This window comes from Paenibacillus harenae, assembly GCF_030812415.1.
In the GTDB taxonomy this organism is placed as follows: domain Bacteria; phylum Bacillota; class Bacilli; order Paenibacillales; family Paenibacillaceae; genus Pristimantibacillus; species Pristimantibacillus harenae_A.
On the sequence record NZ_JAUSST010000001.1, the window covers coordinates 288,357 to 346,027 of the forward strand.

At 52.5% G+C, this 57,671-nt stretch carries 50 protein-coding genes (1 of these 50 only partly in view); 13 read left to right on the plus strand and 37 right to left on the minus strand.

The window, feature by feature from the left end; translation table 11 throughout:
• The 4 genes from yjfF to J2T14_RS01295 form a co-directional block, all read right to left on the minus strand.
• Positions 1-731 carry the 5' portion of a galactofuranose ABC transporter, permease protein YjfF gene (yjfF, locus tag J2T14_RS01280; protein ID WP_307201461.1) on the minus strand. The gene continues 235 nt to the left of window position 1, outside the view, so only the first 731 of its 966 coding nucleotides appear in the window; its start codon is at positions 729-731; its stop codon lies off the left edge, out of view.
• Positions 724-1,752, minus strand: coding sequence for an ABC transporter permease (locus J2T14_RS01285; RefSeq protein ID WP_307201463.1), 1,029 nt, complete (start codon positions 1,750-1,752; stop codon positions 724-726). The genes yjfF and J2T14_RS01285 overlap by 8 nt, the downstream gene beginning before the upstream one ends.
• Before the next feature lie 5 nt (positions 1,753-1,757).
• Positions 1,758-3,272: a sugar ABC transporter ATP-binding protein gene (locus J2T14_RS01290; protein WP_307467028.1), complete on the minus strand. Its 1,515-nt coding sequence runs from the start codon at positions 3,270-3,272 to the stop codon at positions 1,758-1,760.
• Positions 3,273-3,366: 94 nt separating this feature from the next.
• On the minus strand, positions 3,367-4,377 hold the full coding sequence (locus J2T14_RS01295) for an ABC transporter substrate-binding protein (RefSeq protein ID WP_307201467.1): 1,011 nt from the start codon (positions 4,375-4,377) through the stop codon (positions 3,367-3,369).
• A 281-nt stretch (positions 4,378-4,658) separates the two neighbouring features.
• Here J2T14_RS01295 and J2T14_RS01300 point away from each other — a divergent pair, with 281 nt between their 5' ends.
• The 3 genes from J2T14_RS01300 to J2T14_RS01310 are packed head-to-tail and all read left to right on the plus strand — an operon-like array spanning position 4,659 to position 9,073.
• Positions 4,659-6,455, plus strand: a complete 1,797-nt coding sequence (locus J2T14_RS01300) for a cache domain-containing sensor histidine kinase (RefSeq protein ID WP_307467032.1) — start codon at positions 4,659-4,661, stop codon at positions 6,453-6,455.
• A 7-nt stretch (positions 6,456-6,462) separates the two neighbouring features.
• Positions 6,463-8,109: a response regulator transcription factor gene (locus tag J2T14_RS01305; protein ID WP_307467035.1), complete on the plus strand. Its 1,647-nt coding sequence runs from the start codon at positions 6,463-6,465 to the stop codon at positions 8,107-8,109.
• On the plus strand, positions 8,096-9,073 hold the full coding sequence (locus J2T14_RS01310; RefSeq protein ID WP_307467036.1) for a sugar ABC transporter substrate-binding protein: 978 nt from the start codon (positions 8,096-8,098) through the stop codon (positions 9,071-9,073). Before J2T14_RS01305 ends, J2T14_RS01310 begins: the two co-directional genes overlap by 14 nt.
• Before the next feature lie 432 nt (positions 9,074-9,505).
• On the opposite strand, the gene purT is transcribed toward J2T14_RS01310, so the two are convergent.
• From purT to leuC, 11 genes are all read right to left on the minus strand, one after another.
• Positions 9,506-10,684, minus strand: a complete 1,179-nt coding sequence (purT, locus tag J2T14_RS01315; protein WP_307467038.1) for a formate-dependent phosphoribosylglycinamide formyltransferase — start codon at positions 10,682-10,684, stop codon at positions 9,506-9,508.
• Positions 10,685-10,819: 135 nt separating this feature from the next.
• Entirely contained in the window at positions 10,820-12,652 is a 1,833-nt protein-coding gene (locus J2T14_RS01320) for an ABC transporter ATP-binding protein (protein WP_307467040.1), read from the minus strand.
• On the minus strand, positions 12,652-14,442 hold the full coding sequence (locus J2T14_RS01325) for an ABC transporter ATP-binding protein (RefSeq protein ID WP_307467043.1): 1,791 nt from the start codon (positions 14,440-14,442) through the stop codon (positions 12,652-12,654). The genes J2T14_RS01320 and J2T14_RS01325 overlap by 1 nt, the downstream gene beginning before the upstream one ends.
• A 296-nt stretch (positions 14,443-14,738) precedes the next feature.
• Positions 14,739-18,374: a dynamin family protein gene (locus tag J2T14_RS01330; RefSeq protein WP_307467046.1), complete on the minus strand. Its 3,636-nt coding sequence runs from the start codon at positions 18,372-18,374 to the stop codon at positions 14,739-14,741.
• A gap of 16 nt (positions 18,375-18,390) precedes the next feature.
• Positions 18,391-18,663, minus strand: a complete 273-nt coding sequence (locus J2T14_RS01335) for an NAD/NADP transhydrogenase alpha subunit (protein ID WP_307201479.1) — start codon at positions 18,661-18,663, stop codon at positions 18,391-18,393.
• A 5-nt stretch (positions 18,664-18,668) separates the two neighbouring features.
• Positions 18,669-19,361, minus strand: coding sequence for an endonuclease III (gene nth / locus J2T14_RS01340; protein WP_307467049.1), 693 nt, complete (start codon positions 19,359-19,361; stop codon positions 18,669-18,671).
• Between the two features lie 135 nt (positions 19,362-19,496).
• A complete protein-coding gene (locus J2T14_RS01345) occupies positions 19,497-21,554 on the minus strand; it encodes an S-layer homology domain-containing protein (RefSeq protein WP_307467051.1) in 2,058 nt (685 codons plus the stop codon).
• 36 nt (positions 21,555-21,590) lie between these two features.
• Positions 21,591-22,130 (minus strand): GerMN domain-containing protein, encoded by a 540-nt coding sequence (locus tag J2T14_RS01350; RefSeq protein ID WP_307467054.1) that lies wholly within the window; start codon positions 22,128-22,130, stop codon positions 21,591-21,593.
• Between the two features lie 19 nt (positions 22,131-22,149).
• Complete coding sequence (locus J2T14_RS01355) at positions 22,150-23,562, minus strand: N-acetylmuramoyl-L-alanine amidase family protein (protein ID WP_307467056.1); 1,413 nt, start codon at positions 23,560-23,562, stop codon at positions 22,150-22,152.
• A 157-nt stretch (positions 23,563-23,719) separates the two neighbouring features.
• Positions 23,720-24,319: a 3-isopropylmalate dehydratase small subunit gene (gene leuD, locus J2T14_RS01360; protein ID WP_307467059.1), complete on the minus strand. Its 600-nt coding sequence runs from the start codon at positions 24,317-24,319 to the stop codon at positions 23,720-23,722.
• A gap of 28 nt (positions 24,320-24,347) precedes the next feature.
• On the minus strand, positions 24,348-25,763 hold the full coding sequence (leuC, locus tag J2T14_RS01365) for a 3-isopropylmalate dehydratase large subunit (RefSeq protein ID WP_307467061.1): 1,416 nt from the start codon (positions 25,761-25,763) through the stop codon (positions 24,348-24,350).
• Between the two features lie 164 nt (positions 25,764-25,927).
• On the opposite strand from leuC, the gene J2T14_RS01370 reads away from it, so the two are divergent.
• A complete protein-coding gene (locus tag J2T14_RS01370; RefSeq protein ID WP_307201494.1) occupies positions 25,928-26,821 on the plus strand; it encodes a LysR family transcriptional regulator in 894 nt (297 codons plus the stop codon).
• Here J2T14_RS01370 and J2T14_RS01375 read toward each other — a convergent pair.
• Positions 26,818-27,627, minus strand: coding sequence for a carbon-nitrogen family hydrolase (locus J2T14_RS01375; protein WP_307467064.1), 810 nt, complete (start codon positions 27,625-27,627; stop codon positions 26,818-26,820). The genes J2T14_RS01370 and J2T14_RS01375 overlap by 4 nt on opposite strands.
• Positions 27,628-27,747: 120 nt before the next feature.
• Between J2T14_RS01375 and J2T14_RS01380 the strand changes: the two genes are divergently transcribed.
• From J2T14_RS01380 to J2T14_RS01420, 9 genes are all read left to right on the plus strand, one after another.
• Positions 27,748-28,224: a hypothetical protein gene (locus tag J2T14_RS01380; RefSeq protein WP_307467066.1), complete on the plus strand. Its 477-nt coding sequence runs from the start codon at positions 27,748-27,750 to the stop codon at positions 28,222-28,224.
• 293 nt (positions 28,225-28,517) lie between these two features.
• Positions 28,518-29,708 carry a pyridoxal phosphate-dependent aminotransferase gene (locus J2T14_RS01385; RefSeq protein ID WP_307467068.1) on the plus strand — a complete coding sequence of 397 codons (1,191 nt, stop codon included), beginning with the start codon at positions 28,518-28,520 and terminating at the stop codon, positions 29,706-29,708.
• Positions 29,709-30,063: 355 nt separating this feature from the next.
• A complete protein-coding gene (proB, locus tag J2T14_RS01390; RefSeq protein ID WP_307468561.1) occupies positions 30,064-31,167 on the plus strand; it encodes a glutamate 5-kinase in 1,104 nt (367 codons plus the stop codon).
• A gap of 30 nt (positions 31,168-31,197) precedes the next feature.
• The gene (locus tag J2T14_RS01395) at positions 31,198-32,454 is read left to right on the plus strand and encodes a glutamate-5-semialdehyde dehydrogenase (RefSeq protein ID WP_307467069.1); all 1,257 of its coding nucleotides are present in this window, start codon (positions 31,198-31,200) and stop codon (positions 32,452-32,454) included.
• A 36-nt stretch (positions 32,455-32,490) separates the two neighbouring features.
• Positions 32,491-33,360: a pyrroline-5-carboxylate reductase gene (gene proC / locus J2T14_RS01400; protein ID WP_307467072.1), complete on the plus strand. Its 870-nt coding sequence runs from the start codon at positions 32,491-32,493 to the stop codon at positions 33,358-33,360.
• The gene (locus tag J2T14_RS01405; RefSeq protein ID WP_307467073.1) at positions 33,357-34,586 is read left to right on the plus strand and encodes a 2,3-diketo-5-methylthiopentyl-1-phosphate enolase; all 1,230 of its coding nucleotides are present in this window, start codon (positions 33,357-33,359) and stop codon (positions 34,584-34,586) included. Before proC ends, J2T14_RS01405 begins: the two co-directional genes overlap by 4 nt.
• On the plus strand, positions 34,586-35,266 hold the full coding sequence (locus J2T14_RS01410; RefSeq protein WP_307467076.1) for a 2-hydroxy-3-keto-5-methylthiopentenyl-1-phosphate phosphatase: 681 nt from the start codon (positions 34,586-34,588) through the stop codon (positions 35,264-35,266). Before J2T14_RS01405 ends, J2T14_RS01410 begins: the two co-directional genes overlap by 1 nt.
• Positions 35,256-35,909: a methylthioribulose 1-phosphate dehydratase gene (gene mtnB / locus J2T14_RS01415; RefSeq protein WP_307467078.1), complete on the plus strand. Its 654-nt coding sequence runs from the start codon at positions 35,256-35,258 to the stop codon at positions 35,907-35,909. The genes J2T14_RS01410 and mtnB overlap by 11 nt, the downstream gene beginning before the upstream one ends.
• Before the next feature lie 162 nt (positions 35,910-36,071).
• Positions 36,072-37,085: a MerR family transcriptional regulator gene (locus tag J2T14_RS01420; protein ID WP_307467081.1), complete on the plus strand. Its 1,014-nt coding sequence runs from the start codon at positions 36,072-36,074 to the stop codon at positions 37,083-37,085.
• A 255-nt stretch (positions 37,086-37,340) separates the two neighbouring features.
• On the opposite strand, the gene J2T14_RS01425 is transcribed toward J2T14_RS01420, so the two are convergent.
• The 21 genes from J2T14_RS01425 to J2T14_RS01525 form a co-directional block, all read right to left on the minus strand.
• Positions 37,341-38,033, minus strand: coding sequence for a DnaD domain-containing protein (locus J2T14_RS01425; RefSeq protein ID WP_307467085.1), 693 nt, complete (start codon positions 38,031-38,033; stop codon positions 37,341-37,343).
• A gap of 21 nt (positions 38,034-38,054) precedes the next feature.
• Entirely contained in the window at positions 38,055-39,266 is a 1,212-nt protein-coding gene (locus J2T14_RS01430; RefSeq protein ID WP_307467088.1) for an acetate kinase, read from the minus strand.
• On the minus strand, positions 39,263-40,138 hold the full coding sequence (locus tag J2T14_RS01435; protein ID WP_307201519.1) for a 3-hydroxyacyl-CoA dehydrogenase family protein: 876 nt from the start codon (positions 40,136-40,138) through the stop codon (positions 39,263-39,265). Before J2T14_RS01435 ends, J2T14_RS01430 begins: the two co-directional genes overlap by 4 nt.
• 173 nt (positions 40,139-40,311) lie before the next feature.
• Entirely contained in the window at positions 40,312-41,805 is a 1,494-nt protein-coding gene (locus tag J2T14_RS01440) for an AAA family ATPase (protein WP_307467091.1), read from the minus strand.
• Positions 41,798-42,337 carry a hypothetical protein gene (locus tag J2T14_RS01445; RefSeq protein ID WP_307467094.1) on the minus strand — a complete coding sequence of 180 codons (540 nt, stop codon included), beginning with the start codon at positions 42,335-42,337 and terminating at the stop codon, positions 41,798-41,800. The genes J2T14_RS01440 and J2T14_RS01445 overlap by 8 nt, the downstream gene beginning before the upstream one ends.
• A gap of 110 nt (positions 42,338-42,447) precedes the next feature.
• Entirely contained in the window at positions 42,448-42,969 is a 522-nt protein-coding gene (locus tag J2T14_RS01450) for a cell wall elongation regulator TseB-like domain-containing protein (protein WP_307467096.1), read from the minus strand.
• A 32-nt stretch (positions 42,970-43,001) separates the two neighbouring features.
• Positions 43,002-44,312, minus strand: coding sequence for an amidohydrolase (locus J2T14_RS01455; RefSeq protein ID WP_373458089.1), 1,311 nt, complete (start codon positions 44,310-44,312; stop codon positions 43,002-43,004).
• Positions 44,293-44,949 (minus strand): redox-sensing transcriptional repressor Rex, encoded by a 657-nt coding sequence (locus J2T14_RS01460; protein ID WP_307201528.1) that lies wholly within the window; start codon positions 44,947-44,949, stop codon positions 44,293-44,295. The genes J2T14_RS01455 and J2T14_RS01460 overlap by 20 nt, the downstream gene beginning before the upstream one ends.
• The gene (gene dinG / locus J2T14_RS01465) at positions 44,882-47,857 is read right to left on the minus strand and encodes an ATP-dependent DNA helicase DinG (RefSeq protein WP_307468564.1); all 2,976 of its coding nucleotides are present in this window, start codon (positions 47,855-47,857) and stop codon (positions 44,882-44,884) included. The genes J2T14_RS01460 and dinG overlap by 68 nt, the downstream gene beginning before the upstream one ends.
• Positions 47,858-47,861: 4 nt before the next feature.
• Positions 47,862-48,602, minus strand: coding sequence for a tetratricopeptide repeat protein (locus J2T14_RS01470; RefSeq protein WP_307201530.1), 741 nt, complete (start codon positions 48,600-48,602; stop codon positions 47,862-47,864).
• A gap of 125 nt (positions 48,603-48,727) precedes the next feature.
• Positions 48,728-49,111, minus strand: coding sequence for an aspartate 1-decarboxylase (gene panD, locus J2T14_RS01475; RefSeq protein ID WP_307201532.1), 384 nt, complete (start codon positions 49,109-49,111; stop codon positions 48,728-48,730).
• On the minus strand, positions 49,038-49,988 hold the full coding sequence (panC, locus tag J2T14_RS01480) for a pantoate--beta-alanine ligase (protein ID WP_307467099.1): 951 nt from the start codon (positions 49,986-49,988) through the stop codon (positions 49,038-49,040). The genes panD and panC overlap by 74 nt, the downstream gene beginning before the upstream one ends.
• Entirely contained in the window at positions 49,985-50,905 is a 921-nt protein-coding gene (panB, locus tag J2T14_RS01485; RefSeq protein ID WP_307467102.1) for a 3-methyl-2-oxobutanoate hydroxymethyltransferase, read from the minus strand. Before panB ends, panC begins: the two co-directional genes overlap by 4 nt.
• Before the next feature lie 290 nt (positions 50,906-51,195).
• The gene (locus tag J2T14_RS01490; RefSeq protein WP_307467105.1) at positions 51,196-52,170 is read right to left on the minus strand and encodes a biotin--[acetyl-CoA-carboxylase] ligase; all 975 of its coding nucleotides are present in this window, start codon (positions 52,168-52,170) and stop codon (positions 51,196-51,198) included.
• On the minus strand, positions 52,163-53,419 hold the full coding sequence (locus J2T14_RS01495) for a CCA tRNA nucleotidyltransferase (protein WP_307467108.1): 1,257 nt from the start codon (positions 53,417-53,419) through the stop codon (positions 52,163-52,165). The genes J2T14_RS01490 and J2T14_RS01495 overlap by 8 nt, the downstream gene beginning before the upstream one ends.
• A gap of 38 nt (positions 53,420-53,457) precedes the next feature.
• Complete coding sequence (bshA, locus tag J2T14_RS01500; protein ID WP_307201541.1) at positions 53,458-54,621, minus strand: N-acetyl-alpha-D-glucosaminyl L-malate synthase BshA; 1,164 nt, start codon at positions 54,619-54,621, stop codon at positions 53,458-53,460.
• A gap of 73 nt (positions 54,622-54,694) precedes the next feature.
• Entirely contained in the window at positions 54,695-55,411 is a 717-nt protein-coding gene (gene bshB1, locus J2T14_RS01505) for a bacillithiol biosynthesis deacetylase BshB1 (protein WP_307467111.1), read from the minus strand.
• The gene (locus tag J2T14_RS01510) at positions 55,408-55,830 is read right to left on the minus strand and encodes a methylglyoxal synthase (RefSeq protein WP_307201546.1); all 423 of its coding nucleotides are present in this window, start codon (positions 55,828-55,830) and stop codon (positions 55,408-55,410) included. Before J2T14_RS01510 ends, bshB1 begins: the two co-directional genes overlap by 4 nt.
• A 30-nt stretch (positions 55,831-55,860) precedes the next feature.
• A complete protein-coding gene (dapB, locus tag J2T14_RS01515; protein ID WP_307467113.1) occupies positions 55,861-56,667 on the minus strand; it encodes a 4-hydroxy-tetrahydrodipicolinate reductase in 807 nt (268 codons plus the stop codon).
• A 5-nt stretch (positions 56,668-56,672) separates the two neighbouring features.
• Positions 56,673-57,218, minus strand: a complete 546-nt coding sequence (locus J2T14_RS01520) for a tetratricopeptide repeat protein (protein ID WP_307467115.1) — start codon at positions 57,216-57,218, stop codon at positions 56,673-56,675.
• Between the two features lie 54 nt (positions 57,219-57,272).
• Positions 57,273-57,608 (minus strand): nucleotide pyrophosphohydrolase, encoded by a 336-nt coding sequence (locus J2T14_RS01525; protein WP_307201552.1) that lies wholly within the window; start codon positions 57,606-57,608, stop codon positions 57,273-57,275.
• Positions 57,609-57,671 lie beyond the last annotated feature (63 nt).

The window sequence follows — 57,671 nt, forward strand, 5'->3', positions numbered from 1 at the left end:
AGACCGACCGCATGCAAGCCGTATCCTGACAGCATATAAAACGTGAATACGACGCCTGCGAGCGCGGAGCAAAAACCGCTGAACGTATAAACGAGGATTTTGGTACGTGCCACGGGAAGACCCATAAGCAAAGCCGATTGCTCGCTGCCGCCTATCGCGTACGTATTGCGCCCGAATCTCGTATAATGGGCTAAATAAATGGCGCCGATAACGACGAGCAAAGCAATGATGACGCTAATCGAGATGAAGTGGCCCCCAGGCAGCATTATTTTTGTCTGCGCGACGCTCGTATAGAAGCTGTTGTCGATCGTAATCGTATTGATGCTAATGACATAACAAAGTCCGCGTGCGAGGAACATGCCTGCAAGCGTGGCGATGAACGGCTGGATTTTGAAATAATGGATAATGGCGCCCATCGCGCTTCCGAACAAGCTGCCGATCAGGAGCACAAGAGGGATAACGACCGCCGGCGGCCATCCTTGCTGCTGAACGAGCGTGGCCGAGATCATCGTCGTTAATGCGATCATGGAGCCGACGGACAAGTCGATGCCTCCGGATACGATGACGAAGGTCATTCCTACGGCCGCGACCACGAGGAACGCGTTATCGATGAGCAGATTAAACAATACCTGCAAGGAGAAAAAGCCCGTATAGCGGAACGAACCCGCCGCGAACATTAGCCCAAGCAAGCAAACCGTAATGACGATCGGCAAATATTGCTTCTTAAGCATGGCGCTTCACCTCCTGCTCCAGCGGATACTTGCGCATCTTGAACCGCTGAACGAGCGTTTTGCGGAAAGCTTCCGATTGGACGAGACAGACGATAAGCACGACGAACGCTTTCACTACCAACGTAATCTCGGGACGAACGCCGATGATATAGATCGTTGTCGTGAGCGTCTGAATAATTAAAGCGCCGATGACCGTGCCCATAAGGTAGAAGCGGCCGCCGTTCAGCGAGGTGCCGCCGATGACAACGGCAAGAATGGCGTCAAGCTCATACCATAAACCCGCATTGTTGCCATCCGCGCTTGATACGTTGGAGCTTAAGAGCAGCCCGGCAACACCAGCGCATAAGCCGCAGAAAATATATACGGCGAACATGACCGCGCGTGAGCGAATGCCCGCGAGACGGCTGGCGGTAGGGTTGCCGCCGACCGATTCGATGAACATTCCCAGCGCCGTACGGCGAGTAAGCAGCGAGGCAACGAGCAGAACGATAAGAACGACATAGATCGCGAACGGCAAGGAGCCTAACGCCCCGGCGCCAATATAATTGTACGTTTCGCTGTTCACCGTGATTATCTGTCCACCGGATATGAGCTGCGCAACTCCTCGTCCCGCAACCATCAGAATAAGCGTCGCGATGATGGGTTGTATGCCGAACACGGAGACGAGCAAGCCGTTCCATATGCCGAGCGCCACCGAGAGCGCAAGCGCAACCGCTACCGCGAGCATTACAAGACCAAACGCGTTCTGATCCGCTCCCTTGCTGATGAGCAAGCAAGCGATCGCCCCCGATATCGCGACGACCGAGCCGACCGAGAGATCGATGCCCTTCGTTGCGATAACAAGCGTCATTCCGATGGCGACCAGAATGAGCGGCGCTCCGAAATTCAATATATCGATCAGGCTGCCGTACATTTGCCCGTTCCTCAGCTCGATACGGAAGAAAGCGGGCGAATAAACGAGATTAAACAGCAGCAATGCGCCAAGCACGGTCAGCGGCCAAAACAAGTGATGCTTTACCATTCTCTTTAACCTCCCGCGATAGCCTGCATCACTTGCTGCTGGCTAAGTTCATCATCAGTCATAACTTTCACTACGTTCCGATCGCGCAGCACCGCGATTTTATCGCTGACGCGCAATACTTCCTCGAGCTCCGAGGAAATGAACAGCACCGACATGCCTTTATCCGATAAAGAGAGCACGAGTTTTTGAATCTCGGCTTTCGCTCCAACGTCAATCCCTCTCGTCGGTTCGTCAAGAATAAGCAGCTTCGGCTCAGTAAGCAGCCATCTGGCCAAGATGACCTTCTGCTGATTGCCGCCGCTTAGGTTTTTGACCAGATGCTCGGGATTGGGCGGGTTAATATTGATCGCCTTTATATATTCGTCCGCAATCTCATCCTGCTTCTTGCGGCTAATGGTCTTAAACCATCCGCGGCTCGCTTGCAGAGCCAATACAATATTCTCTCTGACGGTCAGTTCCTCGATAATGCCTTCCGTCTTCCGATTCTCCGAGCAGAAGGCGATGCCATGATCGATCGCTTGTCTTGGCGATCCGATCGCCTTCGTCGCGCCGTGCACAGACAATATGCCCTCATCGGAGCGGTCCGCGCCGAACAGCAATCTGGCAAGCTCCGTTCGGCCTGAACCGAGCAGTCCGGCCAATCCGACGACCTCGCCCTTATGAATACGCAAGTCGAAAGGCTCGATAGCTCCCTTCCTGCCAAGCTGGACCGCTTCTGCAGTCACGTCGGAAAGCTCCTTGCTCGCTGTACCGCGAACCTTCGGCAATTGATCCAATTCGACGAACGCCTTGCCGATCATCTTCGATACAAGTTCTATCCGGCTTAGTTCGGAAGCGGCGTATTCGCCGATGAACTCGCCGCCGCGAAGGATCGTAATGCGATCCGATATTTCGTATACTTGATCCAGGAAATGCGTAACGAACAGAATGGCGAGCCCTTCCGCCTTCAAGTTGTTCATCACCTGGAACAGCTGCTTCACTTCGTTGCGGTCCAGACTCGAGGTTGGCTCATCCAAGATAAGTACCTTCGCCGAAATATTAAGCGAGCGCGCAATGGCGATCAACTGTTGCACGGCTACCGAATACGAGTGAAGCGGCTTCGTCACGTCGATATGAAGCTGCAATCGATCCTCGAGCAGCTTCTTGGCTTCGGCGTGCATTTGCTTCCACCTGATTTTGCCGAGACGGCGCGGCTCCCTGCCGATGAATATATTTTCGGACACGGACAAATTGGGACATAAATTCACTTCTTGATAGACGGTACTAATACCCGCAAGCTGAGCCTCTTGCGGACTGCCGATATGAACGGTTTTGCCGCTAAGTTCAATCTCACCGCTATCGATGGCGTAGACGCCCGTGAGAACTTTTATTAGCGTCGACTTGCCCGCGCCGTTCTCTCCCATCAACGCGTGCACCTCGCCGGGGAACAGTCGAAAGCTTACGTCCGTCAGCGCTTTAACCCCTGGAAACCGTTTGTGTATGCCGCTCATGGTTAGAATCGGCCCTTGTTCCTTTTTCATCGACGATTCTCCCTTCTATGAAGAAAAAAGCCACCCGCCGCCGTTCAGCATGAGAGTGGCTTATCTCTTATCCCTATCCCTTAGCGATTAACGGTTAGTATTTACGGTCGGGCAATGCAGCCTTCGCTTCCTCGGAGGTGAATACGCCTTCTTCCGTGACAATGCGTTTGTCGATTTCCTTGCCGGCCAGGAAGTCGTTAACCGCTTGCATCAATTGCGGTCCAAGCAGCGGATTGCATTCGACGATAAAGTTGATCTTGCCTTCGCTCGCCGCAATGAAGCCGTCCTTTACGCCGTCAACGGAGATGATAATGATGTCCTCGCCCGGTTTAAGACCTGCCGCCTCGATTGCTTGAATCGCGCCGAGCGCCATGTCGTCATTGTGCGCGTAGAGTACGTCGATGTCTTTATGCGCTTTCAGGAACGATTGCATAACCTCTTTCCCTTTGGCGCGCGTGAAGTCGCCCGTTTGCGAAGCGATCACTTTCAATTTGGAGTTGCCTTTAATGATTTCTTCGAAACCAGCCTTGCGGTCGATCGCGGGCGCCGAGCCTGTCGTGCCTTGCAGTTCCACGATATTCACATCGCCGTCGGCATCCTTGAACTTGTCGGACAACCATTGACCCGCGCGGCGTCCTTCTTCCACGAAGTCGGACCCGATGAACGTTACGTACAACGAAGTATCCTTCGAATCGACGGCGCGGTCAGTCAGGAATACCGGAATGCCTGCATCCTTCGCTTCTTTAAGGACGGTATCCCAGCCCGATTCGACGACCGGCGAGAACGCGATGGCGTCTACCTTTTGCTGAATATAAGAACGGATCGCTTTAATTTGATTTTCCTGCTTTTGCTGCGCGTCGGAGAACTTCAGGTCGAAGCCCGCTTCCGCAGCCGACGATTTAATCGATTCCGTATTCGCCGTGCGCCAACCGCTCTCCGCGCCTACTTGCGCGAATCCGAGCGTCACTTTTTTGTCGGTGCCGGAAGCCGGCTTGTTCTCCCCTTTGTTGTTCGTGCCTTCATTCGAGCCGCCGCCGCATGCTGCCGCGAACAGCATCAGTCCCGTCAGAGCGATCGCCGCTCCAAGCTTGCCTGCCTTCTTCATAGCTGTATAACCTCCCTTTATAATCACCGTCTTTGGCGGTGTGAGGTCATTATAAAACGCTTTCAAAGAAGCGGGATACGGAGTTCCATGGGTGTTCGGTTTGATTTATTTGGCAATTTTCTTGCTGTTCCGAGGCTTCATTTGTTTTTATGTGCAAAAAGTGGAATTTTTGGTCTCGACCGTTCGAATCGTAGCTGAGCAAGCGGCAATTTGCTATAGTAATAGTTAGCATCGTTTGTAAACGCCTTCACATACGCCAAAACGAAAGGTTTTAAGATACGATGAAGCTGATCCGATGGATCTCATCCAGCCTTTGGGCGAAGCTGTTGCTTATGTTCATAGTCCTTACATCCATACCGCTTATCGTTGTCGGGCTTGTCTCCTATCAAAAGTCTTACACCGCCGTGTCCGGCCATAGCAAAGCGGCGACGATGCTCGTCGCGGACCAGCTCGGCCGGGACATCGACGTCTTGTTCGAGGATACGGGCAAGCTGCTGGAGCTTGAGAAAAATCCGCAAGTGCTCCACTACCTGTTCTCGCAAAGCGATACGTACGAGGATGCGAAGGACATCTTGAAGACGTTCGAGCTGTATCGCGAAACGAACAATTATGACAGCGTACTCAATATTACGATGGTCAATCTATATGGCAGAGGGATCAGCGAGCGCAAAGGCGTGTTCCAGATCAACGTCAACCCGCTTCGCAATCCGCATTTGCAGCATTTATTCAACAATTCGGAAGCGGTCCTCATTATTCCGCCCACCGATGCCGATCCGCTAGACCGGCTTGACGGCTTCCAATATCCGCAGCGGAATGTCATTTCGATCATGGCTACCGTCAAACAAAGAATTACGCATGAAGTGATCGGTTTTATCGTCATCGATATTAACGATTCCGTCGTCGAGCAGTTCTGCGACGATGTGCGCATCGGCAAGACGGGCTTCTTCTACGTCGTCGATTCTTCCGGCACGCCGATCTTCAAGCCTTCGGCTCTCAATCAAGCGGAAAGCACGCTAAGCACGATCAATCTGCAGCCGTATTTGAATACGAAGAGCCATCAATTCGTCGATTCGAACAGCGGCAAACCGAAGTTTGTCGTCTTCACCACATCCGAGCAGACCAGCTGGAAAATAGTCGGTCTCGTCCCGCTCCAAGAAATCGTGGAAGAAGCCAATGCGATCCGCAAGCTTATTATCGTTAGCGTTCTGCTGAGCATCGTCTTCGCTTTCACGCTTCACTTCTTCATCACGGCGCGTCTGACGAAGCCGGTACAGGTACTGAAAAACAAGATGAGGCTAGCGGCATCGGGATATCTTGAAGTAAAGGTCAGTCCGAGCGGACGGGACGAGATTGCCGATCTTGGCATGAGCTTCAACATCATGCTCGGCAAGGTCAAAACGCTCCTTGATCAAAGCATTCGCGAGCAGAAGCAGATTCGCAAAGCCGAGCTGCGGGCTCTGCAAGCACAGATTAATCCGCATTTTCTATACAATACGCTCGATTCCATCGTCTGGATGGCCGAAGCCGGCAAGAACGTACAGGTCATAAAGCTCGTACAGGCATTGTCGCGGTTCTTTCGCATCAGCTTGAACAAAGGACGCGACTGGATCTCGCTGCGCGACGAAATCGAGCATGTGCGCAGCTATTTGATCATTCAACAAATGCGTTATCGCGACATTCTTGATTATACGATTGAAGTCGACGAGAAACTGATGGATTATTCGATTTTGAAAATGACCCTGCAGCCCATCGTCGAGAACGCGCTCTACCATGGGATCAAAAATAAGCGCGGCAAAGGTTTGATCAAAGTTTCGGTTGCCGAAGACGAATATTTGCATATCACCGTCGAGGACAACGGCATCGGTATGAGCGCCGATCGGCTGTCCGCCTTGAGAGAGCAGCTTAGCTTGCAGCGGCAGCCCGAAGAGACCGGGTCGCAGGTATCCGGCGGCTTCGGACTTCATAATGTCCATCAGCGAATTAAGCTCTATTACGGTGAATCTTTCTCCGTGCACGTAGACAGCGTAGACAAGGAAGGAACGAAAGTAACGATCTCAATACCGAAGAAACGGGGATGACGCCGTTATGAAAAAAATCATGCTCGTCGACGACGAAATACTCGTTAGGGAAAGCATACGCGATTGCATTAATTGGGAGAAGGAAGGCTTTATTTATTGCGGAGACGCATCGGACGGCGAGGTGGCATTGCCGCTCATCGAGCAGCTTGAGCCCGACATCCTCATTACCGATATTAAGATGCCTTTCATGAACGGCATCGAGCTAAGCGAAATCGTACGTACCCGAATGCCCGATATTAAGATCATTATATTAAGCGGACATGATGAGTTCGAATATGCAAGAGCGGCGCTTCGCGTCGGAGCAATGGAATATTGCTTGAAGCCGGTAAGCGCGGCGGACATTATCAGGCTGCTGCAGGAGACGAGCAAAGTGATCGATAGGGAGCGGCTGGAGCGGGAGCAGCGTCAATTGCTTCTGCAATTGCAGAGCGATTATGCGGTCAAGACCCAGCATAAGCTGCTGAACGACATATGCTGCGGGCTTATTGCAACCGCAGAGGCCATGCATACGGCAGCACTTCTGAACGTTGCGTTATATGCTAAGCATTACGTTGTCGCCGTAACCGATTTCCGCTGCCATGACGGCCGTGCACGGTTAGTCGCCGATCAACTTCAAGAAGCGGAACAATTCTTGTCCAGCGAGCTGTCACGGCTGCCGATTGAGCCGTTGTCGTACAAACGAAGCCATACCGAAACCGTCTGGCTGCTGAAGGGTCAAACGGCACCGCAGCTTGAAGGGGCGCTCCATTATTTGCAAGCGGGACTGAAGAATCAGCTTGAGAAGCTGTTTCCTTGTACGCTGGCGCTTGGAACAGGAAGCATACAAGAGCGGTTGCAAGGCGTGCATGCCTCCTATCTCGACGCGGAGGACGACAAGCATTGGCGCAGGTTATCGCAGCATAATCGTTTGGCATTGTTTCAAGCGGCCAGCAGTGCCCAAGGCCAATCGGCATGGCCGGATCGGCAACGATTCATTGAATTCCTGAAGCTGGGCGCTGAGCATGAATCGGCAGGACTTCTCTCCTCGCTTGCCGACAGCTTGCGAAGCGTCGATTGGAGGGACTCATTCTACGGTTATTATTTGTTGAACGATTATACGATCGAGGTGTTGAAAACGGCGCACGGGCTGCATTTTGCATCCGCCTCCCCTGCCGAGACGATGGAGCAGTTCGAGCAGAAAATGAACAAGGTCAGAAGCGCTGATGAAGCCCGCGCCTATTTGCAATGGCTGTTGTCGCAATATTGGCAGTGGCGGTCCGATGCGTCGGATAAATATACGGAGATGCTGGAGCAGGCAAAGAGCTATATCGCCAAAAACTATGGCAACGATCAATTGACGCTGCAGGACGTAGCGGATCATGTCATGGTAAGCCCCAGTCATCTGAGCAAAGTGTTCAGTCAGGAATGCGGCCAGACCTTCATCGAGTTTCTAACGCAGACGCGTATTCGAAAAGCGAAAGAGCTCTTATTGTCAACGAGCTCGAAGTCCTACGAGATTGCCCATAGGGTCGGCTATAACGATGCCCACTATTTCTCAAATTTGTTCAAACGGATTACGGGCATAACGACGACGCAATATCGCAAGCAGCAGCTTCTAGGAAACGGCAGCGTATTGCAAGCTCAAGGAGCAATGCATGAGAATGGCAAACATTAGCTCCACACGCTTTGGCAGCATCCTATCCATGGGCTTGCTCCTTCCTCTGCTGCTTGTCGCATCGGGCTGTACGGCGAACATCGAGCAGCCCGGCGAGCCCATTGCAGCCAATCAGACCGCAACCGAAGGAGCTTCATCGCATTTATTCGGCATCATTTATCCCATGGCGCATCCTTACTATGAGACGGTTACGCAAGCCGCTTTGGAGACCGCGGAAGACTACCATGCGAAACTTATTGTCAAGGCGCCTGACGAGGCTAATCTGGAGCAGCAGATTCGAATGATGGAGACGATGATTAAGCAGAGCGTAGATGGTATCGCGATCGATCCGATCGACGCCGATGCGCTTGCCCCCGTTATCGACAAAGCCATCATGGCAGGCATACCGGTCATTACGTTCGAATCCGACTCGCCTGCCAGCAAGCGTCTCTCCTTCATCGGTACGGATAATTACAAAGCTGGCGAGCGGATGGGCCGAATGCTGGATCAGCTGTTGCAGGGCCGGGGCATGATTATCGTCGAGACCGGCATGGCGAAGATGAGGAATGCGCAAGAGAGGCTTAGCGGCATGCTCGCGTTTATCGAAGCTCAGACCGAGATACAGGTGTTGGAGGTCAAATACAACGAGGGCAGCGATACGGTCGCATTAACCGAGCTTGAAGCGATGATCGACGCCCATCCTCACTTCGACGGATTTGTCGCCATTGACGTAATATCGGGGTCAACATCCGTTCTCGTATGGAAAGCGCAAGGCTTGAATCGTTATGCGCTTACTTTCGGCATGATGCCCGAGATTGCCGAAGCATTGCGCAACGGTCAATTGACGGCAGCGCTGTCGCAGAACGAGCATATGTGGGGGACGAAAATTATCGAGACGCTGGAGCATGCCGCTTCCGGTCAGGACATTCCGAAGAGGATCGAGACGGGGACGACGGAAGTGACGATTGCGGATGTTGTCCAGTAAGGCGATATCGGAGTTACTGCGGCAAGCCTCAGTAACTCCTGCGCGTTTATGTTGCTGCGGTAAGCCTTAGTAACTGCCGCACGTGTATGTGACCGTGGCATGCTTTCGTTACTTTTGCCGAGTCTATGTTGGATTGCTGCAGTAAATTTAGCCGGTTCATTGGTCCATTCGAGCCTATGATGGATATCTGCATTAACTTTGCTCCGACTAGCCCCAAAGTGGCGTATATGAGTGAAGTTACTGCGAATATCCATTACAGTTTCCAATCAGGGTCATTCAAGCGCTTCTATCCTGCAGAAATCCAGTCACTCCTAACCCTAATCGGAAACAGGCCGTTATGCAAACAACGGTTGACCTAACCATGCGAAAGGGCTGCCAACGAGGTCAAAAACGACCCGGGGCAGCCCTTTACTTTCACCGTAATGGAAACAACTATCGATATTCGATAAAGAGCGATTCGGCGGCTTGTCTTGCTTGCTGGCGGGCTTGCTCGACATCGGCAGCGCTGCTCAGAGCAACAGCCATGCGACGGCCTACCTTCGTCTCCGGCTTGCCGAAGACGCGCACTTGCGTATTCGGTACGGAGAGAGCTTCATCCAATCCGCCGATGCGGAAGCTGCTGCTATCGCGATCGGCCTTAAGCGTATAAGAAGCGCCTGGCGACAACAGACGGATGGTCGGGATCGGATAGCCGAGAATGGCTCGCACATGAAGCGCGAACTCCGTCAAGTCTTGCGTCGCCATCGTTACCATGCCCGTATCATGCGGCCTAGGCGATACTTCGCTGAACAACACGCCGTCCTTCGTAATGAACAGCTCCACGCCGTATAATCCGTATCCGCCGAGCTCATCCGTTATCGTGCGTGCAATTTCTTCTGCTTCCTCAATGTGCTGCATCGTCATAACATGCGGCTGCCACGACTCGATATAGTCTCCATCCTTCTGAATATGTCCAATCGGCGCACAGTAGCTTGTGCCGGATACCGAGCGAACCGTAAGCAATGTAATTTCCGACTCGAAGGTGATGAAGCCTTCGACGATAATGCGCTGCTTCTTCGCCCTGCCGCCTTCCATCGCATAATTCCAACAGCCTTCAATGTCTGCCTCGGATCGGCAAACGCTCTGTCCTTTGCCCGAAGACGACATAATGGGCTTAATCACGCAAGGAAAGCCTAATACAGAGGTTGCTTGGCGCAGCTCGTCCAAGGAATCAGCGAATTGATAAGGCGCCGTCGGAAGTCCGAGCGTCTCCGCAGCCAAGCGGCGAATGCCTTCGCGATCCATCGTCAATCTTGCCGCGCGAGCCGTAGGAATGACGCGATGCCCCTCTTTCTCCAGCTCAAGCAGCGTTTCCGTCGCGATCGCTTCGATCTCAGGAACGATTACATCAGGTTTCTCCTCTTCGATGATGCGCCGAATGGCTGTGCCATCCAACATATCCGTCACGTAGCTGCGGTGCGCCACCTGCATAGCCGGTGCATGGTCATAACGGTCGACGGCAATTATCTCTACGCCGAGCCTCTGCGCTTCAATGGCGACCTCCTTGCCTAACTCTCCAGAACCGAGCAGCAGAAGTTTACGGGCATTCGGCGATAGCGGTGATCCATACATAACGAGAAAAAACCTCCTGAAAGTAAGCCGAATCAGACGAGCCGCCAGGCTAGGCGCACGATATCCGATGTTCGGCTTTTTTCTTCCATTGTGGAGGTTTCTTCACCAAAAATCAACTATAAATGACGATATTCCTTACAAGAAACGGTATTGCGCCTCAATTAATCCGTTATATACGCCGCGCTTGCCGATTAATTGTTCGTGATTTCCTTGCTCGACGATCTCGCCGTGGTCAAGCACGATGATTTCATCGGCATGACGAATCGTCGATAGGCGATGCGCGATCATGAATGAAGTACGGCCTTTCAACAGCGCCTTCAACGCCTCTTGAATCTTCAATTCGGTCTCGGTATCGATACTCGCTGTTGCCTCATCCAGTATAAGAATGCGCGGGTCGGCAAGCAATGCGCGAGCAAAGGATAACAGCTGGCGTTGACCCATCGAAAGCACGTTGCCACGCTCCTCGACCTGCGTATCGTAGCCATCCGGCAAACTCATGATGTAATCATGCGCGTGAACGGCCTGCGCGGCCTTGACGATCTCCGCATCGGTCGCGTTCAGACGTCCGTAACGGATGTTGTCGCGGATCGAACCGGCGAAGATGAAGGTGTCCTGCAGCACGATGCCGACCTGCGAGCGCAAGCTCTCGATCGTTACTTCTCGTATATCGATGCCGTCGATCAATACGCGGCCCTGCACCGGATCGTAGAAACGGCAAAGCAGGTTAATAATCGTACTTTTGCCGGAGCCGGTATGGCCCACAAGCGCAATCGATTGACCTTCTTTCACGTCGATCGTAATTCCTTTTAATGCCGGTCTGCCAGTCTCGTATTCGAAAACGATAGAATCGAATTTCACTGCGCCTTTGATTTGCGGGAGATCTCTTGCTTCTTGGCGCTCGCCAACCGTCGGCTCTTCATCGATGAATTCGAAGATCCGCTCGGACGATGCCATAGCGATCAACAATTGCGAATACATTTGGCCCAAACGGTTGATAGGGTCCCAGAAGTTGCCGATGTAGTTCGCGTAGCCGACGAGCAATCCGACTGTAATGACATCCTGCTGAATGAGATGCGCGCCGTACCAGAACAGGATGAACGTCCCGATTGCCGCCGTAATCTCAATGACCGGTCCGAACGCTTGGTTCAGCGCGGACGCTTTGTTCCATGCTTTCACGTTTACGGTATTCATCTGATTGAAGAAACCCATATTGTCTTTCTCTTGCACGAACGCCTGGGTAACCTTCATCCCTTGAATGCTCTCGTTCAAATGCGAGTTAATACGAGATTGCTTCATGCGCACATCCTGCCAAGCAAAACGAATCCGCTTGCGAAGCGAAGTCGATACAAGGAACATGATCGGTACGGTAATCATGACCGCTAGACCAAGCTTGAAGTTCCATACCAGCAAAATAATGACGATACCGAACAGCTGGACGCAGTCCATCAATAGGTTGACGACTCCGTTCGTGAACAAATCCTGCAGCGCGTTAACGTCATTCGTTACCCGGACGAGCACGGAGCCCGCCGGGCGCTTGTCGTAGAAACGGAACGACAGCTTCTGAATGTGCTGGAACAAGTGGTTCCGCAGGTCATAAATAACCTTTTGGCCAATGATGTTCGTATACTTGATCCGGTACGTATTCGATGCCCACTGCAGCACGTATAGAAACAACATGATTCCGGCGATAACGAGCAACTTAGGGACACTTGCCGAAGAGCCGTTCTGCGGCTGAATCGCTTCGTCGATGGCGAGTATGACGAGTGCCGGAACGCCCAGCCGGGTGAACGTACCCAAGATCATCATGACGATAACGGGGATCAGCTGTTTCGTATAAGGCTTCATATACATGAACAGCCTGCGCAGCTGCGCCCAGTTAAACGGCTTCTCGATCAGCTCGTCGTCCTGGTATACGAACCGTTCGTTTTTGTTTTTCGCTTTGGTTTGCGTATGGGAACTGGTGCTCATTATACTGTGCTCCTTTTCTGACCTTGCGTTGTTAAAGCGGAAGCGACATTCTCTGTCTGTAGAAAATCGGCGTATTGGATGTTGTACGTATCGCGATAAGGTCCATTTTCGGCAATAAGATCGGCATGCTTGCCCCGCTGCACGATGACGCCTTTATCAAGCACGATAATTTCATCGGCATGGCGCAGCGAGGAGATACGATGGGCGATAACGAATGTAGTCCGTCCGGCCATCAGCTCTTTGAAGCCGGCCTGAATCTCATGCTCGGTTTCCATGTCGACCGCGCTTGTCGCGTCGTCAAGGACGAGAATGCGCGGATTTTTGATAAGCGCGCGCGCAATGGCGATCCGCTGCTTCTGTCCGCCGGACAAGCCCATCCCCCGCTCGCCGACGATCGTGTCGTAACCAAGCGGCAGCTCCATGATAAAGTCATGCGCCTTGGCCAGCTTAGCGGCATGCTCGATCTGTTCATTCGTAACTTCCTTAACGCCGTAAGCGATATTGTCGCGAATGGAGGCCGAGAACAGGAATGTTTCCTGGAAGACCGGAGCGATCTGGCGGCGAAGGCTCGCCACGTCCAGATTTCGGATATCTATGCCGTCAAGCGTAATCGCGCCTTGCTTCACGGTATAAGCCCGCATTAGAAGTTGAATGAGCGTCGACTTGCCCGAGCCGGTAGCGCCAAGCATCCCGATAACCGAGCCGGCCGGAGCATCGATGTTAATGTTCGTAACCGCCGGCGATTTGTCCGGATAGCTGAACGTTACATTTTCGAACCGTACATGGCCTTTGACCGTCTCGTTTGTCACTTCGACCGCGTTCTCGATGTTTTTGACATGAATATGCTCGTTAAGCAATTCCAGAACCCTCTCGCCCGATGCCTTGAACTGCGTATAGTTATTGATATGGAAGCCAAGTCCCCACATCGGCCCGATAATGTACCAGATCAAGCTGAAGAAGGCAACGAATTCGCCTAGCTTCAATTCTCCGTTAATGACAAGAACGCCGCCCGCAACAAGCAGGATAACGGCACTTATGTTCGCCGAAAGCTCCATGACCGGAAAAAATTTGGCCCAAATCGCAGACGCGCCGACTTGGTTTTTCTGATAGGCCTCGCTGCGCGTAGAAAATTTCGTAACCTCATGCGATTCCCTTGCGAACGACTTGACCGTGCGAACGCCTGTAATGTTCTCTTGCACCGCCGTCGTCAGATTGCTCATCGCTTGGCGCATTTCGCGGAACGCCGGGTGAATGTTTTTCTCGAAGCGAAGCGCCGTGAATATAAGCGCCGGAATGGTCACGAGCGTAATGAGCGTCAATTGCCAGTGAATCGTCATCATCATGATGCCGCCGAATATAACCATCAGCACCATGTTCAAAATCTGCGCGAAACCGAAGCCGATAAAGTTGCGAATGGCCTCCAAATCGGCCGTAAGACGGGACATCAGGTCGCCTGTTTTTGCTTTGTCATAATATTGGAAGGACAGCGTTTGCAATTTGTCATAGCTGGCATTGCGCAGGCTGAACGCTACGCGGTTGCCCAGTCTTCCTCCGAAGAAGCCATGCACGAACTGCAGGCAGCCTTTGAAGGCGACGACGCCTACGACCGTGAAGGCGAGCGCCGGCACAAGATCGAATCGCCTAGGCGTTATGACATCGTCAATCAGGTAGCGCAGCAGGTTGGGGTACACAATCCCTAGTGCCGTAGCACACATAAGCGCCGCGATCGAGGCGAACAAAAACTTTCTTTCGGCCCAATAAAATTGTTTTAATTGCCTTAACACGTCCAAGAAAAAACATCTCCCCGTCTGCTGTTTTATAAGTATGAGTGAATATTAACAGCATCCATATATAGGGGCAAACAGTATAAAATTGCGTATATTTGATTGAAACCTCTTTTAATGGCGATATAGGAATGCCACTCCGCCAAAGCTCCCAAATAGTCTTAAATCGTGACAGATATGTGCACATTGCTCCGTTTTTGCATGAAAACACACAAATATAAAAAATGCTATTTCAGACGCGCCGGGCGTCCAAAATAGCATTCAGCGATAATTGCGATAGATACGGAATTGTTTATTGATAATTAGAGATCAATCAGCTCGCGGTGCAGCTTCTTAAGCTGATCCGAGTTCGAGCCGCTCTCAAGGAAGCTTCGCTTGCCTTCGGCGTAGTCGAGCATATCTTCACGCAGCCTTGTCGATGCATGGCCAGCCGCAGTCAGCCAATATTCGCTGTACAGCACCGTCCATTCGGCAATGCGGGCTGACATCCAGCCGTTCAAGGACGGAGCAAGCAAGCTCTCCAAGTCTTTGCGCAAATTGCCTTTGCCTTCTCCTTCGAAAAACGTTCTCGGCGACTTGAAGCGGCTCCATAACCACTTGGATTCGACTTCGTTCGCTTCCCATGGGGCAGCTTCCGGCGGCGTTGGCAAGGCGTCGGGGCGATAAGGAACCGCCTCGTAGCCCTCTAGCGACTCTTGCAGCAGCCCAGCGCAGCGCTCATAGCGTTTCTGCAACCACGTATGCACGCCTCGTTCCATCCGCAGCGAAGTGGCTTGCAGCTCCTGTGACAGCTCCATCTGAATGAAGCGCTGCAACTCGAGCCACGAGGTCCAAATCGTCTTGCGCAAGTCGCGTCCGTCGTCTTGAAGCGAGGATGGGTTAAAGGCGAAGTTGTAGAACTCGCCGAACCTTTGTTGAATCCGTTTCACGACATAGTAGAGCAGCTCGCTGACTTCTTGCTCGAGTTGCTCCGGCGCACCAGTCGCACGAAGCGCCGACAGGTCGTTATCTCCGGCGGTTACCGCGCTCAGCAAGCCGCTTAGCTCTGCTTCCCGAGCGGCGGCATCGCCTTCCGCGCTCTTCACCCAGCCCGCCACCGTTGCGGCAGCACGTCTTAGATCCTGGTGAGCGGCATCGATCGCCAGCTTGCCGAGATCGTTCCGGATGAACGATAGAAACGCGTTCTCGAATGCTTCTATTCCGGAACGGCTTAGAAGTTCGGCATCGCCGTCCACTTTGCCGTCAAGCGCCTGCAAGCTGGATACCGGATAGAGCCTTGGATTGCGGATGGCATGCTTCGCCAAATTGTCCTCGACATGCGCAAGCACGCCAGCAAGCTCTTCTTCGTCAGCGGCAAGGTCGGCCGCGTTGACGAGGAAAAACATTTTATCCAGCTCGAACTGGTCCTTCACGCGTCCCAGCTGCATCAGAAATTGTCTGTCGGCCTGAGAAAATGCATGATTATAATACGTGACGAACAATATCGCGTCAGCGTTCTTGATGTAGTTGAAAGCAACGCCCGTATGGCGGGCGTTGACCGAATCGGCGCCCGGCGTATCGACGAGCACGATGCCTTGCGCGGTCAAGTCGCAGTCATAGTACAGCTCGATCTCGCTGACGAAGCAAGAGCGCGACTCTTCGGCCACGTAACGCTCGTATTCCGCTTGATCGACCATTAGCTGTTGTCCGAGCAGCCCTTCATGCTGCTCCCACCCTGCGCGGGCGGCGCGGAGGAAGCTGTAATGCGGGCGTCCGCCCGCTTGAATCTTGTCCGGCGACAGCTTGTCGATGGCGAGCATGAGCGAGCCTGCGTCCGGCAGCTTCTCCTCGGACGCTTGCTCGCCGAGCAGCGCCAGCGAATAGCGCACGTCGGACAGTATCGCCTCGCTCGTCTTCATGACGACGAGCGCCGTGCCGTGCTGCCGTTCCGGCGTAGGCGGAACGAGACGGTTGATCGCCGCCGTCGTCGGATTCGGCGAAACCGGGAGCACCGGCTCGCCGATCAGCGCGTTGGCGAGCGATGACTTGCCGGCGCTGAAAGCGCCGAAGAGCGCTATGGTGAACCGGCTGTTCTGCAGCCGGTTCGCTTTGTCGCGCATCGCATGCGCGGCTGCTGCTAGTGCCGCGTGCGGCTCTAGCAGCTCTGCGGCGCGCAGCAGCCGCGCGGCAGCGCTATGCTGCTGCGCGAGCGCGGCGCCGCCGCCCAGCGAGCGGCGGCTAGCGCGAGCTGCGCCTGCCGGCGCGGCCGCAGCAGCGTTAGCTGGCTGCGGCGCGGGCACAGCTGCCGCGCCGGCAACGGCGGCGGCTGCGCTCGGCGCCGGCAACGGCGGCTTCGCCGCCGGTCGCGGCAGCTCCGCTGCGAGCCGCGCCGCATGCGCGGCAGCGCGCTCCGCGAGCGCTGCCAGCGCCTCAGCGGCGCCAGCTTGCGAGCGTAGCCCCGCAAGCTGCGCCTGCGCCTCGGCGGCAGCGGCTTCGCCCGCAGCCGCCGCATGATCCGCCAGCGCTTCGATAATGCCGAACGCGCGCTGGCGGTACACCCCTTTCGCATCCGCTGCAAGCTCGCGGCTGTAAATCATCGTATACTCGTTGCCGATCACCGCTCCGGCCTTTACTCGTTCAACGATCCATGCAGGCTCGGGCAGCCACGTCAGCGTTTCCGCCAACTGCTCTTCGAGCCGCTCAGCGGAATACCCGATCCGCTCTGCCGCTTCCCGCAGCAATTGTTTCACATGCCAATCGATGGCCGCGCTGATGAGCGAGGACAGCTCTGCGCGGAACGCTTCCAGACGCCGTTCCTGCTCCGCGGCCGTCTTCGCCCCAGCGAACAGCAGACCGGTCTTGAAGCCCGGTTTGCGGCTCTCCAGAAACGACTGCGCCAGATCGCGCAGCGCGGCCGGCGTAATATTCGCATTATCAAGTACCCTTTGCAGTTCTTGACGGAGCTCCGAGCCAAATAACTCCTTCTGCTCCTGAAGCGAACGAATGCGTCTCGTCAATCCTTCCATTTCCGATTTAAGCTGGGACAACGCTTCTTCCCCGCCCGCCTCTTCGATCAGTCGCTCTCTTTCCGGCTCTTGCTGTTCCTGCAACCACTTCAAGTGGTTGCCTGCAAGATGCCTAAGCGACGCATCCACGCTGTAAGCGCACAGAGACTCTCTCAGCTCTGAGAGTTCCTTCAACAGCACAAGCAGCTTATCCCATTCCTGTTGCGGATGGCTCGGCTCGCGCAACGACAAATAAACGATCCCTGCCGGCTCAAGATGCCAAGCATGGAACGCTTCCTCTACGCTTCTGCGATAGCTCTCGAACGATAGCTCACGGTCACGATGCTTATCAATCTGATTCACGATAAAATATAAGGGCTTGCCCCAATCCTTAAGCTGCTTCGCAAATGCGAAGTTGATCTCGGACTGGACATGATTGTAGTCCATAACGTAGAAGACAACGTCGGCCAAATGAAGCGCTGATTCCGTGGCCATTCGGTGTGCGTCATCCGTTGAGTCGATACCCGGCGTATCGAGCAGTACCGTATGGTCGCTAAGCGTCTCGCTAGGATACACAATCGAAACGGACGTGAACCGCTCGCCGTCTACGCAATATTTATCCAGCTCATCGATTCGAACTTCCGCCCGCGAGGTAACGCCGTTCTTGATCGTCTCCACTGCGGCGTACGCCCGATCTCCCCCGCGTATGGACACGACGTTGGCGCTTGTCGGGATCGGACTCGATGGCAGCAGCTTCGTACCGCACAGCTTATTGATAAGCGTGGACTTCCCTGCCGAGAAATGTCCGCAAAAAGCGACAGTAAGCCGACCTTCGGTCAGCTTACTGTTCAGCTCCTGCACTTGCCTTGAATGTACCTTATCTCCTGCGGCAGCCATAACGCCGGCTGCACTCGCAATAGCTCCCGCTATGCTCTGCACCGTCATTTCAGTCATAGTCTCAGTCTGCTCCTTAGACGGCTTCCTCTTCGTCCGAAGGCAAGCAAATTTCGAACACGTTGCCGTGCTGCAAAATCATAATGTTGCGCGCTTTCTCCTTCATGACGACAACCTCGGGTTTAATGCGCATGCGCTCGATGTATTGTTCAGGCACGTCGCCCGAGCCGCTGACCGTTATGCCTTCAACGACGATATCCTCGTTTTCTTGCGGAGGCGCTTCAAGCACCTGCTCGTAAATATCGGAGAAAAGCTCAAAATTGTTTGTGTACACGGAAATACATTTCATCCTTATCATCCCCTACCAGCTATTTTCAGTTCAGCTTTATTTTTGGTTTTATTGCCAGCCTTCATACGCTGCTTGCCTTCTTTGCATAGATCAAGCAAAGGACAGACCGGACATTGCGGATTTTGGGCTTTGCAATGATAGCGGCCGAAAAAAATGAGCCGGTGATGCGTCACCGTCCATTCCTCCTGCGGAACAAGCTTCATCAGCTTCTTCTCGACCTCAAGCACATTATCGTCTAGCTTTGCAATGCCTAAACGCTTCGATACGCGATCCACATGCGTATCAACCGCGATCGCGGGCACGTCGAAGGCGTTGGACATGACGACATTCGCCGTCTTCCGTCCTACGCCGGGCAGCTCGGTCAAGCCTTCATGGCTTGCGGGCACTTCGCCGTCGTATTTGTCGATCAAAATGCGGCATAGCTTCTGGATATTGGACGCTTTAGTGCGAAACAGACCGATTCGGCGTATGTCTTGCTCGAGTTCCTCTAGCGGCACGCCCAAATAATCCTCAGGCTGTTTATACTTCTGGAATAACGAAGCCGTTACTTTATTAACCGTTTCATCCGTGCATTGCGCGGACAACAAGACGGCAATCGTCAACTCGAACGGGTTGCTGTGATTGAGCTCGCAATGAGCATCCGGAAACATCTCGGCAATGATATCCAATATATGACGCATTTTCTGCTTCGCATTCATCGTCCTCTCTCCAATCAAACACTATCGTTCAAAGTGTAGCGAAATTTGTCACGGTTAGCAACCGAAAACAGCCACTTTCTATAAAAAAAACTGCTCTGGAGAGCAGTTTTTTCACGAAACATCCTAATTTAAGGCTTAATTCACTCGAATAGCGGTTGCAGCGGTTCCTACATAAGAAGCTGTAATCGAACTGCCTACGGAAATATTGCCGATCGACGCTTCCTTGCCATCCTTATCGGTCATCGGCAAATCTTTGATCGACAGATCGAATGCATTGCCCGTCGCCGGTTTCACGCGTAACTTCTTGTTCATGATATCGATGACTTGAACCGTATAGGTCACGTCGCGATGCGCTTTGATCTTAATAATACTCTCTTGGGTCGGGTTAAGCTCGACCGTAACGAGATCATCCTTCTTAAGCTCGGAAAGCGGCGTCGTGTTTGAGCCCGGCGTCTCCAGGTAATTAGCCGAGTACGGCAAAGTAATCGTAACGCCCGAATCAAGCTTCACTTTAATTTCGTAGTTGAGCGTATCGATCGACACGAATTTGCCTGTATAAGTCGTTACGATCTTAATGGAGACCACTTTGTCGCCGGTGTAAGTCAATACGACTTGCGTGCCTTGCAACAACAGGTCATACGAGTTGCCAACCGCAATGATGGTGCCGTAATACTCGACCTTTGTTTTGTCCGTAAGATAGAGCACCTTCGGATTCTTGCCGTCGAAATCTACAATCGTCAGCAGCTTCATATCTTCCACGAAGCTCGCGATTTTCGACTGATCCAATACTTCAACCTTCCGGCTCTCTACTTTGATGTTCGTTACTTGCTCAGTATCGTCCAGCGTAAGCACGACTTGATCCGTTTCCTTCAGCAGGTCGTCCAACGTAGCATCATTGAGGCCTTCAATCTGAATCGTGACGCCTTTGGCCAGGTACTTCGTAACCAGAGCATTGTTTTCCTTAACCGTGATGATCTTGCCGTCCGTCGAGAAGAACGTTCCTGCGACCGTCTTCTGATTCGAGTTCGGAGCTGTCAGTATTTTAATAGTCAGCGGCGTCTGTCGGAAAGTATCCTGCACGATACTGACCGGAGTATCCGCCCTCAAATCGTTAAGGGTCAACGCTGTACCTTCCGTATCCTGAACAACTAACGAGTCATCGTAAGTGAACGGCGTTGGATTATCGTTAATCCATAGATAGAGTTTTTTCTCGCTGCTAACGTTTCGCAAAAAAGTTCCCGCAATCGTCTTCGTATGAGCCGTATCGCCTTTTACTTCCACGTACTTCGCTGCGCCGTCCTTGGCAATAACGGTAATATCGCCGTAAAGCAAAAGTTCGGCCTTCGTAATTGGCTGCGTGTTTTTGAATGTGTAGTACAGCGTGTTCTCGTCCAACGCATAGGACGTTTCGACACCGTCCTCGTACACGGTCAGCGAGGAATCGGACAATTGCGTCGCAATGCCGCTCGATTCACCCTCATACTCAACCTCAAATTGCCCTTGCGCGAAGCTAAGAATCGTAGCCAGGCTTGCTCGCGTAATATTCGCTTTCGGTTGGAAAGTCGTTTCTGTTATGCCTTTGACGAGCCCAAGCTCGACAGAAGCATTTACGTATCCCAGGTACTTCGAATCGATCTGATTCCCATCGGCGAAAGCGGATTGCGTATTTTGCAAGCTAGCCGCAAGCTCGGTTTTGCCGATCGCCTTTATAATCAGTTTCGTTACCCATTCGCGCGAAGCAGCTTTCGTTCCCCAATCCGTTCCAGGATTATCGGACGCTTGCGCCATCTCCGAAGTATCAAGCAGACCTTCATTGAAGGCCGCCAATACGTATTTCTTGAAGTTTTTGCTGACTTCAAACGATTCCTGGAACTCAATTTCGGCGTTCGGGTCGTTGTCCACTTTGTCCATAAGCCCTGCAAAACGGAGCGCCATAAGGACGGCTTCTTCCTGGGATACGTTTTTGCTCGGAGCGAATGTGCCGTTCGGATATCCCGAGATAATGTTCTGAAGCGCAAGCTTGGCGACATGCTTCTCCGCCCAATGGCCTTTGCTGATATCGCTGAATGGCGTATTCAAACCATTTGCAGCCGCATATGCTGCTTGCGGGGCAGCCGCATATCCTCCGCCAAAAGCAAGCGATAAAGCAAGCGCGCCGATTACAGCTCTTTTCCCATTAATATGAATTGGCATATATGAATCCTCCTAAAGTTTTGCTACGGCCGGCATTTATTTGCGGTATGGATGCTCCAACTCAACGTGCCCCATAAGAGTCTCAAGCGCTTCACCGTCTACGAGAATATCAACGGCATTTACAAAATCGAATTGGAACAGCGTTTTGGTGAGCGATTCAATCGCTAGCATCTCGCCCGGTCCGCCCAATCTTGCTTCATCTGGCAACAAAATGTCGACGGTAACAAGGTCGTCCTCCAAGGTCACTTTATCGAAAGCGATCGCCTTCCATAAGGAAATCTCTTCTTTGCCGCCATCCTTCTGCAGCTCGGCCAAGGTTGATTTCACAAGCGCCAGCTCGTTATCGCCTTCGCTTAGTTCGATCTCAACTTCGCGAGCGGAAGTCTTCGTTAATTCCGAATCCGTCGAGAACACGGATATGGTACGCTTCACGGGAACCGACTGCTCCTGGGACGGCGGCGTTGTCGCGCCGGACACACCGTTGCTCACGGCCGGCTTATCCTGCGCCCCGCAACCGGCAAGCGTCAATGTGAATAGAAAGGCGGCTAGCAGCCCTCGTGCTTTGACATTCGTCATACGACTGAACACCTGCTTCCTATTTCAATTTGAAATATTCCTTAATGCCGGCAACAAGCTCTGCGGCAATACGGTTCTGAGCTGCATCATCAAAGAGTACTTTCGAGTCTGCCGCAAGCGATAAAAATCCGGCTTCGAGGAGTACGGCAGGCATTGTCGTTTCTTTGATAACCTTGAATGCTTCCTTCTTCACGCCGCGGTCTTTAAGCTGTGTTCCGGCCAACAGATGCTTATGAATCACTTCCGCCAAGCTCTTGCTATTCTCGCGATAATAATACGTTTCAGAGCCAGTTGCACTGCTGCCCTTCAAGCTGTTGGCATGAATGGAAATGAACATGTCGGCTTTCACGTTTTCGGCGAACGCGATTCGTTCCAGCAAAGTCGGATACGTATCACTCGTTCTCGTCATATGAACCTTGATCGACTTCTCGTTAGCCATGAGCGCTTGCATCTTGAGAGCGATGCTCAGATTAAATTCCTTCTCCCATCTCTTCAGGACGCTCTGTGCACCCGGATCGCTTCCGCCATGACCGGCGTCAAGAACGACGTCATAAACGTTATCCGTAACCGGAGGCTGAGGATCAACGGGAACCTCGGGTTCAACAGGCAATTCCGGTTCTGGGTCAGCCGGCGTCTCCGGCTCAGGCGGCACTTCGCCTGAAGGCATAAGATCAATCCGGTATTCCCCAACGCCTTCCGTCATGACGTAACCGGTATCCGCGTTCACATCCAGCACAACCCGAGCTACGGTCGGCGTATTAGAGAAGATCGAATAACGATAACTTGTAATTAGCGGGTTATCCGTTACTTCGGCTTTCACTTGGCCGCTTGCAAGCTCAGTCGCCAGATTGGAGGAGTAACTCGTATTCGGAAAGTCGAGCACGATCCGCTTCGGATTATCCAGCACTTGAACCTTGTTGGGCTTGGCTGCTCCTTCGTAATTAACGGAAATGCCGCCAATCCCATCGAAGGATACGCCTGTAATCCATCCCGTAGGTTGTTTCGGCGGTTGAACGATATGTACTTCCTTCGTGTCTGCCTTCCACTCGAATTCCAAGCCGAATTGCTCGCCTACGAATCGGAGCGGCACCAGCGTCGTTCCTTTGACGATGATCGGCTTCGTTTCCATTTGAACCACTTGATCGTTTACAAGTGCAGCATTGTTATTAATAGTAAGCTTAATAACATTGCTTCCGTCGTTGATCGTAACTGTCTTGGCCGTATTGTTCCACTCAACCTGGAAGCCAAGCCCTTCTGTAATAACGCGAATAGGCACGACGGTAGATTGGTTCACAATTTGCGGATTCGCGTCTGGCTGCAGCAGCTGACCGTTCAAGTAAAGTCTCGGAACGGCCTCGGCAGCTTGTCCAACGCTAGCGAACATCGTGAACAATACGGACATGAACAATAGAATGGTTACAAATTTCTTCATTTTCCACCTCGATGACTGAATTGCCCGCATCGAATGTGAACATTCGACTTTTACAGACGCAAATATAGACGCAGCTTGTCAGAAAAAGTTGCGATCAAAGGAAAAAAGAGGACAATCGCCGTTGCCGGTCGGATTGTCCTCTCCTTGGAGCGTTTCGTTAGCCCAGACGTGCGGCGTGTTTCTGCTCGTATGCCGTAATGAGAGCTTCATGCGAAAGCGTCAAGCCGATATCGTCGAGACCTTGCAGCAGGAACTGACGGCGGTGCTCGTCAAGCTCGAAAGCAATGCTAAGACCGAGCTCGTCAGTCAGCAATTTGTTCTCTAGATCAACAGTCAGCTTGTAGCCTTCGTGCTTCGCCGTACGCTGGAACAAGTCTTCCACTTGCTCTTCGCTTAGCTTGATCGGCAGAATGCCGTTCTTGAAGCAGTTGTTGTAGAAAATATCGGCATACGACGGCGCGATAATGACTTTGTAGCCATAATCGAGAATCGCCCAAGGTGCATGCTCACGGGAAGAGCCGCAACCGAAGTTCGCCCGGGAAACGAGCACGGATGCGCCTTCGTAGCGCGGTTTGTTCGGCTCGAAATCGGCGTTTACTTCGCCGTTCTCATGGAAGCGCCATTCGAAGAAAAGAAACTGTCCGAAGCCGCTGCGCTCGATGCGTTTCAAAAATTGTTTAGGAATAATAGCGTCGGTGTCGACATTGACCCGGTCGACCGGGGCGACGATGCCTGTAAGTTGTTTAAACGGTTCCATACCTGAAATACCCCTCTCTCACGTTCAATTAGTTCAACACTTCGGTTTTGATTTCCCAATCGCGTACGTCCGTGAAGCGTCCGTTAACGGCTGCAGCCACAGCCATTGCCGGCGATACAAGGTGCGTACGTCCTCCGCGGCCTTGACGACCTTCGAAGTTACGGTTGGAAGTCGATGCGCAGCGTTGTCCAGGTTTCAATACGTCCGGGTTCATGGCCAAACACATCGAGCATCCTGCATCGCGCCATTCGAAGCCTGCTTCCGTGAAGATTTTATCGAGGCCTTCCTGCTCAGCCTGAATCTTAACGCGGCCAGAGCCCGGTACGACGATTGCCGTTACTTTCTCGCTTACTTTGTAGCCGCGGGCGATCTCGGCTGCAGCGCGGAGGTCTTCGATACGTCCGTTCGTGCAGGAGCCGATGAACACGTAATCGATTTCGATTTCCGTCATTGGCGTGCCTGGTTTCAAATCCATATATTCAAGCGCGGCTTCCGCAGCTTTACGCTCGTTCTCTGTCGGAAGGTCGGCAGGGAACGGTACCGAAGACGTGATGCTCGTACCCATACCCGGGCTCGTTCCCCAAGTAACTTGCGGGATCAAAGCGTCAACGTCGAAGTGTACGATTGTGTCGTATTCAGCGCCTTCGTCCGTCGTCAATAGCTTCCAAGCCGCAACGGCTTCTTCAAAATCGGCCGGAGCGTACTCACGGCCGCGAAGGTAATTGAACGTCGTTTCGTCCGGTGCGATAAGACCGGCGCGGGCGCCAGCTTCGATCGACATGTTGCAGACCGTCATACGCTCTTCCATCGTCAGGCTAGTGATGGCTTCGCCTGTATACTCGATTACGTAGCCAGTTGCGAAGTCCGTGCCGTACTGCGCGATAACGCCGAGAATCAAGTCTTTCGCCGTTACGCCAGGCTTGCGCTTGCCGTTGAAGCGAACTTCCATCGTTTTTGCTTTCGATTGCTGCAGGCATTGCGTGGCAAGAACATGCTCAACCTCGCTCGTACCGATACCGAATGCCAGCGCGCCGAATGCGCCGTGCGTCGAGGTGTGGCTGTCGCCGCAAACGATTGTTTTGCCCGGATGCGTCAGGCCAAGCTCAGGTCCCATAACGTGAACGACGCCTTGGTCGATGCTGTCAAGGTCGAACAGCTTTACTCCGAAATCTTTGCAGTTTTGCGTCAGCGTATCGATTTGTTGCTTCGAGATCGGATCGCTAATATTAAAGCGGTCTTTGGTAGGTACGTTGTGATCCATCGTTGCGAACGTCAGGTCCGGACGGCGCACTTTGCGGCCCGATAGGCGAAGGCCTTCGAACGCTTGCGGCGATGTAACCTCGTGCACAAGTTGCAAGTCGATATAAATTACGCTTGGTTTGCCTGCTTCTTGATGAATGACGTGATTATCCCAGATCTTCTCAAACATTGTCTTTTTCGTCATTATGCTCACCCCATCATTTCGTTAAATCTTTCTGCTCCGTTAACTGAACCTATCATAGCATTTCTTTCTTCATTGAACCAAGATATAATATCTATAACGTCTATAGGTAATAACTATAATGGAAATGATCCGTACTTCTCGTATACAGAAATGAGGAAACGACAATGGAGCTTAGACAATTGCAGTACGTCATTCAAATTGCCAAGGAAAAAAACTTCTCCAGAGCGGCAGAGAAGCTCCATATCGCACAGCCTTCCCTAAGCCAACAGCTGTCCAAGCTGGAGCAGGAGATCGGCGTATTATTGTTCCGCCGGACGACTAATTCCGTTGAACTGACACAGGCTGGACAAGTGTTCGTTAATAAGTCCCAGACGATTCTGGATGCCGTCGAGCAGCTTAAGCAAGAGATGGACGATATGGCCCAGATGCGCCGCGGCCGCCTCGTCGTGGGTACCTTGCCGATAACCGGCTCCCACATCCTGCCGCTCGTCCTCCCCGTATTCGGCGCCCAATATCCGCAGATCGAAGTGGTGCTTGTCGAGGATACGACAACAAGGCTTGAACAATTGACGGCCAGCGGCGGCACCGACTTAAGCTTGCTTTCGCTGCCGCTGATCGACGCTTCCCTTTCCTGGGAACCTTTTTTGGAGGAAGAGATTTGTTTGGCCGTCCCGCCCCAGCACCGGCTTGCGAAACGGCAAGGCCCGATCGACATTCATGAACTGCAGGAAGAGCCTTTCATCGGTCTGAAGCGCGGACAAGGGTTCCGCCAAATAACGGTCGAACTGTGCGAGCAATCCGGCTTCACGCCTCAGTTCGTGTTCGAGAGCAGCAATATGGAGACGATCCAATCGCTCGTAGCGGGCGGCATGGGCATTGCCTTCGTCCCGCAGATGCTGACGCGGGCCAAAGGCTCTGATTTCGCGCCCGCCTATCTCTCGTTCACGACGAAGCCGACCCGTACGCTCGTTATCGCCAGCCGCAAAGGACGTTACTTGTCCAAAGCCGCCGATGCTTTCATTCGTACGTTGAACAAGACGTTAACCAACTATCGCTAAATAATCGGATCGGCATAGATGGAAGGTCTGCGATCTTCGAAGACGGGAATCTTATTTCTAACGGTGTCGACGAGCGACAAGTCAATGTCGGCAAAGAGAATCGTTTCTTCCTCGCCCGCTTCGGCGATCGTCTCGCCCCATGGATCAAGCACCATCGAATGGCCGAAAAAGCTCGTGTCGCCGCTTTTGCCCATGCGATTGCAGGCAATGACGAACATTTGATTCTCGATTGCGCGCGCGGTTAGCAGCGTGCGCCAATGATGCAATCGCGGATGCGGCCATTCCGCAGGTACGAATAGCAGCTTCGCGCCTTGCAGCGCAAGCTTCCGCGCCAGCTCAGGGAACCGAATATCGTAGCAAATCATCATGCCGGCCTGCTCGCCTTCAACGGTGAGCGTGCCGGGCTTGTCGCCGGCCATCAAATATTTTTCCTCGTCCATAAGACGGAATAGATGGATCTTGGAATAGTTCCCCGCGACATTACCGTCCCGATCGAAAGCGTAAATCGTGTTATAGACGCCTTCCGCTTTTCCTTCCGCAATCGAACCGCCAATAATATGAACATGATGCGCTTTGGCGAACGCCGATAACATGGCCTTCGTCCGTTCCCCTTCCCTATCCGCGATCGTCTTGATCTCCGTAAGCGCATAACCGGTATTCCACATTTCCGGGAACACGATGACGTCGGGTTTAACGTCCTGCGAAACCGCCTCCTCCAACATTTCTTTCAATTTGCCAAAGTTTGCTTCCGGGTTTCCCGCTTCTATGTTCATTTGCAGCAAGGCAAGCCGCAACTCCGTTTTCATTTTGTTTCCTCCATTACATCATCATTTTCCCTAATGATACCCTCTCATGGTTCTGTGTCAAGTTGGGAACGTTATGGGTACAGATCTAACTACTTCGCTGTTAAAAAAGGAGAATCGCCCATGTGGCTCAAACGAGCAACGATCATGCTTATCGCATGCTTCGCAATGATTTTGGCAGGCCAATCCGCATCCGCGCATGCCACCCCCACCGCTAAGAATAATGAAACCTTGTCCGAGATCGGTCAGAAGCCTGTCCAAGTGTTTGATGTTGCTGCAGGCAAAGTCGTCAAGACGATCGAAAACGATGCCGACTTTCAGAAAATGGCCGCGGATTGGGTTAGCTCGATCTCCGATCTAGCCCCTCAGCTGTCGGCAGATGAAAACTGCGGATACGTATACCGCGTCCCGCTTGCCAACCAAGTCACGATTAAGGTAAAAGAGATTTCGGTAACAACGGACGATATTTTCTTATTCTATTGTAAAGACAAGCCTCCGCTGCTTCTTGCGTTCGACGAGAACCGGAAGCCCTTTTTGTTTCTTGTCAAAGCCGATATTAAGCCTTTCATCCAAAAAGTCGGTATTCCCGCGCTCCCCTAGGGCTCAAGTCAAACCCAAGAACAGGCTCGAAGCAATCGCTTCGGCCTGTTTTTTGCTTCTCTTCAACGCTTATTCATGCTACATTATTTAAAATATAAAAAAAACTCCTATCGGAGTACTTCGAGGATGAGTGACCTACAAGTTTGCGTAGCAAACTCGCTTCGTAAGCAAAGAAGTTTTTATCGCCAATCTGAATGATCTCCTTTACGTTTTATCGCTGTAAAGTACTTAAACATTCTGATGTGGTAAGAAAGTCTAAAAATGCAAACGTTAAGTTAGGTGGAGTGAATCGAATGGAAACAGGAATCGGTCAACATCGTATTGAACCGGCGGAGCGCATGAAGGTGCTTCCGACGCAATTTTTCGCCAAGCTGGTGGGCAAAGCGAATGCGCAAGCCGCCAAAGGGCGTGACGTCATCAATTTGGGACAAGGCAATCCAGACCAGCCGACACCTGCCCATATCGTCGCCAAGCTGCAAGAATCGGCCGCGAACCCTCTTTATCATAAATATCCACCGTTCAGCGGCTACGCCTTCCTTAAGGAAGCAGTCGCCAAGCGGTACAAGGACGACTACGACGTCGATGTCGATCCAACGACGGAGGTTGCGATTTTATTCGGCGGCAAGACGGGATTGGTGGAGATTAGCCAATGTCTGCTTAATCCCGGCGATGTATGTCTCGTTCCCGATCCGGGTTACCCCGATTATTGGTCGGGCGTCGCTCTTGCGGGCGCAGAGATGTCGTTTATGCCGTTAACGGAGAATAACGCTTACTTGCCTGATTACAGTACTATCTCGCCGGAGACGGCTAACCGTGCCAAGCTTATGTTCCTGAACTACCCGAACAACCCTACAGGCGCTGTTGCCAATAGTGAGTTTTACGCGGAGACGGTCGAGTTTGCCGTTAAGAACGGAATTGTCGTTGCAAGCGACTTTGCATATGGCGCAATCGGATTCGACGGCAAGAAGCCGGTCAGCTTCCTGCAGACGCCAGGCGCCAAGGAAGTCGGCGTCGAGTTCTATACGCTTTCCAAGACGTACAATATGGCCGGTTGGCGCGTAGGCTTTGCCATCGGCAACGCCCAGATCGTATCCTTCATCAACTTGATTCAGGACCATTATTACTGCAGCTTGTTCGGCGGCATTCAAGAGGCGGCCGCGCTTGCGCTTACCGGTCCCCAGGATTGCGTTGTCGAACTGACCGCTATGTATGAGAGACGCCGTGACGCGCTGTTCTCCGCGCTGGAGCAGATCGGCTGGAAGGCCGCTCGTCCCGGCGGATCGTTCTTCTGCTGGCTGCCGGTCCCGGCGGGATATACTTCGCAGTCGTTCGCCGATCTGGTCCTGCAGGAAGCAGATGTCGTAGTCGCCCCGGGCATCGGTTTCGGCGAGCATGGCGAAGGCTTCGTACGGCTCGGTCTGCTTACAAGCGAAGAACGTCTGCAGGAAGCTATTTTCCGGATCGGCAAGCTTGGATTGTTCTAAGCTTCGGTTAAAGCCCGGCATGCCATTTGCCTTGCTTTACAGCGCGCAGCGAAACATGATATGCTAAGTTCAATTGAACACGAAACGTGATGACGGGACCAGTAAGCGAGATCAGGTCGTGAACAGAGAGTAAATTCCGCCGGGCTGCAAGAATTTACCTCGACCCCTTGCCGAACCTACCTCCGAGCGGCCGGCGTTTGCCGGACAGCGCCTACTGTTACAAGGCTTAAGCTGGATGTGCCGATGAAGACGGCCGTCAACAAAGGTGGTACCGCGGAAGCACAGACTTTCGTCCTTTATGGACGGAGGTCTTTTTTGTTTTTTTTATGAATTATAGCCGGGGAAGTGAATTATGATGTCCGAACGAATTGTCGTTAAGATCGGAAGCAGCTCGCTGACGTCCGAAGAAGGCGGCTTAAACAGCGAGCGTATCCATTATTTCGCCTCGGAGCTGGCTGCTCTATACGCTAGCGGACACAGCGTTATGCTTGTGACATCCGGAGCGGTTGCGGCCGGATTCCGCCAGATCGGTTATGCTTCGAGGCCAAAGGCGGTCCATGAGAAGCAAGCGGCTGCGGCTGTCGGTCAAGCGCTGCTTATGCAAGCCTATCAGGAAGCATTCAGCAAATACGGTATCGTAGCCGCACAAATTTTGCTTACGCGCGCGGATTTCTCCAATCGGCGCCGCATTCAGAACGCGCTTATGACGCTTGAGGAATTGCTGCATAAGCGAATTGTTCCGATCATCAATGAAAACGATACGGTTGCAACGGATGAACTCGTACCTAAGTTCGGCGACAATGATAACCTGTCGGCTCTCGTCGCCGCAATGGCCAAAGCATCCAAACTCGTCATCATAACGGATATGGACGGCTTATATACCGAGGATCCTCGTAAAAACCCGCAAGCGGTCAAGATCGAGCGCGTCGAGCAAATATCCGAGGATATATTGAAGCTTGCCGGCGGGGCCGGCTCATCGGTCGGCACGGGCGGCATGCGCTCGAAAATTGAAGCAGCCCGCATCGCCATGCGCGGCGGCGTTCCGGCTTTCATCGGAAAGGTGCAGCAGGAAGGCGATCTGTCGCTTGCCGTTGCAGGCAACGGACGCGGCACGTATTTCGATACGAAGCTGCATAGCTTGCCGATGAAGAAGCAATGGCTTGGCTTCCACTCGATGCCGCAAGGCCGGATAACGGTGGACGACGGCGCGGTTGAAGCCCTGCTCAAAGGCGGCAAAAGCCTCCTCCCCGCCGGCATAACGGCCATTGAAGGAGATTTCCATTCCGGAGATGTCGTAGAGGTTGCCACTCCGCAAGGCGAGACGATCGGTCGCGGCGTCATTAATTATGAAGCTTGGCAAGTTCAAGCGGTAGCCGGCCTAACGACCGAAGAGGTGAAGCGCCGGGTGGATGTCGGAAGAATCGAAGTCATTCATCGCGATGAATGGATTACGTTATAACCATTACTACTAATGAAGGAGGCAATCTGAATGATAAGCGAAGTGAGACAGAAAGCAACGCTTGCGCAGAAAGCGGCAAGCACGATGAACAACTTAACGACAGACCAGAAAAACGAAGCGCTTACGCGAATGGCTGATCGGCTACTGGCGGAGAGCGAGGCTATTATTGCGGCAAATGGACTTGATCTGCAGCGAGGGCGGGATCAAGGCACAAGCCCATCCCTGCTCGATCGTCTAGCTTTGAACAAGGCACGCGTCGAGGCAATTGCGGAAGGGTTGCGCCAGATCGTCTCCCTTCCCGATCCTGTTGGCGAATTGCTGGAACAATTCGATCGTCCGAACGGGCTGCGCGTCGAGAAGCGCAGAGTGCCGCTTGGCGTCATCGGCATGATCTATGAAGCACGACCTAATGTGACGGTAGACGCGACCGGCTTATGCCTCAAGACAGGCAACAGCGTTGTCCTGCGCGGCGGCTCCGCGGCAATCGAATCGAACCGCAAAATCGTAGAGGTGCTTCGCGGCGCCCTGACCGAGACGGCCATGCCTGCGGACGCAATCCAGCTTATCGAGGATTCCGATCGCGCTTCAGTGAACGAAATGCTGAAGCTTAACGGCCTGCTTGACGTCGTTATTCCGCGCGGCGGAGCTTCGCTCATCCGTAACGTCGTCGAGAATGCGACGGTGCCGGTAATCGAGACCGGAGCAGGCATTTGTCATACGTTTATTGACGATAGCGCAATCTATCAAATGGCTGCGGAAATCGCGTTCAACGCTAAAGTTCAGCGTCCATCGGTTTGCAACTCCATGGAGACGATGCTCGTGCACGAAGCTTTCGCGGAGCGCCATCTCGCGCAGCTAGCCGAACGCTTCGTCGAAGCGAAAGTTGAGCTGCGCGGCTGCGGCCGGGTCGCCGAGCTTCTAAGCGGCATTCACGTGAAACCTGCTACGAATGAGGATTTTGCCACGGAATACAATGATTACATTATGAATGTTCGTATTGTCGCCAATCTCGATGAAGCGCTTGCGCATATTCGTATGTTCGGCACGAAGCATTCCGAATGCATCGTTACGGAGAATATGGAGCATGCCGAGCGTTTCATACAAGAGGTCGACGCGGCAGCCGTATATCATAACGCCTCCACTCGCTTCACGGACGGCTTCGAATTCGGATTCGGAGCTGAGATCGGCATAAGTACGCAGAAGCTCCATGCACGCGGACCAATGGGTTTGCCTGCGCTTACATCGACCAAGTACCGCATTTACGGCAACGGACAAATTCGCGGTTAAAGATAATCAACTATTGGGGTTGGAGGAGAAAACATCATGACACAATTGACGCAAACCGGCATTGCATCGCTGCAGCTCTGCTTCTATGGCGCGGGCTCAATGGCCGAAGCGATCGCACGGGGACTTATTAACGAGAAGCTGCTTGCCGCAGGACAAATCTCGATGCTCAACCGTCAGAACCAAGAACGGTTGACGGAGCTTCATACGCAATACGGCGTACTAACGATCCTGCAAGGTTCATCCAACGATGCTTATATTCAGCAAGCCGATATTATTTTCCTTGCGATGAAGCCAAAGGACGCCGCGGAAGCCGTTAAAGCGATAAAACCGCTCGTATCGGCGAATCAGCTCGTTATTTCGGTTATTGCCGGACTGTCGATCGCTTCGATCGAACAGCTGCTTGGCGCCTCTGTACCCATTGTTCGCGCCATGCCGAATACGTCCAGCACGATCGGACTCGGCGCGACGGGCATCAGCTATTCCGATCGTGTAACGGCGCAACAAAGGCAGCTGACCGAAACGATCTTCCAGTCGGTCGGCATTACGGCAACGGTTGAAGAACCGCTTCAATCCGCCATTACCGGCGTATCCGGCAGCGGACCGGCTTACGTTTACTACTTCATGGAAGCGATGATGCAAGCGGCCGGCGAGCTCGGACTCGAGCCCGGCGCTGCCAAAGAGCTTGTCGTTCAAACGGTATTAGGCGCAGCGCAGATGGTTCGTGAAACCGGCGAAGAGCCTGCCGAGCTGCGGCGCAAAGTAACTTCTCCGAACGGAACGACGCAAGCGGCTATCGAGATGATGGCTGAATTCCGGCTAACCGAAACGATCATTAAGGGCATGCGCCGTTCAGCCGAACGCGCTGGCGAGCTAGGCGCTGCTATCGAGAGGAGCATTAACGAATGAGCGGAGTATGTATCGCGACGTACCGTTCCTATGACGACAAAGCCGACTTTAACAAGAAGGCGCTCTCGATAGCCGTTGGCTTAACGGTAGGCAGCTGGACGGAGCTTCCCGAAGCGAAGAAGGCCGAGATGGAGAAGCATCTCGGCAAAGTATTGTCCGTTGACGTGCACGAGCCTGCGAATGCCGCTCCGGGCGAGCGGTATGCCGATATTCGAATCGCTTATCCCGAAATTAACTTCAGCCGCGACATCCCCGCCCTGCTCGTCACCGTGTTCGGCAAGCTATCCATGGACGGGCGTATCAAGCTGCTGGACCTCGACGTATCGGACGATTTCGCTTCCGCCTTCCCTGGACCGAAGTTCGGCTTGAACGGCGTACGCGACCTGATTGGCGTGCATGACCGTCCGCTGCTGATGAGCATCTTCAAGTCCGTTGTCGGTCACGATCTCGCGAACCTGCAGGATCAATTCTACAAGCAGGCGCTTGGCGGCGTCGATCTCATTAAAGACGATGAAATTTTGTTCGAAAATCCGCTTACGCCGTTAGAGAAACGCGTTGAGGCATGCATGGAAGCCGCGCGCAAGGCGGAGCAGGAAACCGGACAGAAGCTGCTCTATGCGGTCAATCTGACCGGCCCGACATCGCAGCTTGCAGCTAATGCGCGCAAAGCGATAGATGCAGGAGCGAACGCCTTGTTGTTTAATGTGCTCTCCTATGGCTATGACGCTCTGCATGAGCTAAGCAGCGATCCGACGATTCATGTCCCGATCGCCTCGCATCCGGCGCTGGCCGGCGCACTGTATCCGTCGCCGCATTACGGCATTAGCGCTTCGCTGCTGCTCGGCAAGCTGATGCGCCTAGCCGGTGCCGATCTCGCCCTCTTCCCTTCCCCATATGGCTCCGTCGTCATGCCGAAGGAAGAGAATATGGCCGTTAAGGAAGCTCTGCTTCAGCCGCTGCATCGGCTGCGGACAAGCTTCCCCGTCCCTTCGGCCGGCATCCACCCTGGACTGGTACCGCTCATCCTGAAAGACTTCGGCACCGATGTCGTCGTGAACGCGGGAGGCGGCATACACGGCCATCCGATGGGCACGTCAGCGGGCGGACAAGCATTCCGCATGGCTATTGCAGCAACCATGCAAGGCGTGCCTCTTCGCGAAGCCGGGGAACAGCAGGGCAACGAGCCGCTGAAGGCCGCAATTGACGCTTGGGGGATCAAGGAATAATGACAGCGAAGAAACGCATCGTATTTTGCGATTTTGACGGAACGATTACCGTAAACGACAACATCATCGCCATCATTAACCACTTCAATCCGCCGGGCTGGAAGGAAATCGCGGAGAAGACGCTTGCGCAAGAGCTAACCATAATGGATGGCGTCGGTCAAATGTTCCGCCTCCTTCCCACCTCGCTTGAGCGCGAGGTCGTAGATTTCGGCATTACGAATGCGAAGATTCGCGACGGCTTTGCCGACTTTCTTGCCTTTTGCCGTGACGAGCAAATCGAATTCTACGTAACGAGCGGCGGCATCGATTTCTTCGTCTATCCGATTCTTGCGAGATTCGGCATTCCGGAGAACCATATCTACTGCAACGGCAGCGATTTCACTGGCGAGCGAATCGAAATTACGTGGCCGAATCCTTGCGATCGTATATGCGGCAATAACTGCGGCATGTGCAAGACGACGATTATGCGCCGATTCCCTGCCGACCAATATGAGCGAATTATAATTGGCGACAGCGTGACGGATTTCGAGGGCGCTAAGCTGGCCGACATCGTCTATTCCCGCTCCTACCTGACCACGAAGTGCAGGGAGCTTGGAATCGCACATACTGAATACGAGACTTTCAACGATATTATAAACAATATGAAGTCCGAGAGGAGTCACAAGCAGGATGAGCTTTGATCGAATTGCTTTAGAGGACAAGCAGAAGGCGTTCGCCGATCTGCGCGACGTGAAGGAGCTCTTCTCCTCGCGCGGCTGGTTCCCGGGCACAAGCGGGAATCTATCCGTTCGCGTCGGCGATTACAGCCCCGAACAATTCCAGTTTGCCATTACGGCTAGCGGCAAGGACAAGACCGTTCATACGCCGGAAGATTATTTATTCGTGGATCAGGACGGCAAACCTTGCGAGACGACGCGCCTGAAACCATCGGCCGAAACGTTAATCCATTGCGAGATTTACCGCTTGACTGGCGCAGGAGCTATTTTCCATATCCATTCCGTATACAACAGCATCGTGTCCGAATATTTCTGGGATCGAAAGTCTGTTCCCGTAGATGGCGTCGAGCTTATTAAAGGGCTAAACATATGGGAGGAAGAAGCCCATATCGATATTCCGATCGTCTCGAATTTCGCCCATATTCCATCGATTATTCCGGAAGTAACGGAGCGTATTGTCAGCCATATTCCAGGCATCCTGCTGCGCAAGCACGGTATATATGCTTGGGGCGCCAATGCGTTCGAAGCGAAACGCCACATCGAAGCATTCGAATTTTTATTCGAGTACGTCTATCGCTGGGAGCTTCTGAACAAAGGGAACCGATAATTCAGATGAGAAAAAACCAGTTAGCCTATCATGGGTTGACTGGTTTTTTTATATACGAGCTGTCGGAAGCAGCAATCCTGCCCGATGCGTATGAAAACATTGACTTTAACGCAACGTCAAGGTACATCATGTTAAATAGGTATAGGTATGGGAGGGATATATGTGAAAGTGCACGAAGCTGCCCGCAGCTTAGGCGTGACGCCTCGAACGTTGCGTTTTTATGAGGAAAAAGGACTCGTTCATCCCTATAAAGAGCCGTACAGCGGCTATCGCGCATATTCCGGCGACGACATGACGAAGCTTCGCTGGATCGTCTCGCTTAGAGAGCTGGGCATGCCGCTGTCCGTTATTAAGGAGGCGCTCCAGACCATTCATCAGCCAAGCGAGTTCATCCGCATTGTTGACCATGCAAGAGCACAGCTATACGAAGAATGGGTTGCTGTGACACAGTCGCTTCAAGCATTGGATCATACGATCCGTTCTTGGCAGCAGCTCGGCGAGACCCAACTTGCCGATGCCGAAGCGGCTGCTTCGCGAATGAAGCAAAACAGAAGGATACGCGACTCATGGTCCGATCAATGGAACTACAACGAGATGGCCGCCCGTTATGGCGTCGAAGCGCCTCTAGCCGCGCTGGAGGGTCTTATTACGTCCGATCAGTATGAGCACGCGTTAATAAGAACATTGGAATGGATAGACCCCAAGAAGGGCGAGAGAGGCCTTGAGCTTGGCGGGGGAAGCGGCAATCTATCGGCAATGCTTGATGGCGCGGGAGCCGACCTAACGATCGTCGAGCAATCTCCGGCGATGATCCAGTTGCTCCATGAACGGATGCCGGCATCGGTCGTCAAGCAAGGCAACATGCTCGCTTTGCCGCTCGTCGAATCCAATTTTGCATTTATCGGCTGCAGCTTTGCGTTCCGCCATTTAAGCTCGTCCCAACAACTGCTTGCGCTGGAGGAGATGGATCGCGTATTATTGCCGGGCGGCCGCATTATAATTACAGACATCATGCAATCCGCCTTATCGCAAAAACAGTCCGATACGCAAGAACAGCAGATGCACTTGCAGCTTCGACCCATCCAAGAATGGTTCGAAGCACGCGGCTACTCCGTTGTTGCCGAAGCCCTCGATCCAACAGCCGTATGGCTTATATACGCTTTGCGCGTTTCATAAAAAAACCGTCAGGAAACTTACTCCTGACGGTCCCCTTCGGCGCCTATGTTGGATTATTGCTTTAACTATAACCCTCTTGAAGGCTTCCATATTCTGTGTTGAATATTCGCAGTAACTCTCCCTCGAATAGCGTCATTTTAGCCGTATAGCAACGAAGTTACTGCAACTATCCAGTATAGCGTAAAGTCGGCTTTCCCAAAGCGCTTTATCCTGCAGAAATCCAACATAGCCCAGGCTTCTACGACAAGCGACCTCTTACCCTCGTCCTCCGCTTCGGAACTTCTGGGAGTGCGCGCGCGCTTCGTCCACATTCGTGACCCGATTGCGCCCCCATTCGAACAAGATCCGATCAATATATTTGAGACTTAGCTTGCCTGCGAACACGGCTTCCTTCAGAGCAAGCAGAATAAGCTCCTCCGAATACCGGTCTTGATCGAGCCATACGCTAATGGTCTCGCATTCGAATGGCGATAACAGCCGGCCGAACTCTTGCTCGAACACATGAAACAATTGTCCTGCGCTTGTTACCGGATCTGCCGTTGCTTTTATGAGCTGACGCTCGGCTTTCTTCGTTTCACGCTTATGCTCGGCTGTCCAATCGGCAGCCTTCAGCAGCCACCCGCTCCAATTGTAGCGCTCCGACTGCATGCCGGTGACGCTATCGATATATTCGTCGATGGCCAGGAACTGATCCTTTATGAGCCTGTTCAGCATTTGCCCGATCGCTCTCGAGGTCGTGCCCATGCGAAGCGCCAGCTCTTCAGGCGTCGGGAAATCATTCTGCTCTGCTTCCGTGAACTGGATAAGCTGCAGCAGAAGCATGGCTTCCGAATCCGATAAATCGAGTTGTCTGTAACTGCGCAGCAGCATGGCAGACAAATATACGCCGCCCTCTTGCAGCGCGGCAGCCATGCCATGCGAATAAGCTTTCCATATTTCGTTACTCACTTCCGGCCGCCTTCCTTCCTCTTATGACGAGTGTGCCGCCTTGACAAGCTCATACGTATCTCTTGCGATAAGCAGCTCTTCGTTAGTCGGCACGACCAGAACTTTCACGCGCGAGCTATCCTTCGATATTTCGCGCGCCTCCTTGCTCCGGATCGTGTTGCGCTCATCGTCCAGCTCGATACCGAGGAACGTAATGCCCTCGCATACGGCTTTGCGCACGGCGGCAGAGTTTTCGCCGACGCCAGCCGTGAAGACGAGCGTATCGATGCCGTTCATTGCCGCAGCGTAAGCTCCGATATATTTTTTCAACCGGTATACATACATATCGAACGCCAGCTTGGCATTCTTATCGCCGTCCTCCATCGCCTCGGTAATCTCGCGCATGTCGCTGCTGATCCCCGATATCGCAATCATCCCGCTATGCTTGTTCAGCATCGAATTGACTTCGTTCAGCGTCAGCTCTTCTTTGTTCATGACGAACGGTACGATGGCCGGATCGATATCGCCGCTGCGCGTTCCCATCATCAAGCCTTCAAGCGGCGTCATTCCCATGCTTGTATCGAAGGATTCCCCGTTCAATATGGCCGCGCAGCTTGCTCCGTTGCCGATATGGCAGGACACCATTTTCAAAGACTTAAGCGGCATGCCCAAGTAAGCGGCAGCTTGTCCGCTCACGTAAGAATGAGAGGTGCCGTGGAAGCCATAACGGCGGATCTTATGTCTCCGGTATAATACTTTAGGAATCGGATACAAGTATGAAGTGTTCGGCATCGTCTGATGGAAGGCCGTATCGAATACGACCGCCTGCGGCACATGCGGCAGGTTCGACTCGACGGCCGTAATGCCCATCATATGAGCCGGATTGTGAAGCGGAGCCAAATCGAACAGTCTGCGAATTTCAAGCTTGACATCCTGTGTGACGAGCACCGAGCTCTTGAACACTTCGCCGCCATGGACGATACGATGTCCTACCGCATCAATCTCGTTCATGCTGCCGATGACGCCATGCTCTTTATGCGTCAGCATGTCGATGACGCGCTTCACGGCCGTCACATGCTCCAGTATTTCGCTTACGTCGCGAACCTCGGGCTTGCCCGCCGGCTCATGCGTCACAATCGAGGAATCCATGCCGATCCGCTCGACTCTGCCGCTCGCCAACACCGACTCGTCTCTCATATCGTAAAGCTGGTATTTTAACGATGAGCTGCCCGCGTTAATGACAAGTACTTTCATTGGATTCGGTCTCCATCCTTATCGTATTTGAAAAAACCTACGCCCGACTTGGCGCCCAGATGTCCCGCTCGCACCATTTTCTTCAGCACGATGGATGGACGATACTTCAGCTCGCCGTACTCCCTGAACATCCGATCCAGAGCGGCTAGTACCGAGTCAAGTCCGAATCGGTCGGCCATCTCGAACGGCCCGTGTTGGAACGAGTAACCGATGCGCATGGCGTTGTCGATATCCTCGGCGGAAGCAACCCCTTCTTCAAGTACATGCAGCGCCTCGTTAATGAACAGGCAGATAAGCCTGGTGGTTACGAAGCCCGGCGACTCGAACACCATAATCCCTTTCTTATGAATAATCTCGTCGACGAAATGCTTCGCTCTCGAGAACGTATGCTCGGAAGTCTTCAATCCGCGTACGAGCTCGACGACGTCGATCTTCGATACGGGATATATAAAATGCATGCCGATCACGCGATCGGAATATTTCGTCACGCTGGCAAGCTCCGTCAAGCTTAGAGTAGACGTATTGCTCGCGAGTATGACGTCCGGACCGCATATCTGGTCGAGCTGCTCGAAAATCGTTTTTTTGCTTTCCAAATCCTCCGTAATCGTCTCGATGACAAGTTCGCATTCCGAGAGCTTGTCGTATTCCGTCGTCGTCTGGACGCGGTTCATAATAAGCTTGCGCTCCGCCTGCGTAAGCGCCCATTTCTCGATTTGCTTGTCGAGGCTTAATACGATCATTTCCATGCCATATGTCAACCGTTCCTGTGAACGCTCTACAACGATAACATCCAACCCCTTGGATGCAAGCATCTCCGTAATGCCTTGCCCCATCGTTCCTAGACCGACAACGCCAACTGTCTTAATCAACAACGCCATTTGCTCCTTTATGTCCGGTTTCGACCGATGCCTTATAACCGGATTGCACGTTTTGTATGTCTATGTAGTTCATTCTTATTATAACGAATTTCATCAAAAATAGAAGGCGGACTTGGGGCCCGCCTTCAAATTGTAAGATTTGTTTTCCTATCTTGCAACAGGATTCGTTAAGCTGCAACTAACAATTTACGGAATTCGTCGCCGCTGAGCATTTCCTCTTTCAACAACGTCTTCAGCGAGCTTGTAAATACGTCTCGTCTCTGCTCAAGCATCGTCTTCGTCTGAACCATGAGCTCATCCAGAATCGTACGGTTAATTCTTGCCCAAGCTTCCGGCGTCATCATCGAGGAATCGACGATGCCTTCCTCGGTCAGCCCCGATTCTACTAATGTCTTCACAATATTCATCGCTTGCTCGAAGTCGCCTCTTGAGCCGGTGCTGCGCCCGCCGTAGAACATTTCTTCGGCAGCGGCACCGCCAAGCGCGATCATGATTTGGCCGTTCAAAAACTGTGTCGTATACAAATACCGATCCTGCTGCGGATTATGCCTTACATAACCAAGCGCTTGTCCGCGCGGCGACAATGCGACCTGCGATACGCTGCCTGGGCGCATAAGCTCCGCCATAATCGCATGGCCAAGCTCATGAAGAGCAACCCGCTCTCGCTCTTCCTTCGTCGTCTCCCGATCCGTCTTCTCGCCCATCATGACTTTATCGATCGCCATCGACAGATGACGCTCCATGATCGTCGCGCTTGTTTCGCGCATCGCATAGATAGCCGCCTCGTTCATAACGGCCTCTAGTTGTGCTCCGGAGAAGCCGAACGACTCAGCCGCTACCTTCTCCAGATCAACCGACTCATCCATAGGCTTATTATCCGCGTGGATGTTAAGAATATGCAGTCTCCCCTTCTTATCTGGAAGGTCAACGCCGATATGTCGGTCGAAACGGCCCGGGCGCAGCAATGCCGCGTCCAGCATTTCTTTACGGTTCGTTGCCGCAATGAGCAAAATTCGCGGCGATTCATTCGGATGAATGCCATCCATTTCGGTCAGCAACTGGTTGAGCGTCTGATCATATTCGCGATGCTGGCCGCCGTCGCGTTTCCCGCCGATTACCTCGATCTCATCTATAAAAATAACAGCGCTTTTCTTGCCAGCTTTCTTCGCTTTCGTACGCGCTTCCGAGAACAAGTCACGAATACGCCCTGCGCCTACACCGACATACATCTCAACAAACTCACTGCCTGAAGCGGACAAATAGATCGAATCCGTATAGTGGGCCGCCGCTCTTGCGAGCAGCGTCTTACCTGTTCCCGGCGGTCCGGACAGAAGAATGCCTTTCATCGGACGTATGCCGAGCTTCGCGATTTGTTCTTCCTTCACGAGAAAATCGAGCGATTCGATCAGTTCCTGCTTCGCGCGTTCCTGACCGCCGATCTGCTCGAACAACAGCGGCGTCGACTTATTGCCGGCGCTGCGCTTCGTGCTGGAGGAGGCCGTAAGCTTCCCTTTGCCTCTGGCGATATAAACAAGCGCGAAGCCCAATATGCCGAGCATCAGGATTGGCACAACGTTGAGACCAATGTAAATAAAGAAGCCGATGAGCACAGGTACAATGCCTATTGCGATTTCCACGCCATAATTACTTAATTTACGCATTTTCCCACACTCCCATTTGTGCAGGCGTTCTGGGCAATACGATAAATTTAACGGCATCGCCAGATCTTAACGTAATATATACATTATTTTCATCCATTTCTGTCGTCGCTTGAATAGCTGGGTTTTCTTTTGCTGCAGCATCCAGCGCTAGCGGAATATCCGAGTATGACTTGTTCTCCATCGCTTCGGCGACTTCGAACAACGCTTGATACCAATAGTCGTCCAGCTCTTTGTTCGATTCGTTAAGAACATCAAGCTTTAGCTCGCGACTGCCGATAACGTCTTCACCATTAAGAATAATGGAATGATAGATTTCGCGTAAATTCGCATCTTGCGAAAGAGTCACGTCAATCGTCACTTGTTCCTTGCTCATGTTTGGCTTCGCCGAATTCACAATGCCAGGTACGTCCGCAATCGCTTCCTCAAGCGGTGCGGCAACTGCTACCTGATTATATATCGCCCACCCACCGAACAATACGGCTACGGATATAGCAGCAGTAATAATGACCGGTACGACATGTATTTTCTTCATCTGTATATCGCCTCCGATTCGTTGATAGATATATCGTATATCAAACCCGCTATACGAAATTATATCATATCGGCCTGCTATCCGGTCGGTGTAAAAACAGGAAACGGAGCCTAATTAGGCTCCGTCTTGGCTGGCAGCTTATATAAGTTCATCAATTCGCCGCTTGTAAATGAATAAAATTCGTAGTAGTAATGGTTATGATCAGTCTTGAGCGTATAGAAAATCTCCCATGCCGGCTTTCCGTCAAGCAGCCCCGGCTGAACCCGCAGCACGTCGGCTTCCGGCTTTGCAAGCTCGAACTTCGCCCTGATCCCCTTCTCCGCTTCGGCATCGGAAGCTTTCATTATGATAGGCTCGGCTGCCGGCATCTCTTCGTCCGTCGGCTTTTGCAGCCAAACATACATTTGCTCGCCGTCCGCATTTTTTCCAGATACGAACCAGCTTACTTGATCCCATACATGCTTGCTCACCTGATCGACTTCCGTCAATTGCGCCTCTTCGATCGCTTCCGCTTTCACAGCTCTTTCATCCGACCAACGCGGCGATTTTATATCTTTATAGTAGATCGCTATTGTCGTCACGATGAGAAGCAGTATGGAGACAACGGCGAATATCCATCGCTGCGTTGTCATGAGCGGCGGACGTTTCTTCGTATCCGCGCGCATTAGGCTTGCAATAGACGCTCGAAGCTCGCTTGCGCTTCAAAACGAATTTTTTCTTCATCCAGCATCGTGCACTCGCCATTATTCACGACTTGGCGTCCATCTATCCAAACATGCTGCACATCGCGTCCCGAGGCGGAGTAAACCAAATGCGATACGATGTCCGTCATAGGGTAAAAATGCGGCTGCTCCAAATTAATCGCAATGAAGTCGGCTTTCATGCCGACTTTAAGCAAGCCAATCTGGTCCTGCTGCCAGATGGAGCGTGCGCCGTATACCGTTCCCATACGGAGCGCTTCAATTGCCGGAATGGCCGTTGGATCGCCGGAGACGCCTTTATGCAAAAGCGCCGCAAGCCGGATTTCCTGAAACAGATCGAGATTGTTGTTGCTTGCTACGCTATCCGTGCCCAGCGATACGGTAACGCCTGCCTTAAGCAAATCGGTTACGCGCGCTACGCCGCTAGCCAGCTTCAAGTTGCTGACCGGATTATGCGATACCGCAACGCCGCGAGCGGCCAGAAGCGCGATCTCGGCATCGTTAAGGTGAACGGCATGGGCAACGAGCGACGGACGGGAGAAAAATCCGTGTTTATCCAAATGTTCGACCGGACGCAGTCCGTAGTCGCGAACGTTTTGCTCCACTTCGGCAACGGTTTCGGACATATGCGTATGAAGCGGCAAGTTATAGTCATGCGCCGCCTGGACGAAACGTTCAATATAATCGGGCGGACAAGTGTATGGCGCATGCGGCGAAATCATAGTCGTAATTCTGCCATCGGCTTTGCCATTCCAATCGCGGGCGAACGCAATCGCTTCGGCCAGCTTCGCGTCTTGTACTTCTTTATCGCAAAGTCCGATAACGCCGCGCGTCAAGCATCCGCGAATACCGGATTGCTCGACCATCATCGCTACCTGGTCCATGCGGTCATACATATCGACGAAGGCCGTCGTACCCGTCTTAAGCATCTCGACGATGGCAAGCGCACTGCCGGCCTTCGTGTCTTGATCGACATACTTCGCTTCCATCGGCCACATTTTCTCCTGCAGCCACACTTGCAAATTCAGGTCATCGGAATATCCCCGAAGCAGTGTCATTGCCGCGTGTCCATGCGTGTTAATTAAGCCGGGCATGAAAGCCAGCTTGCTGCCGTCAATCTTCCGCGCATCAGCCGCAACATCCGTAGGCATGACTGGCGCAGCTTCCCCCAAGTATGTAATACGGTCATTCGTAACGACCATATGGCCTTTAAACGAAATACGGCTCTCGTCCATCGAAACGAATAAGCCGTTCTCAATCCACAGTTGACTCATTTGCTGCATCTCCTTCTCCTGCTAGGTAATACGCTAAACTAAGCAAATCGCGCGTAAAATCGGCGTTATGAATCCGAATATGCTCGGGTACGCGCAGAATAGCGGGCGCGAAGTTCAGTATGCCCTCAATGCCCGCTTCCACGAATTGATTCGCTACGTTCTGCGCCTCGAAGGCCGGCACCGTAATGATGCCGATCCGAATATTTTGCTGAACGATAACACGCGGAAGCTCCTCCATCGGAAGAACTTGCAAATTATTGATGCTTATGCCGATTTTGCTCGGATGAGCGTCGAATACGGCCGTTATTTTCATATTGTCCTTAGAATACTTGTTATAGTTGCATAAAGCATGTCCCAAATTGCCTGCGCCAGCGAGAGCGACATTGATCGGCTGATCGACTTTCAGGATTTGCCTGATCTTCTCGATCAAATACAGAACGTCGTAGCCGATTCCTTTACGCCCGAATTCTCCGAAATAAGCTAGGTCTTTGCGAATCTGAGCCGGATTAAGGTCGAGCTTTACGCCCAATTCCTGCGATGAAACCGTCTGAACTTCACGATTGTGAAGCTCATTCAACACTTGAAGATAAATGGGCAGCCGTCTGACGACAGCTTCGGATATTTTCGTTTGCTTCATCATTTCTCCCCTCTGCGATCGCTGCCTTCTGCTCATTCGGTTCAATCGCTTCTCTACTTAGCCACTCTCGCATGCGTTGCACCATCTGATCGGTATGCATCGTCTCGATCTTCGGTCCAGGCAAAGAATACAGGAAATGCTTGCCATAGTATGCATCAATCACCCGCGTGTCGTAGATAATAACGATTCCTTTGTCCTGCGATGTTCGAACAAGTCGTCCGAACCCTTGCTTAAACCTGATGACCGCCTGCGGTATGGACAGCTTCATGAACGGATTCTGCTTCTGCCTTAGCAGCAGCTCGGACTTCGCCTCCGCGAGCGGATGATTGGGCGGCTGGAATGGCAGGCGGACAATCGCCAGACAGATGAGCGCTTCGCCGGGTATGTCTACCCCTTCCCAAAAGCTGCTTGTGCCAAGCAGCACCGATTCCGGCTGCTGCCGGAACCGTCTCGTCAGCTTCGTCCGATTGCCGCTATCGATCCCTTGGCCGAGTACTTGAATGCCGGATTCCGCCAATCTTTCCTTGAGCGGATCGTACACTTGTTTCAGCATCTTGTAAGAGGTGAACAAGACGAGCATTCTTCCCTTCGTTTCCCTTGCCGAAGCAGCCAAAGATTCTGTCAGCATGTCCAAATAGGCTTGATCGACATAGGAACCCTTCAATACGGGGAAGTTGCGCGGTATAACGACGAGCGCCTGCTCCCGATAGTTGAACGGCGATGGCAATTGCACCGTCTTAAGCCGGCCTTGATCCTCGTAACCGACAAGACCTAACTGTTCGGCCGCGTATTGGAATGATTTCTGTACGGACAAAGTTGCCGACGTCATGACAATACTCTCTTTGACATCGAAGAAATACTTCTGCAGCTGCTCGCTTACATCTACCGGCGCCGCATACAGATGAACCGAACGATAACGATAGGCGCTGCTCGCCTCGATCCAGAATACCGACGCGGCCTGCTCAAGCTTGATGAAGATGCGCAATTCATCCTTGACCCGAGTCAAATCCCTCAACGCCCCGTTAAGATCGGTAATAGCCGCTTGGATCGCCGAGTCATCGACACGCTCCTTGATGTCATTAACCATCTTATCAAGCGTTCGAATGATGCGGTTAAGCTCTGTATGAACATTTCCTTCCGTTGCAACGGCATCGTCCCAGCCGGTTGGCAGTTCGCTGCTCTTCAGGCGGCAAACCGCCTGCCCCGCTTCGCCCGAGGCGAGCTCGCTCGAAACCGAGGTGAAGCTATAGAACATTTCGAACAGCTTATCCCAGTATTCCTTAATATCATTAAATATCGGAATGACCGTATCGATCGTTTCAAGCCATGCCGATTGATGCGCATCGTCTTCATATTGAAGCTTCAGCCTTAGCGCAGGAATTAATCCTGACCGAGTATCTTTGTATAAGCGCTGAACGACTTGGTTGAACGAGAAGTAGCTGACCTGCATGCCAAGATGCTTGCCGGCGACTTCTTCGACATGATGCGCTTCATCTATAATAAGATGGCTGTAAGTCGGAAGCAACCGATGATCGGCTTGAATGTCGGTGAATAGCATGGAATGATTGGTTACGCAAACATCGGCGATATTCGACTCCTGCTTGGCCCGATGATAATAACAGCGTTTGAACCAAGGACATGCCCGGTTCAGGCATGAATCGGCATCGCTGGCCACCGTTGACCAGAAGTCAGCGCCTTTGTTGCCGAAATTCAATTCCTCTTGATCTCCGTTTTCCGTCTCGCCCAGCCAAACGACCATCTGAGCTGCCGTAATGACATCGTCAATCGGAGATACAAGATCCTTCGTATTCACTTTGCCTTCGAATTTGCGCAAGCATAAGTAATTGCCTCTTCCTTTAAAGATCGAAGCCTTGAACGGAAACGGCAGCACATCCTCGAGCAGCGGAATATCCCGTTGCCTCAATTGCTCCTGCAGATTTATCGTATGAGTGCTGACGACGATTTTCTTATTATTTCGAATGCCGTAATATAAGGCCGGAATCAAATAACCGAGCGACTTGCCCGTTCCTGTTCCCGCTTCGATAAGCAAATGCTGGTCGTTGTTTAATGCGTCGTATACTTCATTGAACATTGCCGTCTGGGCTTCACGTTCTTCGTAGTTTTCGAAGCGTCCTTCGAACCGTTGTTTCACTTCAGCCAAATATTGCTCGAACGTCATTTCGCTAAGCGGATCACTGTCGCTATCGGCTCGCGGAGGCTGTTCATCCGTCCATTCTTTGACTTTCAACGCGAATTGATTGAAGTAATCGTAATCCGCCGGCTCGAACACATTGCGCACTTCCATAAGCTGCAAAGTCTCGGACAAAAACCAACTTAAATCGCTTCCATCGTTAATGAGCGCAGATAGCCGCTGCAACGTAAGCAGCGGCAATTGGCGAAGCTTCTGTACGATTTCGATAAATAAGGTCGCTGTAGCAAGCGCATCGCTATCCGCGCGATGATGGTTATCGTGCGCGATGCCGAACATCTCGGTAACCGCGCCAAGCTGGTAAGTCGTAATGGATGGATATAATATTCGAAGTAATTCGATTGTATCAAGCCTGCGCCCGGCGAAACCATGATAGCCGCAACGATCAAGCGCTTGATTCAAAAAGCCTGCATCGAAGCCAACATTGTGAGCAACGAGAACGGCATCATCAAGCAATGGTATTAGCTGCACGAGTACCTCCTGCAGCTCCGGCGCATTTTCAACGACGGCATCGTCAATGCCGGTCAATTGCGTAATGAAGTCCGGTATCGGTACAGTAGGCCGTACGAAAGTGCTGAATGTTTGTAATACCTCAAGCTCTTCCGAAACAATGACCAGCCCGACTTGCAAAATATCGTCAGACTGGCTATGTCCGGTCGTCTCCAAATCCAGTACTGCAAATTTCATTCGTTCCCCGATCCTCTCACAAACAGCACAGCTCCGTGCTTCCAAAATATAACGATAATTGCAAAGGCGTTTGCTGACATGATTTCAAGTTGTTCAGCGGGTCGGTAAAGCTGGGATAAACGTGATGTGCCTTCATAAACAGCTTCTCCGCATGGGCAAGGTTCATATGAACCGCTTGAATGCACCCAAGCGCATTATAGCCTAAAGCAAGCCATTTAGGGAAGTCCGTCAGAGCAATCAATAGTTGAAAATGCCGCTGAGCTTCACTCCAGTTCTGCATATGCATGTGGGTCATCGCCAGAAACAGTCTAGCCAGATTGCATTCCGGCGACTGCCCGATTGCGATTTGGAACTGTGCGGCAGCTTCCGGGAACATAAATAATTTATAATAGCCTTGTCCCTTGGAAATAATGACCGCCGCTTCGTCGGGAATCTCAAGATCCGCCTTGTTGCATACCGATGTGGCTGAGATCTCCTGTTTGGCCTTCAATGGTTCGTTTGCAGCGGGCGGCATTGAATGCGACTCCGACGCACCAGTGCCGATTATGGGCTTGCTTATAAGCTCGCCATGATTGTCCTTGAAATCCGACAGCTTCTCCTCGAATTCCAGCCATTGCTCGATGAACGAATCGCTCACCTTCTTAAGCTCGTTCATTTGCTGTTCGTACTGCCGTTTTTGGGACTCGCTAGCGTCGGGGTATTGCTCGATCAGTTGGTCAAGCAGCTCATTCATTTCAGTGAACATATGTTGGAACATACCGCATCCCGCCTTCGCCAAAGAATTAAGGAGTGTTATGCTCATTTTTTGTTTTTACGGCGCTTTTCATTCAACATCCCAACCGTTACATAAGTAAGGAACAATCGCGCGCCTCACTGCAAATGTTACAAAATCGTAGAATGAAGCTCTTCCGTCAGCATCTTTAGGGGACGATTGTCGCTGTCCAGGATCGTTACGATCGGTTTATGCGCCTTCGCCTCTTCATTCGTCATCGTCGCATATGAAATAATAATGACCTGATCTCCAGGCTGAACCTGCCTAGCTGCCGCGCCATTCAAGCAAATAACGCCTGATCCGCGCTCGCCTACGATGACGTAGGTCTCGAAACGCGCACCGTTATTGTTGTTAACGATCTGCACCTTCTCATTTTCCCATATATCGGCCGCATCCATCAAATCCTCGTCAATGGTAATGCTACCTACATAATTCAGGTTCGCTTCCGTAACCGTGGCCCGGTGCAGCTTCGATTTCATCATCGTTCTGAACATAATCCTGTACCTCCGTTCTTTCCAATAAACAGTTGTCAATTAACCGGGTTGCTCCGAACTTAACGGCAAGGGCAAGCAGCAGAGGCTGCGAATCATCGGTTAACGGTTTAGTTTGCGACAGTGCATCCAGATTTGGATAATGAAGCAGCTCCACGTAGTCGATCACCGCGTCGCTTGCTTTGCTTATATGAAGCTTTACCTTTGCCTGCAGCCTTTCCGCGTTCATGCCAGGCTCCTGATACCAATCCGATGCATGCTTAAGGGCTTGTGACAGCACCACTGCTTGGCTGCGCTGCTCTGCGCTCAGGTAGACGTTGCGGGAGCTTAAGGCGAGTCCATCGGGTTCGCGTACAATCGGACAAGGTACAATCTCCACGGGTATATCCAGATCGCTTACCATCTGCTGAATAACGGCTACTTGCTGTGCATCCTTCATACCGAAGTAAGCACGATCCGGCGCGACAAGATGGAACAGCTTGCTAACGACAAGACCTACGCCGTCGAAGTGTCCAGGACGCGAAGCCCCGCATAGCCGATCCGTTATTTGGGCAACCATTAAGCTTGTAAGCGGCTTAGTCGGATACATCTCGGCCACCGATGGCAGGAATACGGCATCCACGCCATTCGATTCAGCAAGCGCCAGATCTCTTGCCTCATCCTTCGGGTAACGATCCAAATCTTCATTCGGACCGAACTGAAGCGGATTAACGAATATGCTTAGCACCGTTATTTCGTTTTGCTCTTTCGACTTCCGCATAAGACTTGCATGTCCTTCATGCAGATAACCCATTGTAGGCACAAAACCGATGCTCGCCCCAACCTTGCGATATGCAGCCATTTGCCGCTTCAGGTCTTCCTTCGTTCGGCATATAATCATAAGGTCTTCACCTCCGGAGCCGCCTTCTCATTCGCTTCATTCAATGGCTTCTCCTCTGTCGCTGCTGGCGAGCCGATACCTCCGTACAATGGCTGAACAGCTGACGTATGGCCTAGGAAAGCATGTTCCTCTGCAGGAAAAGCAGCACCCTTGACGTCCTGTACATAGGACTCAATCGCTTCTCTGATCGTCGTACCGATATCGGCATAGGTCTTGACGAATTTCTTCGGTGTGTATGGCGATGCGTACTGCAGTAAATCATGGTAGACAAGCACTTGTCCGTCGCAGCCGCGTCCTGCACCGATGCCGATCGTCGGGATTGCGAGCGCCTCGCTGATAGCCGCGGCGAGCGGCTCGGTAACGAGTTCCATCACGATGCTGAATGCGCCGGCTTGCTCAAGCGCCTTGGCGTCATTCATAAGACGTTCGGCTTCCCGGTCGAGCTTGCCCTGCACCTTGTAACCGCCAAGCTGATGCACGGATTGCGGCGTAAGTCCGATATGGCCCATCACCGGAATGCCCGCCTTCACCAAGGCTTCCACGTCTGCCGCAATTTCGTTGCCGCCTTCCAGCTTGAGCGCATGCGCTCCGCCTTCTTGCATAATGCGCGCCGCGTTGCGAAGCGTCGTCTCGCGCGAGGCGCCGTACGTCATGAACGGCATATCGGCAACGATAAACGTCTGACCCGCTCCGCGGGCTACCGCTTTTGTATGATAAACGATGTCGTCGATCGTTACCGGTATCGTCGTCTCGTAGCCGAGTACGACATTGCCGAGCGAATCGCCGACTAGGATTACGTCGATGCCTGCTTCCTCGGCGAGCTTAGCCGATGGATAATCGTAAGCGGTGAGCACGGAAATCGCATTGCGTTCCTGCTTCATTTTTTTCATTGATGTGATCGTCAGTCGTTTCCTCATCAGCCTCATCCTCCTCGAATGGCATAAGAACAGAACAAGCCTATTCTTATAGTGTAAACACAAAAAAACCTTTTAGCCGCTGCTAAAAAGGTCCCCAAACTGAAAAGGAAACGATTTCTTGTTGTGCTTCCTTCTGTCTCGGTCCTAGCGGCTCAGAGCAGAGTGCGCATTTCCAACCATTTGCTTTTGTAGCTTATCGTCGAACGATTCTCAGTGCAGTTTCCAATGAATACCGCCTGATACCGCTATTTTAACAGACTTCTCTCCATTCGTAAACGGATGCATGCAGCTTATGTCGGTTCGCCCATTTCAGCCGAGAAAACAGGAATAACGCTGCCGTCATCGAGCTGAATCTTGATTGCGCCAGTACTGTCAAGTCCAACCGGTATGCCAGTTATCGTCCCTTGAGGCGTCACCAGATTCGCCGGCTTGCCAAGCGAGATCGAAAGAGCTTCCCATAACGTAATGATCGGGCCAAACCCCTGCTCCTGATAAAGATCGTACAATTGCTCCCATTCTTGCATGAACTGGACGATAACGTCGGAACGGGACAACGGTTTCCCGGAAGCGATTCGAAGCGAGGTAGCCTTCTCCCGCAGACCGTCCTCATAGTCAGATTGTTCCAGGTTGACACTGATGCCAACGCCGGCAATAACATAACGAAGCCGCTCGTCCTCTGCAGCCGATTCCAGTAAAATACCGCTGATTTTCTTCCCTTCGATCAATAGATCATTCGGCCATTTGATGCCAATCGACAGCCCAGTCAGACGCGTTAAGCTTCTGCAAAGCGCAACGGCGGTCAGCAACGTCAACTGAGGGGCGAAATGAATCGGCACGGACGGGCGAAGCACCATGCTCATCCAAACGCCCTTGCCCTTCGGCGACACCCAGCCTCTCCCCATGCGTCCCCGGCCATTCGACTGCTGCTCCGCAATAATAAGCGTTCCTTCGGGAGCTCCGTTCTCCGCCGCGTCTCTTGCGACGATCTGAGTCGACTGAACGGTGTCATGTACATGAATGTGCTTTCCAAATCGACTTGTCTCCATACGGCTCTCCAGCCATGCACCTTCCAGCTTATCCGGTATGTTAAGCAGCCTGTAGCCTAATCGGCGAGAAGCCTCAAAGCTATACCCTTCGGCTTCCAGCTTCTGAATCTGCTTCCATATCGCCGTTCGGCTGACTTGCAGCTCTTGGCTCATTTTCTCGCCGGATACATACTGTCCGGGCTCTCGCAAAAACATTTGCAACAACTTGTCATTACTCATCGCTTTTGTCCTCTTTATCCCAAAGTTCGGCTTGCATTAGCAGCTTCTCCCGTTCGTTAACAAGCTTGCCGCCCGCAACGCTGACGAGCAGCCGATGAAGACATCGGCTCACCCATGGTCCCGCGGGCTTCCGAAGCCGCTGTGCCAGCACGCGTCCGTTCATATCCAATTGCTTAAGCGTAAGTATAGGAAATTCATTCAACTGAGCCTTAAGTATCTTGAGATCGATCGGGGTGACTGCAGAAGCATGTATGGCAGACTCGACAAGAAGCCAATCCTCCGCCAGCTGTTTGCCGTCTCGGATGACTGTCTCCGCCCACCAATCAGCCCCCTCATTGTTAGCCGCTGCGAGCGCTTCCTCATGCATGCGCATAATGCCTATGATTCTCAGTCTTCGGTTATTCGATAGCTTAAGCAATCGAAGTGACTCATCCGCGATTGCCGAAGGAATCGCACTATCCAGCAACGCCGCCGCCCACCGGCAATCCAAATCGGCAAGTTGTTCTACAAGCCCATAACGAGTAGAATCTACGCGCATATATTCGGTTAAGGGCAATGGTTCTTTCATCTTATGGAGCAAGCCGCTCGCATGGAGCCATACGAGCGCTCTGCGGGGATCGCTGCCGGCGAGAATCTTATCCAGCTCGGCTTGCACGCGTTCCATAGCGATATGCCGCATAAGTTCGCGATGTTTTCTGAGCGCCTTCCAGGTCGAGACGGCCGGCTGATAGCCATAGACGGCTATGAACCGAACAGCCCTCATCATCCGTAGCGCATCCTCTTGAAAGCGCGCATCGGCATCGCCCACGCATCTGATACATCGCCTTTCGATATCGCCAGCTCCGTTAAATGGATCGAATACGCTCCCATCGTTTCTAAGCGCCATCGCATTGATTGTGAAGTCGCGCCGCAGCAAATCGCCCTCAAGACTCGTTATGTAAGCAACGCCGGAAGGCTTGCGATAATCCTCGTAAGCGGACTCCTGCCGATAGGTCGTCACTTCATACGTTTCACCCTCATGTACGATCGTAATCGTGCCATGCCGAAGGCCAGTCGGGATGCATTTCGGGAATAGCGCCATCACCTGCTCAGGCCGCGCAGAGGTCGCAATGTCGACGTCCTTGACCGGGCGGCCGATCACCGTGTCTCTTACCGCGCCGCCGACGAATACCGCCTCATAGCCGCTTTCCTCCAGCCTGGAGACGATAGGTACGGCGGCTTCGAGCGGCTTCGGCAATGAAAGCTTCATACGTCCCAGCCTCCGATACTATTCTAACTGCTTTACGTTCATTCTCCGCATACGATCATCGGCATTTCTGCTTCAATGCCCAGTACGCGATAATAAATTTGCTCGTATTGAGCGGTAATTACATCGTTGCAGAACTCATGCGTTGCACGGAAAATACATGCCTTCCTGAACTGCTCATGCAGCTTCTCGTCCTTCAGCAGCCGCAAAGCGTTTTCCGCCATGCCGTCCACGTCGCCGATCGGGCTTAAGAATCCCGTCTCCCCATGCGTAATCAGCTCCGGAATGCCGCCTGCGTTCGAGCCAACCGTCGGCACGCCGCAAGCCATCGCTTCAAGCGCCACTAAACCGAAGCTCTCCTTCTCGGATGGCAGCAGCAGCACATCGGCGAGCGAGATAACCTGCGCGACATCCTCCTGTTTGCCAAGGAAGACGACACGATCCTCAAGCCCCATATTTTTGATTTTGCATTGGATTTTTGACAATTCGGGTCCTTCGCCTACAAGCATCAACTTGGCTGGGATCTGTTCCGACACCTTGGCGAATATATCGATCACGTCGCCAACCCGCTTAACCGGTCGGAAATTGGAAATATGCATCAGCACTTTCTCGTGCGGCTCGACAAAATCGGCGCGCAGCGCGACCGAATCGCGCGGATAGTATATCCGCTTATCAACGAAGTTGTACGTCAAATCGATCGGCGTCATAATATCGAGCAAATGTCTCGTCTCATTAATCAAGTCATTCGATACAGCCGTAACCGCATCGCTTTGGTGTATCGCCAGCCGGATCAAGTCTTTGAGCGACTCGTCCTGCGCAAGCACCGTTATATCGGTTCCATGAAGCGTCGTAACGGTCTTCAGGCCGTCGCCGATCATTTGTTTCGCCAAGTACGCGCATACCGCATGCGGCACCGCATAATGAACGTGCAGCAAGTCGAGCTGCTGCATCTTGGCCACTTGAGCCATCTTGCTTGCAAGCGACAAGTCATACGGCGGGAAACGGAATACATAATAATCGTTAACTTCTACCTCGTGGAAAAAGATGTTTTTGTGAAAATGTCCCAGTCGGAACGGTATGCTGTGCGTGATGAAATGAATCTCATGGCCGCGCTCGGCAAGCAGCTTGCCGAGCTCCGTTGCAACGACGCCTGACCCGCCTAGCGTCGGGTAGCAGGTAATGCCGATCTTCAGTTTTCTCGCCACTTTTGTCGCACCTCCTGTGCAAGTGTCTATCCGTTATTGTATTCTACAAGAGCTGTACGATTTGTCTATGACTTTAAAATAACGTTACGGCATGCGGGCGTTTGATCGCGAACCCTTCCGCGTACGCCCAGCCGCGCGCTTGTCCGAGCAAGGAATCCCTTGCTTCAACCCGTTCCACATACCTATTCGTCAGCGGCGTTGATACGCGATCTTCGCCAGCCGTAGCTTTCATGAATTGTGAACGATAGGCAAGCAGCGATTGACGTTTCAAATCATAATGCTCGCTGACGTCTACGACAAGCGATACTTGCTCCACATCGTTTATATAATAATAAATCAATTGTTCGACTTGAACCGGAGGAAGCCCCGGCATATAGCGGCGCAGCTTCGAGTTGAATACCGCTTCTTCAATCAAGCGGCTGCAATTGACATGATCCGGATGGCGGTCTACCCAATAAGGCGCAAAGACGATACGAGGACGGAAATACCGGATTTCCGCCACGATTCGTTCAATCTGCTCTTTCGTGCCCCCAAGACCCCGATCAGGCAAGCCCAAATTCGTTCGTGCGGATAGACCAAGCACCGTAGAAGCATTGGCAGCTTCTTGCTGCCTCAGCTCTACGGTGCCGTTAGAGGACATTTCCGCACGAGTCAAATCACATACGCCAACGCGCTGGCCGGCCAGCGCATGCTTCGCGATCGTGCCGCCCATTCCGATCTCCGCATCGTCCGCGTGAGCTCCGAATACGAGTATATCCAATGACTCCGAACGCGCTGTCCTCTCGATCATTGCGTTTCCTCCGGCTTGTATTTATGTACAAGCTCTCTCCATGCAAAGTCTCCGCGTTCCAATGCCTTCACAAGAAGCTCAGCCGTTGCGATATTCGTCGCAACCGGGATTCCCTGAACATCGCACAGACGAAGCAATGCGATGATATCCGGCTCGTGAGGCTGCGCCATTAACGGATCGCGTAAGAAAACGATCAAATCCATTTCATTATCCGCAACGAGAGCGCCAATCTGCTGGTCGCCGCCAAGCGGTCCAGACCTAAAGCGATGAATGTTAAGCTTTGTCTGCTCCATAATGCGAGTGCCGGTCGTGCCGGTCGAATATAATTGATGAGGGACAAATACATGCTCATACGCGATTACGAAATTAACCATTTCTTCTTTCTTGCGATCATGTGCGATAAATGCGATCTTTAACATGCCGTTCCCCTCTCCCGCTGCGCTATCTCATTAATCCATAATATGCTCGAAACCGTAGATCAAGCCGCTGTAAGTCATAACCTTCTTCACGGCGACATTGACGCCTGGCATATAGCCGGCGCGGTCGTAAGAATCGTGGCGAATCTTGAGCGTTTGTCCATGACCGCCGAAGATGACTTCCTGCTGCGCGAATACGCCGGGAAGCCTGACGCTATGTATGCGGAATCCGTTGTAATAGCCGCCGCGTGCTCCTTCAATCGTTTCCTCTTCCTTCGGATTGCCTTGGCGGAGCTCTTGTCTCGCTTGCGAGATCAGCTCGGCCGTCTTGATCGAAGTACCCGACGGCGCGTCCAGCTTCTGATCGCCGTGATATTCGATAATTTCGACATGAGGCATATATTTCGAAGCTTGTGCGGCGAACTTCATCATCAGTATAGCACCGATCGAGAAGTTAGGTGCAATCAAGCCTCCGATGCCCATCTCCTTGCAAAGCTCGTCCAACTCCACGATCTGCTCAGGCGTAAACCCCGTTGTGCCGATAATCGGACGAACTCCGCTCAGAATCGAGGTCTTCGTATTGCCGTAAGCCGCTTGCGGTACGGTGAAGTCGACGAGAACATCGGCTTGCGCGCTTGCCAGCGCCTCCTCTAATGTTGCGCTTACGGTAACCCCAGTCTCGCGTCTTCCTGCGAATATGCCCGCGTCTACAGGACCTGCCGAAGGAGCGACGGCCGCGACGAGCCGCAGCGTCTCATCCTCCAGCACCATTTTAACAACCTCGCGGCCCATTCGGCCGCTTGCGCCTACTACGGCAACGTTTATTTTTTCAGTCGACATCGCAATCACCTGTTCCTTTTTCGTTTCGTTCCGCCGTTCCCAAGCCGTTCCAATCGCCGCTTGCGGCTGACATCGGCGAACAGCGTCCGAGCGGACGAATGTTCCGGTTCTAGCCGCAGCGCCTCCCTTGCGCTCGCTACAGCTTCATCAAACCTGCCCAATGAAGAGTAAACGACACCTAATGTATAGAAGGCTTCAAAGCAGAGAGGATCCAGCCTTGTTGCTTCAATAAGCAGTACGATCGCCTCATTGGGTTTATTCGGATCGTTCAGTAGCAGCAGCTTTGCTTCGGTCAGCAGCAGCTTGGATTCAACCGTCTGCAAGTGGAATCTAAATTCGGCATTGTCCGGCTCAAGCGCAAGCGCGCTGTCCGCGTATTGCTTCGCCTTCGTCCATTTGCCGCTGCGCGAGCAAGAAATCGCGCATTTATGATGATAACTCGCATTGTGTGGCTCTACTTCTATCGCTCGCTCAAACCAATATATGGCTTGCTCGAAATCGCTGTTAAGGATGAATTCATAAGCTTTCTTGATGCAGCTCTCTCCGTCCATCCGCCCATCCTCCTTGTACACAGGTTGATGGTACAGCATATGTAAGGAGCTTGTTTACAGTTCGGTCGTTTTCTTCGTCCACCGATCGGCGTCGCGCGTTGCGAACTTATGCATCACCTTGTCGTGAGCTTCGGTCAAGTCGATGCCCAGCGAATTGGCGAAGCAAGAAAGCAGGAACAAGATGTCGCCAAGCTCCATTTCGACCGAATTATCGGCCTCGTCCGCCTTCTTCGGCTTCTCGCCGTAAAAGTGGTTGATTTCCCTTGCGAGCTCGCCCACTTCCTCGGACATTCTAGCCATAAGCGCGAGCGGACTGAAGTACCCTTCCTTGAACTGCGAAATATAAACGTCTACTTCGCCTTGTATATCCTTCAACGATTTGTCTGACATCGTCTCAAATTCCTTTCTATCTTAGCTGCTTGCATAAATGTCCTTATTCCATACACGTTTCTA

Excerpts from the sequence above, each read along its gene's own strand:
- J2T14_RS01285 (WP_307201463.1), bottom strand. The coding sequence starts at position 1,752 with ATGGTAAAGCATCACTTGTTTTGGCCGCTGACCGTGCTTGGCGCATTG.
- J2T14_RS01290 (WP_307467028.1), bottom strand. The coding sequence starts at position 3,272 with ATGAAAAAGGAACAAGGGCCGATTCTAACCATGAGCGGCATACACAAA.
- J2T14_RS01295 (WP_307201467.1), bottom strand. The coding sequence starts at position 4,377 with ATGAAGAAGGCAGGCAAGCTTGGAGCGGCGATCGCTCTGACGGGACTG.
- J2T14_RS01300 (WP_307467032.1), top strand. The coding sequence starts at position 4,659 with ATGAAGCTGATCCGATGGATCTCATCCAGCCTTTGGGCGAAGCTGTTG.
- J2T14_RS01305 (WP_307467035.1), top strand. The coding sequence starts at position 6,463 with ATGAAAAAAATCATGCTCGTCGACGACGAAATACTCGTTAGGGAAAGC.
- J2T14_RS01310 (WP_307467036.1), top strand. The coding sequence starts at position 8,096 with ATGGCAAACATTAGCTCCACACGCTTTGGCAGCATCCTATCCATGGGC.
- purT (WP_307467038.1), bottom strand. The coding sequence starts at position 10,684 with ATGTATGGATCACCGCTATCGCCGAATGCCCGTAAACTTCTGCTGCTC.
- J2T14_RS01320 (WP_307467040.1), bottom strand. The coding sequence starts at position 12,652 with ATGAGCACCAGTTCCCATACGCAAACCAAAGCGAAAAACAAAAACGAA.
- J2T14_RS01330 (WP_307467046.1), bottom strand. The coding sequence starts at position 18,374 with ATGACTGAAATGACGGTGCAGAGCATAGCGGGAGCTATTGCGAGTGCA.
- J2T14_RS01335 (WP_307201479.1), bottom strand. The coding sequence starts at position 18,663 with ATGAAATGTATTTCCGTGTACACAAACAATTTTGAGCTTTTCTCCGAT.
- nth (WP_307467049.1), bottom strand. The coding sequence starts at position 19,361 with ATGAATGCGAAGCAGAAAATGCGTCATATATTGGATATCATTGCCGAG.
- J2T14_RS01345 (WP_307467051.1), bottom strand. The coding sequence starts at position 21,554 with ATGCCAATTCATATTAATGGGAAAAGAGCTGTAATCGGCGCGCTTGCT.
- J2T14_RS01350 (WP_307467054.1), bottom strand. The coding sequence starts at position 22,130 with ATGACGAATGTCAAAGCACGAGGGCTGCTAGCCGCCTTTCTATTCACA.
- J2T14_RS01355 (WP_307467056.1), bottom strand. The coding sequence starts at position 23,562 with ATGAAGAAATTTGTAACCATTCTATTGTTCATGTCCGTATTGTTCACG.
- leuD (WP_307467059.1), bottom strand. The coding sequence starts at position 24,319 with ATGGAACCGTTTAAACAACTTACAGGCATCGTCGCCCCGGTCGACCGG.
- leuC (WP_307467061.1), bottom strand. The coding sequence starts at position 25,763 with ATGACGAAAAAGACAATGTTTGAGAAGATCTGGGATAATCACGTCATT.
- J2T14_RS01370 (WP_307201494.1), top strand. The coding sequence starts at position 25,928 with ATGGAGCTTAGACAATTGCAGTACGTCATTCAAATTGCCAAGGAAAAA.
- J2T14_RS01375 (WP_307467064.1), bottom strand. The coding sequence starts at position 27,627 with ATGAAAACGGAGTTGCGGCTTGCCTTGCTGCAAATGAACATAGAAGCG.
- J2T14_RS01380 (WP_307467066.1), top strand. The coding sequence starts at position 27,748 with ATGTGGCTCAAACGAGCAACGATCATGCTTATCGCATGCTTCGCAATG.
- J2T14_RS01385 (WP_307467068.1), top strand. The coding sequence starts at position 28,518 with ATGGAAACAGGAATCGGTCAACATCGTATTGAACCGGCGGAGCGCATG.
- proB (WP_307468561.1), top strand. The coding sequence starts at position 30,064 with ATGTCCGAACGAATTGTCGTTAAGATCGGAAGCAGCTCGCTGACGTCC.
- J2T14_RS01395 (WP_307467069.1), top strand. The coding sequence starts at position 31,198 with ATGATAAGCGAAGTGAGACAGAAAGCAACGCTTGCGCAGAAAGCGGCA.
- proC (WP_307467072.1), top strand. The coding sequence starts at position 32,491 with ATGACACAATTGACGCAAACCGGCATTGCATCGCTGCAGCTCTGCTTC.
- J2T14_RS01405 (WP_307467073.1), top strand. The coding sequence starts at position 33,357 with ATGAGCGGAGTATGTATCGCGACGTACCGTTCCTATGACGACAAAGCC.
- J2T14_RS01410 (WP_307467076.1), top strand. The coding sequence starts at position 34,586 with ATGACAGCGAAGAAACGCATCGTATTTTGCGATTTTGACGGAACGATT.
- mtnB (WP_307467078.1), top strand. The coding sequence starts at position 35,256 with ATGAGCTTTGATCGAATTGCTTTAGAGGACAAGCAGAAGGCGTTCGCC.
- J2T14_RS01430 (WP_307467088.1), bottom strand. The coding sequence starts at position 39,266 with ATGAAAGTACTTGTCATTAACGCGGGCAGCTCATCGTTAAAATACCAG.
- J2T14_RS01440 (WP_307467091.1), bottom strand. The coding sequence starts at position 41,805 with ATGCGTAAATTAAGTAATTATGGCGTGGAAATCGCAATAGGCATTGTA.
- J2T14_RS01445 (WP_307467094.1), bottom strand. The coding sequence starts at position 42,337 with ATGAAGAAAATACATGTCGTACCGGTCATTATTACTGCTGCTATATCC.
- J2T14_RS01450 (WP_307467096.1), bottom strand. The coding sequence starts at position 42,969 with ATGACAACGCAGCGATGGATATTCGCCGTTGTCTCCATACTGCTTCTC.
- J2T14_RS01455 (WP_373458089.1), bottom strand. The coding sequence starts at position 44,312 with ATGAGTCAACTGTGGATTGAGAACGGCTTATTCGTTTCGATGGACGAG.
- J2T14_RS01460 (WP_307201528.1), bottom strand. The coding sequence starts at position 44,949 with ATGAAGCAAACGAAAATATCCGAAGCTGTCGTCAGACGGCTGCCCATT.
- J2T14_RS01470 (WP_307201530.1), bottom strand. The coding sequence starts at position 48,602 with ATGTTCCAACATATGTTCACTGAAATGAATGAGCTGCTTGACCAACTG.
- panD (WP_307201532.1), bottom strand. The coding sequence starts at position 49,111 with ATGTTCAGAACGATGATGAAATCGAAGCTGCACCGGGCCACGGTTACG.
- panC (WP_307467099.1), bottom strand. The coding sequence starts at position 49,988 with ATGATTATATGCCGAACGAAGGAAGACCTGAAGCGGCAAATGGCTGCA.
- panB (WP_307467102.1), bottom strand. The coding sequence starts at position 50,905 with ATGAGGAAACGACTGACGATCACATCAATGAAAAAAATGAAGCAGGAA.
- J2T14_RS01490 (WP_307467105.1), bottom strand. The coding sequence starts at position 52,170 with ATGAGTAATGACAAGTTGTTGCAAATGTTTTTGCGAGAGCCCGGACAG.
- J2T14_RS01495 (WP_307467108.1), bottom strand. The coding sequence starts at position 53,419 with ATGAAGCTTTCATTGCCGAAGCCGCTCGAAGCCGCCGTACCTATCGTC.
- bshB1 (WP_307467111.1), bottom strand. The coding sequence starts at position 55,411 with ATGATCGAGAGGACAGCGCGTTCGGAGTCATTGGATATACTCGTATTC.
- J2T14_RS01510 (WP_307201546.1), bottom strand. The coding sequence starts at position 55,830 with ATGTTAAAGATCGCATTTATCGCACATGATCGCAAGAAAGAAGAAATG.
- dapB (WP_307467113.1), bottom strand. The coding sequence starts at position 56,667 with ATGTCGACTGAAAAAATAAACGTTGCCGTAGTAGGCGCAAGCGGCCGA.
- J2T14_RS01520 (WP_307467115.1), bottom strand. The coding sequence starts at position 57,218 with ATGGACGGAGAGAGCTGCATCAAGAAAGCTTATGAATTCATCCTTAAC.
- J2T14_RS01525 (WP_307201552.1), bottom strand. The coding sequence starts at position 57,608 with ATGTCAGACAAATCGTTGAAGGATATACAAGGCGAAGTAGACGTTTAT.